General features: G+C 72.7%; 53 protein-coding genes (1 of these 53 only partly in view). 24 read left to right on the forward strand and 29 right to left on the reverse strand.

Features of this window, described 5'->3' with window-relative positions:
• Nucleotides 1-257, forward strand: partial view of a DUF3618 domain-containing protein gene (locus ACBR40_RS09595; RefSeq protein WP_344206998.1) — the 3' end only. 379 nt of this gene lie to the left of the window's left edge; the window shows 257 of its 636 coding nt (coding positions 380-636); its start codon lies off the left edge, out of view; it ends in the stop codon at nt 255-257.
• A gap of 51 nt (nt 258-308) precedes the next feature.
• Here the strand turns inward: ACBR40_RS09595 and ACBR40_RS09600 are convergent, their stop codons facing one another.
• Nucleotides 309-743, reverse strand: coding sequence for a hypothetical protein (locus tag ACBR40_RS09600; RefSeq protein WP_371248393.1), 435 nt, complete (start codon nt 741-743; stop codon nt 309-311).
• A gap of 105 nt (nt 744-848) precedes the next feature.
• On the opposite strand from ACBR40_RS09600, the gene ACBR40_RS09605 reads away from it, so the two are divergent.
• Nucleotides 849-1,487, forward strand: coding sequence for a hypothetical protein (locus ACBR40_RS09605; RefSeq protein ID WP_371248394.1), 639 nt, complete (start codon nt 849-851; stop codon nt 1,485-1,487).
• Nucleotides 1,488-1,548: 61 nt separating this feature from the next.
• Nucleotides 1,549-1,854, forward strand: a complete 306-nt coding sequence (locus tag ACBR40_RS09610) for a 4a-hydroxytetrahydrobiopterin dehydratase (protein ID WP_344206994.1) — start codon at nt 1,549-1,551, stop codon at nt 1,852-1,854.
• 30 nt (nt 1,855-1,884) lie between these two features.
• On the opposite strand, the gene ACBR40_RS09615 is transcribed toward ACBR40_RS09610, so the two are convergent.
• The 7 genes from ACBR40_RS09615 to ACBR40_RS09645 all read right to left on the reverse strand — a co-directional run bounded on the left by ACBR40_RS09615 (nt 1,885) and on the right by ACBR40_RS09645 (nt 8,324).
• On the reverse strand, nt 1,885-2,688 hold the full coding sequence (locus ACBR40_RS09615; protein WP_364460182.1) for an ABC transporter permease: 804 nt from the start codon (nt 2,686-2,688) through the stop codon (nt 1,885-1,887).
• Nucleotides 2,685-3,635: an ATP-binding cassette domain-containing protein gene (locus ACBR40_RS09620; protein WP_371248395.1), complete on the reverse strand. Its 951-nt coding sequence runs from the start codon at nt 3,633-3,635 to the stop codon at nt 2,685-2,687. Before ACBR40_RS09620 ends, ACBR40_RS09615 begins: the two co-directional genes overlap by 4 nt.
• 14 nt (nt 3,636-3,649) lie before the next feature.
• A complete protein-coding gene (locus tag ACBR40_RS09625) occupies nt 3,650-4,555 on the reverse strand; it encodes a DUF4097 domain-containing protein (RefSeq protein WP_371248396.1) in 906 nt (301 codons plus the stop codon).
• A gap of 32 nt (nt 4,556-4,587) precedes the next feature.
• The gene (locus ACBR40_RS09630; protein ID WP_371248397.1) at nt 4,588-5,115 is read right to left on the reverse strand and encodes a hypothetical protein; all 528 of its coding nucleotides are present in this window, start codon (nt 5,113-5,115) and stop codon (nt 4,588-4,590) included.
• Nucleotides 5,116-5,225: 110 nt separating this feature from the next.
• On the reverse strand, nt 5,226-6,365 hold the full coding sequence (locus ACBR40_RS09635; RefSeq protein ID WP_371248398.1) for an NAD(P)/FAD-dependent oxidoreductase: 1,140 nt from the start codon (nt 6,363-6,365) through the stop codon (nt 5,226-5,228).
• 36 nt (nt 6,366-6,401) lie between these two features.
• A complete protein-coding gene (locus ACBR40_RS09640) occupies nt 6,402-6,932 on the reverse strand; it encodes a MurR/RpiR family transcriptional regulator (protein WP_371248399.1) in 531 nt (176 codons plus the stop codon).
• 165 nt (nt 6,933-7,097) lie between these two features.
• Nucleotides 7,098-8,324 (reverse strand): hypothetical protein, encoded by a 1,227-nt coding sequence (locus ACBR40_RS09645; RefSeq protein ID WP_371248400.1) that lies wholly within the window; start codon nt 8,322-8,324, stop codon nt 7,098-7,100.
• A 49-nt stretch (nt 8,325-8,373) separates the two neighbouring features.
• On the opposite strand from ACBR40_RS09645, the gene ACBR40_RS09650 reads away from it, so the two are divergent.
• On the forward strand, nt 8,374-8,961 hold the full coding sequence (locus ACBR40_RS09650) for a TetR/AcrR family transcriptional regulator (RefSeq protein ID WP_371248401.1): 588 nt from the start codon (nt 8,374-8,376) through the stop codon (nt 8,959-8,961).
• Here ACBR40_RS09650 and ACBR40_RS09655 read toward each other — a convergent pair.
• Nucleotides 8,894-10,069 carry an acyltransferase family protein gene (locus ACBR40_RS09655; RefSeq protein WP_371248402.1) on the reverse strand — a complete coding sequence of 392 codons (1,176 nt, stop codon included), beginning with the start codon at nt 10,067-10,069 and terminating at the stop codon, nt 8,894-8,896. The genes ACBR40_RS09650 and ACBR40_RS09655 overlap by 68 nt on opposite strands.
• Before the next feature lie 90 nt (nt 10,070-10,159).
• Between ACBR40_RS09655 and ACBR40_RS09660 the strand changes: the two genes are divergently transcribed.
• Nucleotides 10,160-10,972: a DinB family protein gene (locus ACBR40_RS09660; RefSeq protein WP_371248403.1), complete on the forward strand. Its 813-nt coding sequence runs from the start codon at nt 10,160-10,162 to the stop codon at nt 10,970-10,972.
• Between the two features lie 2 nt (nt 10,973-10,974).
• Complete coding sequence (locus ACBR40_RS09665; RefSeq protein ID WP_371248404.1) at nt 10,975-11,655, forward strand: alpha/beta fold hydrolase; 681 nt, start codon at nt 10,975-10,977, stop codon at nt 11,653-11,655.
• 22 nt (nt 11,656-11,677) lie between these two features.
• On the opposite strand, the gene ACBR40_RS09670 is transcribed toward ACBR40_RS09665, so the two are convergent.
• Entirely contained in the window at nt 11,678-12,538 is an 861-nt protein-coding gene (locus tag ACBR40_RS09670; RefSeq protein ID WP_371248405.1) for a LysR family transcriptional regulator, read from the reverse strand.
• A 94-nt stretch (nt 12,539-12,632) separates the two neighbouring features.
• Here ACBR40_RS09670 and ACBR40_RS09675 point away from each other — a divergent pair, with 94 nt between their 5' ends.
• Nucleotides 12,633-13,526, forward strand: coding sequence for a DMT family transporter (locus ACBR40_RS09675; RefSeq protein ID WP_344206981.1), 894 nt, complete (start codon nt 12,633-12,635; stop codon nt 13,524-13,526).
• On the opposite strand, the gene ACBR40_RS09680 is transcribed toward ACBR40_RS09675, so the two are convergent.
• From ACBR40_RS09680 to ACBR40_RS09715, 8 genes are all read right to left on the reverse strand, one after another.
• Entirely contained in the window at nt 13,510-15,009 is a 1,500-nt protein-coding gene (locus ACBR40_RS09680; RefSeq protein ID WP_371248406.1) for a CotH kinase family protein, read from the reverse strand. The genes ACBR40_RS09675 and ACBR40_RS09680 overlap by 17 nt on opposite strands.
• 10 nt (nt 15,010-15,019) lie before the next feature.
• On the reverse strand, nt 15,020-15,697 hold the full coding sequence (locus ACBR40_RS09685) for a DUF4956 domain-containing protein (RefSeq protein ID WP_344206979.1): 678 nt from the start codon (nt 15,695-15,697) through the stop codon (nt 15,020-15,022).
• Nucleotides 15,698-15,703: 6 nt separating this feature from the next.
• Nucleotides 15,704-16,498: a polyphosphate polymerase domain-containing protein gene (locus tag ACBR40_RS09690; protein WP_371248407.1), complete on the reverse strand. Its 795-nt coding sequence runs from the start codon at nt 16,496-16,498 to the stop codon at nt 15,704-15,706.
• A 94-nt stretch (nt 16,499-16,592) separates the two neighbouring features.
• Nucleotides 16,593-17,396, reverse strand: a complete 804-nt coding sequence (locus ACBR40_RS09695; RefSeq protein WP_344206976.1) for an endonuclease/exonuclease/phosphatase family protein — start codon at nt 17,394-17,396, stop codon at nt 16,593-16,595.
• Between the two features lie 23 nt (nt 17,397-17,419).
• The gene (locus ACBR40_RS09700) at nt 17,420-18,079 is read right to left on the reverse strand and encodes a response regulator transcription factor (RefSeq protein WP_344206975.1); all 660 of its coding nucleotides are present in this window, start codon (nt 18,077-18,079) and stop codon (nt 17,420-17,422) included.
• Nucleotides 18,076-19,236: a histidine kinase gene (locus tag ACBR40_RS09705; RefSeq protein ID WP_344206974.1), complete on the reverse strand. Its 1,161-nt coding sequence runs from the start codon at nt 19,234-19,236 to the stop codon at nt 18,076-18,078. Before ACBR40_RS09705 ends, ACBR40_RS09700 begins: the two co-directional genes overlap by 4 nt.
• Entirely contained in the window at nt 19,233-20,066 is an 834-nt protein-coding gene (locus tag ACBR40_RS09710; RefSeq protein WP_371248408.1) for a lysostaphin resistance A-like protein, read from the reverse strand. Before ACBR40_RS09710 ends, ACBR40_RS09705 begins: the two co-directional genes overlap by 4 nt.
• A gap of 133 nt (nt 20,067-20,199) precedes the next feature.
• Nucleotides 20,200-20,508: an SdpI family protein gene (locus ACBR40_RS09715; protein ID WP_371248409.1), complete on the reverse strand. Its 309-nt coding sequence runs from the start codon at nt 20,506-20,508 to the stop codon at nt 20,200-20,202.
• Nucleotides 20,509-20,593: 85 nt separating this feature from the next.
• On the opposite strand from ACBR40_RS09715, the gene ACBR40_RS09720 reads away from it, so the two are divergent.
• The 4 genes from ACBR40_RS09720 to ACBR40_RS09735 are packed head-to-tail and all read left to right on the forward strand — an operon-like array spanning nt 20,594 to nt 24,036.
• Complete coding sequence (locus ACBR40_RS09720; RefSeq protein ID WP_371248410.1) at nt 20,594-21,775, forward strand: cytochrome P450; 1,182 nt, start codon at nt 20,594-20,596, stop codon at nt 21,773-21,775.
• Nucleotides 21,772-21,960, forward strand: coding sequence for a ferredoxin (locus ACBR40_RS09725; RefSeq protein ID WP_344206970.1), 189 nt, complete (start codon nt 21,772-21,774; stop codon nt 21,958-21,960). Before ACBR40_RS09720 ends, ACBR40_RS09725 begins: the two co-directional genes overlap by 4 nt.
• Nucleotides 21,957-23,090, forward strand: coding sequence for an NAD(P)/FAD-dependent oxidoreductase (locus ACBR40_RS09730; RefSeq protein WP_371248411.1), 1,134 nt, complete (start codon nt 21,957-21,959; stop codon nt 23,088-23,090). Before ACBR40_RS09725 ends, ACBR40_RS09730 begins: the two co-directional genes overlap by 4 nt.
• Before the next feature lie 25 nt (nt 23,091-23,115).
• Nucleotides 23,116-24,036, forward strand: coding sequence for a LysR family transcriptional regulator (locus ACBR40_RS09735; RefSeq protein ID WP_371248412.1), 921 nt, complete (start codon nt 23,116-23,118; stop codon nt 24,034-24,036).
• A gap of 9 nt (nt 24,037-24,045) precedes the next feature.
• Here ACBR40_RS09735 and ACBR40_RS09740 read toward each other — a convergent pair whose 3' ends face one another.
• Nucleotides 24,046-24,660 (reverse strand): helix-turn-helix domain-containing protein, encoded by a 615-nt coding sequence (locus tag ACBR40_RS09740; RefSeq protein ID WP_344206967.1) that lies wholly within the window; start codon nt 24,658-24,660, stop codon nt 24,046-24,048.
• 171 nt (nt 24,661-24,831) lie between these two features.
• Here ACBR40_RS09740 and ACBR40_RS09745 point away from each other — a divergent pair, with 171 nt between their 5' ends.
• The 7 genes from ACBR40_RS09745 (at nt 24,832) to ACBR40_RS09775 (ending at nt 33,213) form a co-directional block, all read left to right on the forward strand.
• Nucleotides 24,832-26,415 (forward strand): MFS transporter, encoded by a 1,584-nt coding sequence (locus ACBR40_RS09745; RefSeq protein WP_371248413.1) that lies wholly within the window; start codon nt 24,832-24,834, stop codon nt 26,413-26,415.
• Nucleotides 26,416-26,509: 94 nt separating this feature from the next.
• On the forward strand, nt 26,510-27,481 hold the full coding sequence (locus ACBR40_RS09750) for a phosphotriesterase (RefSeq protein WP_371248414.1): 972 nt from the start codon (nt 26,510-26,512) through the stop codon (nt 27,479-27,481).
• Nucleotides 27,482-27,520: 39 nt separating this feature from the next.
• Complete coding sequence (locus ACBR40_RS09755; RefSeq protein ID WP_344206963.1) at nt 27,521-28,486, forward strand: phosphotriesterase; 966 nt, start codon at nt 27,521-27,523, stop codon at nt 28,484-28,486.
• Between the two features lie 17 nt (nt 28,487-28,503).
• Nucleotides 28,504-29,622 (forward strand): FAD-dependent oxidoreductase, encoded by a 1,119-nt coding sequence (locus tag ACBR40_RS09760; protein ID WP_371248415.1) that lies wholly within the window; start codon nt 28,504-28,506, stop codon nt 29,620-29,622.
• Nucleotides 29,623-29,626: 4 nt separating this feature from the next.
• Entirely contained in the window at nt 29,627-30,553 is a 927-nt protein-coding gene (locus tag ACBR40_RS09765; protein WP_371248416.1) for an alpha/beta hydrolase, read from the forward strand.
• Nucleotides 30,550-31,473: an MBL fold metallo-hydrolase gene (locus ACBR40_RS09770; protein ID WP_371248417.1), complete on the forward strand. Its 924-nt coding sequence runs from the start codon at nt 30,550-30,552 to the stop codon at nt 31,471-31,473. Before ACBR40_RS09765 ends, ACBR40_RS09770 begins: the two co-directional genes overlap by 4 nt.
• An 18-nt stretch (nt 31,474-31,491) precedes the next feature.
• Nucleotides 31,492-33,213 (forward strand): CocE/NonD family hydrolase, encoded by a 1,722-nt coding sequence (locus ACBR40_RS09775; protein ID WP_371248418.1) that lies wholly within the window; start codon nt 31,492-31,494, stop codon nt 33,211-33,213.
• Nucleotides 33,214-33,220: 7 nt separating this feature from the next.
• On the opposite strand, the gene ACBR40_RS09780 is transcribed toward ACBR40_RS09775, so the two are convergent.
• The 5 genes from ACBR40_RS09780 to ACBR40_RS09800 are packed head-to-tail and all read right to left on the reverse strand — an operon-like array spanning nt 33,221 to nt 38,611.
• A complete protein-coding gene (locus tag ACBR40_RS09780) occupies nt 33,221-33,991 on the reverse strand; it encodes an ABC transporter ATP-binding protein (RefSeq protein WP_344206958.1) in 771 nt (256 codons plus the stop codon).
• Nucleotides 33,988-34,788, reverse strand: a complete 801-nt coding sequence (locus ACBR40_RS09785) for an ABC transporter permease (protein ID WP_371248419.1) — start codon at nt 34,786-34,788, stop codon at nt 33,988-33,990. Before ACBR40_RS09785 ends, ACBR40_RS09780 begins: the two co-directional genes overlap by 4 nt.
• 44 nt (nt 34,789-34,832) lie before the next feature.
• Nucleotides 34,833-36,041, reverse strand: a complete 1,209-nt coding sequence (locus ACBR40_RS09790) for an ROK family protein (RefSeq protein WP_371248420.1) — start codon at nt 36,039-36,041, stop codon at nt 34,833-34,835.
• Nucleotides 36,042-36,069: 28 nt separating this feature from the next.
• Nucleotides 36,070-37,077: an aliphatic sulfonate ABC transporter substrate-binding protein gene (locus ACBR40_RS09795; protein WP_344206955.1), complete on the reverse strand. Its 1,008-nt coding sequence runs from the start codon at nt 37,075-37,077 to the stop codon at nt 36,070-36,072.
• Between the two features lie 46 nt (nt 37,078-37,123).
• A complete protein-coding gene (locus tag ACBR40_RS09800) occupies nt 37,124-38,611 on the reverse strand; it encodes a sulfatase-like hydrolase/transferase (protein ID WP_371248421.1) in 1,488 nt (495 codons plus the stop codon).
• A 167-nt stretch (nt 38,612-38,778) separates the two neighbouring features.
• On the opposite strand from ACBR40_RS09800, the gene ACBR40_RS09805 reads away from it, so the two are divergent.
• Nucleotides 38,779-41,142, forward strand: a complete 2,364-nt coding sequence (locus ACBR40_RS09805; RefSeq protein WP_371248422.1) for a family 20 glycosylhydrolase — start codon at nt 38,779-38,781, stop codon at nt 41,140-41,142.
• 70 nt (nt 41,143-41,212) lie between these two features.
• Nucleotides 41,213-42,475: an ATP-grasp domain-containing protein gene (locus ACBR40_RS09810; RefSeq protein ID WP_371248423.1), complete on the forward strand. Its 1,263-nt coding sequence runs from the start codon at nt 41,213-41,215 to the stop codon at nt 42,473-42,475.
• Nucleotides 42,476-42,486: 11 nt separating this feature from the next.
• On the opposite strand, the gene ACBR40_RS09815 is transcribed toward ACBR40_RS09810, so the two are convergent.
• From ACBR40_RS09815 to ACBR40_RS09835, 5 genes are read right to left on the reverse strand one after another with little or no spacing between them, the layout of a single operon-like run.
• Complete coding sequence (locus tag ACBR40_RS09815) at nt 42,487-42,612, reverse strand: hypothetical protein (RefSeq protein WP_329591677.1); 126 nt, start codon at nt 42,610-42,612, stop codon at nt 42,487-42,489.
• A complete protein-coding gene (locus tag ACBR40_RS09820; RefSeq protein ID WP_371248424.1) occupies nt 42,609-45,965 on the reverse strand; it encodes a helicase HerA domain-containing protein in 3,357 nt (1,118 codons plus the stop codon). Before ACBR40_RS09820 ends, ACBR40_RS09815 begins: the two co-directional genes overlap by 4 nt.
• The gene (locus ACBR40_RS09825; protein ID WP_371248425.1) at nt 45,962-46,591 is read right to left on the reverse strand and encodes a hypothetical protein; all 630 of its coding nucleotides are present in this window, start codon (nt 46,589-46,591) and stop codon (nt 45,962-45,964) included. The genes ACBR40_RS09820 and ACBR40_RS09825 overlap by 4 nt, the downstream gene beginning before the upstream one ends.
• 2 nt (nt 46,592-46,593) lie before the next feature.
• Entirely contained in the window at nt 46,594-47,685 is a 1,092-nt protein-coding gene (locus ACBR40_RS09830) for a hypothetical protein (RefSeq protein ID WP_371248426.1), read from the reverse strand.
• On the reverse strand, nt 47,682-48,194 hold the full coding sequence (locus ACBR40_RS09835) for a DUF4365 domain-containing protein (RefSeq protein ID WP_371248427.1): 513 nt from the start codon (nt 48,192-48,194) through the stop codon (nt 47,682-47,684). The genes ACBR40_RS09830 and ACBR40_RS09835 overlap by 4 nt, the downstream gene beginning before the upstream one ends.
• Nucleotides 48,195-48,406: 212 nt before the next feature.
• Here ACBR40_RS09835 and ACBR40_RS09840 point away from each other — a divergent pair, with 212 nt between their 5' ends.
• The 4 genes from ACBR40_RS09840 (at nt 48,407) to ACBR40_RS09855 (ending at nt 52,752) form a co-directional block, all read left to right on the forward strand.
• A complete protein-coding gene (locus tag ACBR40_RS09840) occupies nt 48,407-49,909 on the forward strand; it encodes a phosphoesterase (protein WP_371248428.1) in 1,503 nt (500 codons plus the stop codon).
• A gap of 168 nt (nt 49,910-50,077) precedes the next feature.
• Nucleotides 50,078-51,421 carry an NADP-specific glutamate dehydrogenase gene (gdhA, locus tag ACBR40_RS09845; RefSeq protein ID WP_344206946.1) on the forward strand — a complete coding sequence of 448 codons (1,344 nt, stop codon included), beginning with the start codon at nt 50,078-50,080 and terminating at the stop codon, nt 51,419-51,421.
• A 211-nt stretch (nt 51,422-51,632) separates the two neighbouring features.
• Nucleotides 51,633-52,157, forward strand: coding sequence for a hypothetical protein (locus ACBR40_RS09850; RefSeq protein WP_371248429.1), 525 nt, complete (start codon nt 51,633-51,635; stop codon nt 52,155-52,157).
• 13 nt (nt 52,158-52,170) lie between these two features.
• Nucleotides 52,171-52,752, forward strand: coding sequence for a hypothetical protein (locus tag ACBR40_RS09855; protein WP_364460067.1), 582 nt, complete (start codon nt 52,171-52,173; stop codon nt 52,750-52,752).
• Nucleotides 52,753-52,832: the final 80 nt, after the last annotated feature.

The following is a 52,832-nucleotide window of genomic DNA, read 5'->3' on the forward strand; positions in this document are numbered from 1 at the left end:
CGGGGCTGCTGGCCGCCGCGCTCATCCCGCGTACGCAGGCCGAGGAGCAGGCCGTCGGCCAGCTCCGCGAGCAGGTCGGCGACGTGCTGGAGCCGGTCAGGGAGGCCGGGATGGAGAGCGTGCGGCAGCTCGGCCAGGAGGCCAAGGAGGTGGCCGGCCAGGCCGCGCAGCAGGTGCGGGAGACCGCCGCCGAGGCCGCCGGCGACACCGCGCAGCACGCGCGCGAGCAGGCCCGCCAGGTCACCGACCACCGCTGAGGCGGCTGATCGAACAGAGACGGCCCCGTGGTCACGGGGCCGTCTCTGTGCCTATTCGCACCGATAGCCGCGGTCGTCCCAGCAGGAGTCGGCCGCGGCCGCGACGACCCGCAGGCCCTCTCGTCCGGTCTCTTCGAACGCGATCCCGACGAGCCGTTGGTCCACCTGGTGGACGAGTTGGAATCTGCAGCGTGGAGTGCTGCAGGTCTGCGAGGCCGGCGACCACCCCGCCTTGACGAACGCCTGCCACAACTGATCGCGTCGGAGTTCCGGGTCCACCAGGACGGACAGTGAGGCGCCGTTGTCGGCGGAGTCGCATCCGTTCCACTCGTCGACGCTCACGCGCCTGCCCGACGGCAGAACAGCGCTGACCGCCTTCAGATAGAGGGCGTTCTCCCGGTTCGCCCGGTCAATGCACACCTGGCCGCCGCCGTACATGGCCTCGTGGCCGGGGGCGCAGCCGATCAGACTGCCTCCCAGAAGCATCACGACGCTTATCGAGCGAGGTAATCCCATACGTCGATTAGATCATCCAAGCGGCTGCAAGCCGCGGGCAATCGGGACGCAAGACGCCGGCCGTAAGGTCGGGCCGTGTACAGACGACTGGTTCTCGGCGGCGCCGCGCTCGCGGTGGCCGCGACGACGACGCTCACCACCGCCGGCCCCGCCTCCGCCGCCCCTGCCACCACCGCCGCCGCGCCCGCCGGAGTGGCGAACAAGCTGTTCCGCGCCTGGCTGGCCGCCGACCGCGCGGCCGCCGCGAAGGTGGCCACCCCGGCCGCGGTCGCCACGATCTTCGGCTACCCCTACCGCGCGCCCGACCGCTTCGCCGGCTGCTCCGGCGCGGTGTGCCGGTTCACGCACACGAGCGTGCGCGTGCCCGGCGGGCTGGACGGCATCGCGATGGTGGTGACCGGCTCCAAGGTCACGAAGGTCTACCAGTCGCGGCACGTCACCAAGCCGTCCACGGCGGCGACGCGGCTCTTCGCCGCCTGGCGGCGCGGCGACCGCTACAGCGCCCTTGAGATCGCCTCCACGGGCGCGGTGAAGACGCTGTTCAAGGTCAAGTACGACCCGCGCGGCGTCGCCTACCACTTCCAGGGGTGCACGGCCGAGCCCAAGGGGTCCGCGTGCGCCTACTCGTACGAGGGCGGCGCGATGCTGATGCACGTGCGCGGCACCCGGGCAAGCGGCTACGAGGTGAGCTCGATCAGCTACCTCGCCGACTGATCGAGGTGTGAACGCCCCGGCCCGTGGTAGGCGAGAAGCGGATCTCGACACGGGAGGCGACATGGCCAAGGGGCTCTTGACCGACGAGGACATCGACACCGCGCTCGCGGCGCTGGAGGGCTGGCGCCGCGAAGGCGACGCCCTGCTCAAGGACGTGCCGGTGACGCCGGACAGCCACGGCTGGCTGACCGAGGCGGTGATGAACGAGGCCGCCGTGCTCGACCACCATCCGGAGATCGAGCACACCTCCGACGGCATCCGGTTCCGGCTGTCCACCCACAGCGCGGGCGGGGTGACGGCCCGGGACGTCGAGTTGGCCGCCCGCATCGACCACGTCCTCGACGGCGCGGCCCCCGACCGCGGCTGAGCGAGGGGGCCGCGCCGCCCGGCGGGCGAGTCAGCGGCTGATCGCCCGCTGGTAGAGCCGCGTGGCGAGCGGCACGAACACCGCCAGCAGCACCACCGACCAGAGCAGCGAGGCCGCCACCGCGTGCCGCAGCGGCCAGACGTCGGGCACGGGCATGGCCGCGCTGGTGTTGCCGAACAGCTCGCGCGCGCCCTGGATCAGCGTGGAGACCGGGTTCCACTCGGCGATCGGCTTGAGCGGCCCCGGCAGGCGGGCGCTGTCGACGAAGGCGTTGGACAGGAAGACGATCGGGAACGAGACGATGGTGGCCACGTTGTTGAACGTCTCGGGCGTGCGCAGCGCCAGCGCGACCGTCGCGGTCACCCACGAGAAGGCGTACGAGAACAGCAGCAGCATGAGGAAGCCGAGCGCGGCCTCCCCCGGCGAGCTGTGGATCCGCCAGCCGACCAGCAGCCCGACCAGCGCCATCGTGATGACGCTGGCCAGGTTCATGATCACGTCGCTGACGGTCTGGCCGACCAGCACCGCCGAGGGCGACATCGGCAGCGTGCGGAACCGGTCGAAGATGCCCTTCTGCAGGTCCTGGGTCAGCGTGTAGCCGGTGATCTGGGAGCTCATGACGATCGTCATGACGAAGATGCCGGGGAGCAGGTATTCGCCGTAGGACATGCCGGGCAGGCTGATCATGCTGCCGAAGACGTAGGCGAACAGCAGCACGAACACGATGGGCAGCGTGATCACGCCGCCCAGCAGGTCGGGGGCGCGCCGGATCTTCAGCGCGTCCCGCCTGGCGATCGTGAGGCCGTCGGCGGCGGCGAGCCGGAGGGCGTTCATCGTACGGTCTCCTCGATCTTGCCGGTGAGGGTCAGGAACACGTCGTCCAGGGTCGGGCGGCGCAGGCCCGCGTCGCGGACGGCGATCCGTTCGGCGGCCAGCCGGGCGAGCGCCTCGGTCAGCGCCGCCGCGCCGCCGGTGACCGGGACGGTCATCCGGAGGGCGGCGGCGTCGACCTGGATGTCCTCGACGGCCAGCGGCGCCAGCGCCCGCGCGGCCGCCTCCAGGTCGGCCGTGCCGGTCACCGACAGCTCGACGCGGTCGCCGCCGATCTGGTCCTTCAGCTCGTCGGCGGTGCCGCGGGCGATCACCCGGCCCCGGTCGACGACCGCGATCCGGTCGGCGAGCCGGTCGGCCTCCTCCATGTACTGGGTGGTGAGCAGCACCGTCGCGCCCTCCGCGACGAGCTCGGCGATGACGTCCCACAGTCCCGCGCGGGCCCGGGGGTCGAGGCCGGTCGTGGGCTCGTCGAGGAACAGCACGGGCGGGCCGGCCACCAGCGCCCCGGCCAGGTCGAGCCGCCGCCGCATGCCGCCCGACCAGCCCCGCACCGGGCGGTCGGCGGCGTCGGTCAGGTCGAAGCGCTCCAGCAGCTCGCGGGCGCGCTCCCTGCTGCGCCGCGCGCCCAGGTGGTAGAGGCGGCCGACCATCTCCAGGTTCTCGGCGCCGGTGAGGTGGTCGTCCACGGCGGCGTACTGGCCGGAGGCGCCGATGCGGGCGCGCAGCCGGGCGGCGTCGCGTACGACGTCCAGCCCGGCCACCGTGGCGCGCCCGGCGTCCGGTCTTAATAAGGTCGTCAGGACCCGCACGGTCGTGGTCTTGCCCGCGCCGTTGGGCCCGAGCAGCCCGAACACCGTCCCCTCGGGCACGGCCAGGTCCAGGCCGTCGAGGGCGGTCACGTCGCCGTATCTCTTGACCAGGCCCGTGGCCGTGATCGCGTCGGTCATGGAAGCTCTCCTCCTCAGGAACGCTGGATGACGATGTCGCCGTAGGCGGTGTGGGCGCGCACCTCGACGACGTCGCCGGCCGAGCCGGGGCCGTCCGCGGCGTCCAGGCGGACGTCCACGAGGCCGTACTTGGAGCTGACGTCGAGCCAGGCGGCGCTGCCCTCGCGGATGCCGAGGTCGAGCCCGCCGCCGGTGGTCTCCATGACGACCGCGCCGGAGACCACCTCGCCGATGTTCACGCCGCCGTGCGCGGTCCTGGCGGTGACGCCGGCCAGCGCGCGGTCCACGGTCACCTCGCCGTAGGCGGTGTTGAGGCGCAGCTCGCCGGTCACCTCGCCGATGCGTACGTCGCCGTGGGCGCTCTTGACGACCGCCGTGCCGTCGATCCGGCCGAGGCGGATGTAGCCGTTGGTCGTGGTGACCTCGGCGTGCCCGGTGGCGTGGTCGACCGAGATGTCGCCGTGGGTGGACTGGAGCCGCAGGCGGCCGGCCCGCTCGACGCGGATGTCGCCGTAGGAGGTGGCGAAGGTCACCTGGCCGAGCGGCCCGCGGCAGTGCAGGCCCGCCGCCGCCTTGGCGTCCACGCGGGAGCCCGCGGGCAGGTGGATCGCCACCTGCACCGCGCCCTGGCCGTGCAGCAGCGAACGTGCCCAGTCCGCCGGCGACTCGATGAGCCTGCCGAGCGACAGCCCCCAGCCGGGCGCCGAGCTGGGCGCGGCCGGGTCGGCGCGGACGAGGAGCCGGTCGCCCGCGTGGTCGATCTGAACGTCCCGCGCGGCCTGGACGTCGGTGTCGTCGGTCTCGTCGGCCGGACGGACCTCGACGACCGTGTCCGCGCGCTCGCTCGCGCTGATCCGGACGTCCGCGGTCGGCACGTCGACGAGGACGTGGATGGGCTCGGGCGTGTCGAACGTCGGCATCACGGCTCCTGCGTGGTGGGTCGGGGTGGACATCAGCGCACCCAGCCGCTGAAGCGCCTGCCGGTCTGCGGCTGCGGCGGGCGGCCCGGCCGGCGACCAGGCGCGCCGGCGTCGAGCGCGCCGGCCACGGCCCGGACCAGCCAGGCGTTGACCGACAGCCCTTCGCGACCGGCGGCCTCCTCGATGCGCGGCTTGAGGTGCTCGGGTACCCGGAGCGAGATCCGGGAGGTGCCGCCTTCGTCGGCGTCGGGCGGCGCCGGCGTCACGGGCGGGCGGGGGGGAACGCCGTCCTCCTCGTACGGTCCGCCGCCGCTGCCGGGCGGTGGCGTCACGACGAAATCGGGGTCGCGCCCGCGCAGGCGCACCTCGACCGCGCCGGGCGCGAGGTCGCGGGTGATCTCGTCCGCGGCGGCGGACAACGCTTCGAGCAGCGCGAGCCTGGCGGCCGGTTCGAGCGCGGCGGAGAGGCGTTCGGCCAGCGCGCGCGTCTCCTCACCGCCCGCCCCTGCGGCGCCGGCCAGCTCGCGGCGAAGTCGGTCGACATACGGAGCCAGATCCATGACGTCACTATGACACCACGATGGCGTCACCACAACCCGTCCTGGCGGCACAAGGTGACGTCACTCGTCTGAAGGCATGCTTCAGCTGCTTTCCTGCCGATGGATCAGGGTTACTGCTCGCCCGCGCGGCGGGCCGGAACGGGCGGCGGACCGGCGGTGCCGTCCGTGAAGCGGCCGGGGCGGAAGGGGGCGAGCAGCGCCGACTCCGCGCCGTACAGCTCGCCGGCGACCTCCCGCCCGAGCAGCGGGGCGAGGGTGACGCCACTGTGGGTGGCCACGGTGTACACGCGCCCCGCCGGGTCGGCGAAGCCCGCCACCGTCAGCCCGTCGCCAGGAAGAGCGCGCTGCCCCACGACCGCCCGCTCGGCCGTGACCCCCTCGGTGGCGTGCAGCGCGGCCGGCAGCCTGGCCAGCATCGTGTCCCGGACGTCGGCCGGCACCGGCGCGGCCGGATCGGCCCGGTCGTCCAGCCCCAGGGCCTGGAGCAGGAGCCGCCCGGCTCCGTCGGGGCGCATGTTGAGCCCGGAGGTGGTGACCATCCGGGACAGGCGGGCCGGCACCGGGGCCGTGGTGACCAGGAAGCCGTTGGTGAGGCGGCCTGAAGTGGCCGGGTCCAGCATGGGCACGTACGCGCCGGCCAGCGCCGCCACTCCCTGCGTCCAGCGCCCGGCGCAGGTCACCACGGCGTCGCCGTCGAACGAGCGGCCGCCGGTCACGGTCACCTTCACCCCGGACGCCGACGCCTCGATCGCCGTGACCTCGGCGCCGTACTCGACCGCCGCCCCGCCGTCGCGGGCCTCGCCCAGGAGCCGCCCGATCAGCCGCATCGGGTGGACGTGCGCCTCGCCGGGGAAGAACGCGTACTCGGCGCCGGGGGGCCGGACCAGGTCGGGCTCCAGCTCGCCGGCCCGTGCCGCGGTCACCCGTTCCACCGGGTAGCCGAGGGACGCCAGTCGCGCCACCCGCGCCTCCAGCAGCTCCTTGTGCTCGTCGGTCGTCGCGCGTTCGAGGTGGCCGGTGGGGAAGAGCCACGGGCCCGGCAGCTCGTGGTGCGCCAGGACCCCGGCGTGGTTGAGTCGGAAGTACTCCTCAAGCCGCTTGTTGTTGGCGTTGACCCAGGCCATGGAGGTGGCGGAGGTGCCCGATCCCGGGGTGCGCGCCTCCAGGACGGTGACCCGCGCGCCGCGCCGGGTCAGCCCCGCAGCGACCGCCGATCCCACGACCCCCGCGCCGATGACGACGACTCGCACGCCGGCCCCTCCTCCCGTACGTGCCGGGCTCTCTCGTCAGGATGGCACGTACCGGTGCGGTTGCCCATCCCCGGCGGCTCCAGGGGCGGTGAGCTCGGCCAGGACGGCGTGGACGTCCGCGACCATCGCGGCGCGGGAGGGGCCGTCGCGGAAGCCCTCGACGGGCGTGACGATCAGGTGGTGGGCCTCCTCGGCGAGCGGCGAGGAGCGCAGGTCGGTCAGGACGCAGACGGTGGCGCCGCGCTCCCTGCCCAGCCGGGTCAGGCCGCGCAGCCCGCGGACCGGGCGCCAGAGGTGGAGCACGACCAGGCAGTCGCCCGCCTGCAGCTGGGACACCTGGACGGCCTGGGCGGTCGTCGAGCCGAGGGCGAGCCGGACGTCGTGCCCCAGGGTGAGCCCGCGGCGGCCGAGGACGCGCGCCGGCCCGGAGCCGCCGCCGCAGCCGATGACGACGGTACGCCGGGCCGCCCCGATGGCCTGGGCGGTCGCGCGGATGGCGCCACGACGGCGGGGGTCGGCGGGGTCCGTCAGCGCGGCGGGTTCGGCCGGTCCCGTCTCGATCGACACTGTGCCTTCTTCTCCGTATTGCAGCATTGCGGTAAGACACGCCGGGATCACCCAGCGTTGGGGGAATTCTGCCAGTTCGCACCCCGCCGCACGCCGGAGATCGCCAAGACGGGCCGGGAGTCAGGCCGAGCAGGCGGGCGGCGCCGTGCGCGAGGATCCATGTCCTCATTCGTCGCGTGGGCGCCCGCCGAGGGGAATGCGGTCGTCCCGGATGCGGTCCCATCCCTCCGGGCTGAGCGCGTACGCGGTGACGCTGCCCGTCGCGAAGCGCCGCCAGGCGCGCGGGCGGGCGAGCACCAGCCCGGACACGGCGGCCAGCAGCAGCGCGGCCCGCGCGTCGGGGCCGGGCGTCAGCTCCTCCGCGCTGCCCGCGTAGCCGCCGCGGCGCAGCAGCGCGGCGGCGAGCTCGCCGAGCACGGCCCGCCGCCGCCCGGTGTGCTCGGCCGCGCCCAGCACCGCGAGCAGCAGCTGATGGGTGGCCACCCCTGCCCTGCCCGCCGGCTGCGGGGACGGGGTCCGGCCGCGGGCGAGGTCCAGCAGCGGCGTCACCAGGTCGACCCCGGACAGCAGCGCGTTGACCGGCTCGACCAGCCGTGGGTTCACGTCGATGACCACGGGGCCGTCGGCGGTCAGGATGACGTCGGCCGACAGCGCGCCGTGCCAGCGGAGGCCGCCGCCGAGCCGCCGTATCTGCGCTTCCGCCTCGGGCAGGCGCAGGCCGAGCTTGCGGCTCGCGCCGCCGCGCGATCCCTCGCCGGTGCGGCGGCAGGCGTGGAAGGCGACCAGCTCCCCTGCGGCGAAGACCGCCTGCGTCATCACCAGCGGCCCGCGCGCCTCCTGCTGGATCAGCCGGCGCTCCCCTTCCGGCCAGGTCAGGTCCGCGAGGCTCGCGGGCCCGGCCAGGCGGATCACGCCGCTGGAGGCCGTGCCGACCGGCCGCTTGAGATAGGCGGGGTACGCCTCCCACGCGGCGGCCCGCGCCGGGCCGGACACCACGGCCGACGGCGGCTGCGGCACCCCCGCCGCCTCCAGCGTGGCGTACGCCGTCACCTTGTCCTGCACGGCGGCGAGCGCCGGGAACGGCGGCGCCGCCGTGGCCACGCCCCGCGCGCGCAGGCGCCCGGCCGCCGCGGACAGCACGCTCACCTGCTCCTGCGTGGGCAGCAGCACGTCGAAGCCGCCCTCGTCGTAGATCGTGAGGGCGGACTCCAGCCAGGCGAACGGGTCGTCGCCGAAGGCGGGCACCCGGTGCACGCGCCGGACGTGCCGGGTGAAGGCGCACACGCACAGGGGGTCGGGCGACAGCGCCTCCACCCGGTGGCCGGCGCGCGACAGCACGGTGGCGCACTGCCGCGAGGTCAGCCCCGACCCGTCCGACAACAGGATCCGCATGACGCCTCCCGTTTGTGTATGACGTAAGCGTACGTCATACACTTATGGAATGGGACGTCCCGCGCAGATCAGTCGCTCCGCCGTCGTGGCCGCCGCGATGGCGGTCGCCGACGAGCACGGCCTCGCCGGGCTCACCATGCCGGCCGTCGCCGCCCGTCTCGGCGTCACGACCATGGCGCTCTACCGGCACGTGGCGAGCAAGGACGACCTGCTCGACGCGCTCGTGGAGGCGCTGCTCCCCCCGCTGCCCCCGGAGCAGGCGTCCTGGCGGGAGCGGCTGGGCGCGATGGCCGCCGCGATCCGCGATACCGCGGCCCGCCATCCGGCGATCTTCCCGCTGCTGCTCCAGCGCCCGGCGGCGACCGAGCGGTCCCGCGAGATCCGCGACGGCGTCGTGGCGGCGCTGCGGCAGGCCGGGCTCGCGCCCGACCGGGCCGCCCGCGCCGAGCGGCTGATCAGCACCGCCGTCCTGGGCTACGCCGCCGGCGAGGCCGCCGGCCGCTTCGACCACCACGACCGGCACGTACGCGACGAGGACTTCGCCTGCCTGCTCGCCGCCATCGACACCCTCATCGAAGGCGGCGGGCCAGCCTCCGGCCCAGCCGCTGGCCGGGCAGTTCCAGGAAGCGGTGGCTGAGCCAGCTCAGCGGCAGCAGCAGGGCGAGCACGAGCGCGCCGACGCCGAGCTGCGCGCCCGCCGGGGCCCACCGCATCTCCCCTAGCACCGCCATGAGGACCAGCAGCAGCGGCAGGTGCACCAGGTAGAGCGAGTAGCTGACGACGCCGAGCCCGGTCAGCGCGGCGGGCAGCCGCCGGCCGCGCAGCGCCATGGCCGCGCCGAAGGTCGCGGCGGCCAGTACGACGGTCAGGATCCACACCGGCGGACGCACCCACCACCAGCCGGCGCTGAGCGCCCACACGGGCGTCGCGGCCACCAGCGCCGCCGCGACGCCGACCGGCCACAGCCGGCCCTGGCCGCGTTCCCATCGGTGGATGGCGGTGCCGGCGAACATCACCGCCACGATCGCCGCCCCGAACCACGGCACCCGGCTGCTGAAAAGCAGCAGCGCCAGCGCCATGACCCCCAGCGCCACGCTCGCGCCGCGCACCGCCCGCCCGGCCAGCACGCAGGCCAGCCCGGCGGCGAACACGGCCAGCGACACCCACGACAGCCACGCCCCCGACAGCGGCGGCGCGGCCCACGCCAGGCCGGTCACCGCCGCCGCCACGGCCGGCAGCACCGGCAGCACGCCCCGCCCGTCGCGTACGCCGAGCACGAACAGCGCCGCCGCGAGCAGGTAGAACACCATCTCGTACGAGAGCGTCCACATGGTGTTGAGCACCCCGGCCGACCCGACGGCGTCGAGCAGCATCGTCGCGTGCGCGGCCACCGCCGAGCCGTCGCGCGGCACCTCGGCGCGGACCGCGACCCACGGCGAGAGCGCCAGCGTCAGCACGATCGCCGCCAGGTAGAGCGGGTAGAGCCGGAAGACGCGGCCGATCCAGAACACCCGCACGTCGCCGTGCCGCTCCAGCGAGTGCGGGATGATGTAGCCGCTGACCAGGAAGAACACCAGCACGCCGTAGATGCCGAGATTGATCGCGGTGGGCCGCAGCCAGGGGATGGCCCACGTCGTCAGGTGCTCCCCCACCACCGCCAGGGCGCCGAGGCCGCGCAGCGCGTCCAGCCAGTCGAGCCGGGTCGTCTCCGTGCGGGCGGCGGTGGAAGCGGGGGCGGCGACCATGAACTCCAACGTATCGGAACATCCTGGCAGCCCGCCCTCGATGCGGAACCGGAAGCACAACGTCCGGAATGGGGCCTAGGGTCGGGGCTCATGGACGAGTTTCGCGAGCGGGACCTCTCCGCGGCGCGCTTCGAGCGCGTGAACCTCCAGGACGCCACCTTCTACCGGGTGGACCTGGTCGACGCCCGGATGCACAGGATCGATCTCACCGGGGCCGACCTCCGCGGCGTGCTGTTCCGGCGGACCCGCCTGCGCGGCGTCGAGCTGATCGACGTCGAGATCGCCGGCGAGCTGAGCAACGTCGTCGTGAACGGCGTCGACATCGCCCCGCTGGTCGAGGCCGAGCTCAACCGGCGCATGCCGGACCGGGCGAAGATGCGCCCCGACGACCCCGCCGGCTTCCGCGAGGCGTGGGCGATCCTGGAGCGGCTGTGGGAGGGCACGCTCGCGCGGGCCCGTACATTCCCGGAGGCCGCGCTGCACCGCGGCGTCGATGACGAGTGGTCGTTCATCCAGACCCTGCGGCACCTGAACTTCGCCTCCGCCGCCTGGGCGGGCCGGATGGTCCTCGGCGACCCCTCGCCCTGGCATCCGCTCGACCTGCCCTGGGACGAGGCGCCCCGGTGGGACGACATCCCGTGGGAGCGCGACCTGCGCCCCTCGCTCGACGAGGTGCTCGCCGTCCGCCGCGAGCGGCAGGCCATGGTGCGCGGCGTCCTGGACGCGCTCACCGACGAGCGGCTGGCCGCCGAGGTGACCCGCACCGAGCCCGGCTGGCCGCGACTCGAACGTTTCCCCGTCAAGGAATGCCTCCACATCATCCTCCGCGAGGAGTGGGAGCACCGGCTCTACGCCGAACGCGATCTGAACGCCCTGAAGAACGCACTGGAGAAGGAAGACTGACCGTGGACATCTTGCTCATCGGCGGCCTCTGGCTCGACGCCTCCGCCTGGGACGACGTCGTGCCCGAGCTGGCCGCGCTCGGCCACCGCCCGGTGCCGGTCGCCCTGCCCGGCCAGGGCGACGGCTCGGCCTCGGCCACGCTCGGCGACCAGGTGGCGGCCGTGCTCGCCGCCCTGGACGCGGCCTCCGGCGAGGTCATGGTGGTGGGGCACTCGGCCGCGTGCAGCCTGGCGTGGCTGGCCGCCGACGCGCGGCCCGCGCGGATCGCCAAGGTGGCCCTGGTCGGCGGCTTCCCGGCCGCCGACGGGGCCGCGTACGCGGACTTCTTCGAGGTGACGGACGGCGTCATGCCCTTCCCCGGGTGGGAGCCGTTCGAGGGGGCCGACTCGGCCGACCTCGACGAGGACGCCAGGCGGGCCTTCGCCGCCGCCGCGATCCCCGTGCCCGAGGGGGTCGCCAGGGGCGTCGTACGGCTGACCGACGAGCGCCGTCACGACGTGCCCGTGGTCGTCGTGTGCCCCGAGTTCGGGCCGGCCGAGGCGAAGGCGTGGATCGACGCCGGGGACGTGCCCGAGCTGGCGCGGGCCAGGAACGTCACGTTCGCCGACCTCGACTCCGGGCACTGGCCCATGCTGACCCGGCCGCGCGAGCTCGCCCGCCTGCTCGCCGCGGAGGCCGGCTGAGCGTCAAGCGGGCGGCCGAGCGTCAAACGGGCGGGTGAGCGGCGGCGACGAGGGCCTCGGCGGCGGGGTGCCAGGGGCGGCCGGGCGGGCCGCTGAGCACGAGCCTCCTGGTGACCCGCTGGTCGAGCGGCACCAGGACGAGCCGCGCGTCCAGCATCGCCGCGGTGAGACCGGGCACCAGGGTCACCCCGACGCCGCTGCGGACCATGGCGAGCAGCGTGCCCAGCTCCCTGATCCGGTGCGCGGGCGCGAACGGCGTCCGCCCCTGACGGAAGACCTCCCTGACGTGCGACTCGCAGCCGCCCCGGGACAGCAGGAAGGGGTCGTCCTCCAGGTCCGCGACGCTGATCGACGCCTCCCCCGCGAGCGGGTGGTCGCGGCGGAGCAGGGCGTGAAAGGCGTCCACGCCGACGACCACCCCGCTGCCCGGCGGCGGGTCGACGAGCACGGCGAGCTCGACGGCGGAGCCCGCGAGCCAGCCGGCGACCTCGTCGTCCTCGCCCTCGAACACGGTGATCTCGACCTCGGGGAAGTCGGCCTTCCACCGGTTGAGCAGCCCGGGAAGCAGCCCCTGGCACACGGACGGCGGGGCGCCCAGCCTGATGGCCCCGCGCGGCACGCCGTCGCGCAGGGCCACGAGGTCGTCGATGGCGACGGCCGCCGCGACCGCGGCCCGCGCGTGCGCGAGGATCCGCTCACCGAACGCCGTGGGCCGCGGCGGGCCCTGGCGGAGCAGCACCGGGGCCTTGAGCGCGCGTTCCAGCGCGGTGACGGCGTGCGAGACGGCCGACTGGCTCACCCCGAGGGCGTCGGCCGCGGCGCTGAAGCCGCCTTCGTCGAGCACCGCCACGAAGGCCCGCAGCTGGGCCAGGTGCACCGTCATGAGCTTCCTTCATAGGGTCGGCGGGCCGGCTTGTTGGACTCATGCTCCCCTCCTGAGCAGGATGCCGTCCATCGCTGTGGAAAAGGGGGACGCAATGCGGTGGATGCCGGCGTTCGTGACGTTGTCCGCCATCTGGGGGGCGAGCTTCGCGCTGATCAAGATCGCGGTCGAGGCGGGGGTCGGGCCGCTGTGGGTGGCGTTCTGGCGCTGCTTCTTCGGCGCGCTCGCCCTGCTCGCGGTGTGCGCGCTGCGACGGGAGCCGCTGCCGCGCGACCGGGCCGTCTGGGGGCACGCGCTGGTCGTGGCCGCGCTGCTCAACGCGGTGCCGTTCGCCCTCCTCGCGTACGGCGAGACGCTGGTCAGCTCGGTGCTCGCCGGCGTGTGGAACGCGACGACGCCGCTGACCACGCTGGTGTTCGTCCTGCTCATGGTGCCGCAGGAGCGGCCGACCGCCCGCCGCCTGCTCGGGCTGCTCGTCGGCTTCGCCGGGGCGCTCGTGGTGCTCGCCGGCGGGCCTGGCGCGGGCGGCGGCCCGGCGATCGGGAGCCTCGCCTGCCTGGCGGCCACGGCCTGCTACGGGGCCGGGTTCGCCTACACCCGCAGGTTCTACTCGGGGCGCGAGGGCTCCGCCGCCGCGCTGTCGGCCGTGCAGATCGTCTGCGCGACCGCCGAGCTGGCCGTCGTCACCCCGTTCGCCGGCGGCGGGCCGTCCTGGCCCGGCCTGCCCGCCGCGGCGGCGCTCGTGCTGCTCGGCGCGGTCGGCACCGGGCTGGCGTACATACTCAACCTGCGGGTGATCCGCTCGGCGGGGTCCACGATCGCCTCCACCGTGACGTACGTGACGCCCGTGTGGTCGACGTTGCTCGGCACGCTGCTGCTGGCCGAGCCGCTGGGCTGGAACACCGTCGCGGGCGGCGTCCTCGTGGTCGCCGGGGTCCTCCTCTCGCGTACGGGCGGCGCGGCGGCGCGGCTCACGACGGCCCGGTGATCGCCTGGTCGGCGCCGAGCGTCTTCTTCCTGGTCTCCAGGAACGTACGCAACGTCGCCGCCTCCTCCTTGACCTTGGCGCTGTCGGCCCCTTCGTTGAGGTCGTAGGCCGCGACCAGCTTGTCCAGCAGCCCGGAGGCGGCGTCGCCGGCCAGCAGCTTGGCGTACAGGGCGCGGTACTGCTCCTCGTAGAGCTTCTTGAAGCCGGCGTCGGCGAGGAACTTCTCCTTCAGCGGGTGCCCGCCCATGCGTCCCATGCCGATCGTGTCGTGCACGCCGCTCGTGGCGTCACCGTTGAAGGCGAGGTTGAGGTCCCAGGTGACGACCGTGAACTTCTTGGCGGCGAGGTCGTACCACAGGTAGTAGTTGCGGCCGGGGCCGGCCATGTCGTCGAAGTTGACCATGAGGTTCTGCAGGGCCACGTAGCGGGCGAACGATTCCACGTCCAGGCGCTCGGCCAGGCCCGCCGCGAACTCCTCGGCGGAGGAGTCGTTCACCCACTTCACGAAGTCGATGACCGGCTGCAGGTCCCTGCCGCCGACCTTGTTGACCTGCTTGAAGTCGGTGCCGTACGCGGTCTGGTCCTCGCCCTTGTAGGTGAACGAGCTGGAGGCCAGCGACTTGTACAGGACGCCGTCGCCCAGGCCCTCGGCGTAGCCCTCGTCCAGGTACTCGACCAGCAGGCGGGGCGTCGAGGCGCGGCCGTTGACGGTGAACGAGCCGTAGGCGGAGCGCTGGGTGGGCTCGCCGGCCGCGCCGACGACCGCGATGCCCAGGGCCTCGTTCAGCATCGCCGACGAGCCCGACAGGGCCGGGCGCACGGCGAGCTGGCTGTGGCCCTGGTAGCGGCGGCCTTCCACGAACTCGTCGAAGCTGATCAGCCACGGCAGGCTCTCCGGCTCCTCGGCCTTGAGCGAGGCCCGCATCATGCCGCCACCGCCGGGCGGCCGCCCGTTGCCCCGCTGCTGCCCGTTCCCGTTGCCCGGCGGCTGGAAGCCCTCGGGGGGCTGGAAGCCTTCGGGGGGCTGGAAGCCGTCCGGCGGGCCGTCGCCGGCCTGGCGGGGCCCGCCGCCGCCCGGCATGACCCGCCGCTTGCTCTGCCCCTTCCAGGTCAGCCCCTGCAACGTGGAGTTGCCCTTGAGCCGGACGCCGACGCTGGGGATCCGGGTGCCGTCGATGACCAGGTCGGCCTCGACGTACTTCTTCTCCCCGTCCTTGAAGTAGGCGGTCAGCATGTCCTCGTACGCCTCGTCCGTGAACGTGATCCGCACGTCGTGCGGCACCGAGGCGTCGAACAGGTCCTTGGCGCCGGTCAGGTTCGTGGTGACGGCGCCGGCCTCGGCGGTCCGGGCGGTGGTGACGTACGGGCGGATCGTCCCGCTGCCGAACACGCCCCAGCACACGGCCAGGAACGCCGCGCACAGCGCGACCAGTTTCCAGTTCTGCCGCAGTCTGACCGGGACGCGGTGCTTGAGCTGTGCCATGGCCCCGGCCCTACAGATCGGTCTGGTCGTACCCGGTCAGGACCGTGACCGCCTGGCCGTGGTTGCGGGCGCGCAGGCCGGAGATGACGTCCGCGGGCTCGCTGCCCTTCTTGATCTTGACGGTGTACATCAGTTCGAGCAGCGCGCCGCCTCTGATCGACTCCATGCTCACCAGCTCGAACTCGTCGGTGTGCCGGACGAGCACGTCCTGGACCGCCGCGGTGTAGTCGTCGTCCGACGGCACCTGCACCTTGACGACCTGACGCCGTACGTTGAGCGCGAACCAGTTGAACCGGTGCATGACCACGACGATCAGCGAGATCGCGACGGCGGCGACCACGGCCAGCAGGTAGAAGCGGGTGCCGACGGCCATGCCGACGCCCATCACCAGGAAGATGAACCCGACGTCGCGGGTCTCCTTGATGGCGTTGCGGAAGCGCACCACCGACAGGGCGCCGACCAGGGCGAAGGCGCGGGCGATGTTCGAGCCGACGACCAGCATGATCAGCGAGATGAGCATGCCCAGGACGACCAGCGTCTGGACGTAGGACTGGCTGTAGGACACGTTGCGGTGCGTGGCCCGGTAGACCCAGCCGATCATCGCGCTGAGCACGAACGACAGCGCCATCGCGATCGCGATGTCGGCCACGCTGAACGTGCCGGACAGGTCCTGGAAGGAGAAGTCCATGGGGGGTCATGCCTCCAAGGGGACGCCCGGCCGGGAGCGGCCGGCGTCGAGGTCGTGGTCATGATCAGGAACGTGGAACACCGAGCGCGGCGCGAGCCCGTGCGCCTCGACGCTCTGGCAGTACTTGGAGACCCGCACGACCTGCAGGTTCCGCTTCGCGGTGAGGTCGGTCAGCCAGTACGGCACCCGCTCGTCGGCCTTGACCTCCATGATCACCTTGCGGGCGGGCACGATGAGCCGGTCGCCCGCGTCCGCGCCGAGGTGGAAGTCCCTGTCCCGGCCGCGGATCCGCTGGTCGAACGTCACCCGCAGGCCCACGTCGGCGTCGCGGCCCAGGTAGGCGTGCCTGGTGTAGCCGGTCGTCGCGACGGCTCGCAGATCGAGGCGCAGGACCAGGTCCAGCACCTCCTCCAGGAAGGGCCGCTGGGCGGGCTCGTGCTCGACGAGCGTGCGCCCGTCGCAGAGGAGCAGCGCGTCCCGGTACGGCAGGCGCACCCGCCGCTTCTGGGTGACCCGGTTGACCCGCTGCTTGATCTCGACGTACACCGGCGTGTCCTCGCCCACCGAGAACCGGTCGCCGTAGTGGCGCACCCGCAGCTTCCTGCGGAACTTCAGCCCCTCGATCTTCTCCCAGTAGAAACGGAGCTGCCGGGTGTCGTAGTAGACGCTCCAGACGCCGTAGCCCCGATCGCCGCTGTGGCGGTCGCGGTCGAGCCGCCGCTCGATCTCCTCGCGGATCTCGGCCGCCTCCACCGCGTCCACGAGATACTTGATCTCGTACCGGTTGAACGCGTGCAGCATGGCCCTCCTTTCGTCCGCACACATCCGACAGCACGAAGCTGGGAGAAGTGTGTGAACCGGGCCTGACGTCCAGGTGAACGGGAGACGCCCCGCGCTACCCCCAGAGGTCGAGCGTCAGCGCCCGGTGGTCGGACACCTCGGGCGCGGCTGCGATCTCGAACCGCGTCACCGCGTCGGGCTCGGACACCAGCAGGTAGCTCGCGTGCCGTACCGGCTTGGGGTAGCGGGAGGTCCTGGTGTCGGCGTCCCGCACCAGGTCCACCAGGTCCAGCCCGCCGAGCACGCGGAACGTCTCGCTGCCGGGCAGGACGTTGAAGTCGCCGCACACCACGGTCAGGTCGCCCTTCTCGCGCGCCCCGGCGACGAGGTCGGCGAGGCGTTCGGCCTGGGCGCGGCGGGCGGGGGTGTCGGCCTTGCCGCTCGCGTCCCGCAGGCCGTGGAAGTTCACGACGGTGACGAAGCGCCCGGCCCGCCGGTCGAACACGCGCACCGCCAGCGCGACCCGCGGCCGGCCGTCGCTGGGCCACCGGTCGCCGTGGTCGGCGTACTCGCCGTGCGCGAAGCCGGAGCGCACGCCGACGACGGGGAAGGCCGGGGCGACGAAGGTCGCGAGCCCGAAGTCCTGCCGGTGGACGCGGTGCTCCTGGTCCTGGACCGGGCCGGAGTCGCACGCGCTGAACAGGGCGTGGTGGCGGGGCAGGCGGGCGCGTACGTCGCCCAGGAGGTCGGCCCGCTGCGGCAGCGAACGCTCGTCGTCGTCGAACCGGGTCCAGCCGTCCGCGGTCGGGGTGTGGGTGATCTCCTGCAGGCACAGGACGTCGGCGTCGCAGCCGGCGAGCCAGGGGGCGAGCTCGTCGAACATCGCCCCGCCCCAGGTGTTCAGTGAAGTGATCCGCACGGCCCCACACCCTAGGGCACCGGTCAGGTCACGAGTCCCCTGCGGTAGGCGTAGACGACGGCCTGCACGCGGTCGCGCAGGTCGAGCTTGGTGAGGATGCGCGACACGTACGTCTTCACCGTCTCCTGGCTGATGACCAGCGTCGCGGCGATCTCGCTGTTGGACAGGCCGTCGGCGATGAGGCGCAGCACCTCCAGCTCGCGCGGGGTGAGCGCGCCGCCGTCCTGGTCCTGCTCGGCGGGGCGGATGCGGGAGGCGTACCGGCCGACGAGCTGCCTGGTCACCTCGGGGGCCAGCAGCGCGGCGCCCGAGGCGACGGTGCGGATGCCCTGGAGGAGCTGCGCGGGCGGGGCGTCCTTGAGCAGGAAGCCGCTCGCGCCGGCGCGCAGCGCCTCGTAGACGTACTCGTCCAGGTTGAACGTCGTCACCACGAGCACTTTCACCGGACGCGCCACGCCCGCGCCGGCCAGCAGGCGGGTCGCCTCGATGCCGTCTAGCACCGGCATCCGGACGTCCATCACCACGATGTCCGGGTCCAGCTCGCGGGCCAGCTCGACGGCGGCGCGGCCGTCGCCGCACTCGCCCACCACCTCCAGGTCGGGCTGCGCGTCGATGATCGTGGCGAACCCGGTGCGGATGAGCGCCTGGTCGTCGCAGACGAGGACGCGTACCGGCGCGGTCACGCCGGGCTCCCCGCGGGGATGCGGGCCCGTACGACGAAGCCGCCGCCCGCCCGCCGGTCGGCGCTGAACTCGCCGCCGAGGGCGTCGACCCGCTCGCGCAGGCCGGCGAGGCCGCGCCCGCTCCCTCCTGGGGAGCCGGCCGCGGAGCCGGAGCCGTCGGTGGTGACCTCCACGGTGATCTCCTTCTCGCCGTAGCGGACGCTGACCGCGGTGCGGCTGCCGTGGGCGTATTTGAGGGCGTTCGTCAGGGATTCCTGCACGACCCTATAGGCCACGAACTCGGCGCTGCCCGCCGTTCCCGCGGGTTCGCCCGCCTCCGTGAGCTCCACCGGCTGCCCCGCCTGGCGGGTCTGCTCGACGAGCTCGCCGAGGTCGCCGATCGAGGGCGCCCTGACCTGGGCGGGGCCGTCGTGGTCGGGGTTGAGCAGGTTGAGCAGGTGCCGCAGGTCGGAGATGGCCCGGCGGCCGGTATCGGTGACGGCGGTCAGGGTGGCGTCGAGGCGTTCGGGGGCCGCGGTCAGGTAGCGGGCCGCCTCGGCCTGCACGACCATCGCCGTGACGTGGTGGGTGACGACGTCGTGCAGCTCGCGGGCGATGCGGGTGCGCTCGGCGGTGCGGGTGGCCTCGGCGACGGCGCGGCGGCGTTCCGCTTCGGCGATCCTGGTGGAGCGCAGCCAGGCCCCGATGCACCAGGCGAGCACCAGCGTCAGGTAGAAGACCGTGAACCCGTCCAGCCCCTCGGGCGAGCCGAGCCGGTCGAGCACCACCGCGAGCGCCACGTACGCCGCCGTCAGCAGGACCACGACGACCCGCCGGCCGCGTTCGAGGTGGATGCCCGCGCTGACGAGCGCGATGCCCAGCGCGGTGCCGGCCACCGTGTGGTAGACGCGGACCTGGTCGAGGGCGAACCCGAGCGAGACCAGGCCGATGGAGACGGCCGGCCACTGGCGGCGCACGGCGAGCGGGAGGCACTGGAGGGCGATCGCGACGACGGCCAGCTCGTCGAAGGGGCGGGGCGGCAGGTCGCCGAGCTGCGTCCCGTTGTTCTGGAGCGCGGGCAGGAACGACGCGACCATGAGCGCCACCCCGAGCGGCGCGTCCCGGACCGTGACGTGGAGCCGCTGCCACAGCTCCGTGACCCGGCGGAAGCTGATCATCGGGAGAGCCTAGCGTCCTCACCGGCCGCCGCGCCGCGCCGGAGCGGGATCCAGGTGCCGCGCCGGTGGGCCAGCCACACGAACACGATCGTCAGCAGCGTGCAGAACACCACCGCGTACACGCTGCCCTCCGGCCCGAACGCGCCGCCGGTGAGCGCGGTGGGGCCCGACGTCACGCCGTGCAGCAGCCCGTTCGAGGCGCCGTTGCCGGAGACCTCCGCGCCGAAGATGCCGGCGGCTGCGTAGTTCCAGCCGAAGTGCAGGCCGATCGGCAGCCAGAGGGTGCGGGTGGCGGCGTAGCAGGCGGCGAGCATGCCGCCCGCCTCGATCGCGATGGCGGTCGCGCCCCACAGGTCGGCGTGCGGGTTGACCAGGTGCACCAGCCCGAACAGCACCGCGGTGAGCGTCAGCGCGAGCCAGGAGCCGAGGCGTTCCTCGACGATCCTGAACAGGATGCCGCGGAAGAGCAGCTCCTCCGTCACGGCGGCCGCCGCCATGAAGCCGACCAGCCCCAGCGCGCCCGTCACCGAGCCCATGCCGTCGATCCGGTAGCCGCCCATGAAGGCGATGTTCACGATCACGGCGGCGAACAGCCCCATCCCGATCAGCGCACCGCGCCCGGTCGTCGCGGCGGCGCCCGCCGTGGCCACCTCCACCGGGTCGCGGCGCTCGGACCAGCGCACCACGCGGGCGTAGACGAACAGCGCGAGCGCGGCCGTCGCGAGGCCGATCACCAGGGTGAGGAGCGCGTTCCCCTGTACCGCGCTCACCCCCGCGTTGCCGGCGAACGCGACCACCGCTACGGCCACGAGCTGTTTCACCAGTCGCATGACGACTCCTTGGAGAGGCTTCAGGAAGCCGCCGGTCCGTGCGCCGCGGCCACGCACAGAACGCTAGAGATCCGGCCCTCGGGAATCGTCACCGTACGGTGGACACTCGCGGGTAGCTCGCACGGGGGACACGTCAGCGCGAGTCGGCGACCGCCTTCGCGGCGCGGATGCCCTGGACGGCCCCCAGGACCGTCAGCCCCGTCATCACGGCGACCGCCACGAGGACCGCGACGACCACGCCGATCTCGCCCGGCACGAGCCAGGCCACCACCGCTCCCACCACGCCGACGCCGCCCCCTGCCATCGTGGGCACGCCCGCCGCCCGGTTCGCGGCCAGGAACGTGGCGTCACTGCGCATCGTCGTCGCGGTGCGGACCCCGGCGAACTCGTTGCGCGGCAGCCGCCCGGCGTACGGGCCGAACCAGGCATGCACGGGATTCATGTCCACCCATGCAGAACATGTGTTTGCCTGATGGGAGCCCGGTCGTTTCACTGGACTACCAGTGACCGACCCCGAGGTGAGACCGATGACCGACCCCGCTGCCCCCGTCTCCGACCTGGACCTCTTCGCCGACGAGGTGCTGATCGACCCCTACCCGTCGTACGCGGCGCTGCGCGAGCTCGGCGCCGTCGTCCGCCTCCCGGCGAACGACGTCTACGCGCTCACCCGCTACGACGTGATCCGCGACGCCCTCGCCGACTGGGAGACCTTCTCCTCGGCCGGGGCCATCGGCTTCAACCCGATGGTCAACGAGGCGCTGACCGGCACGTCCCTCTCCTCGGACCCGCCCGCGCACACGCGGCTGCGGGCGGCGCTGACCGCCAACCTGTCGCCGCGGGCGCTGCGCGGCCTGAAGGCCACCATCGAGGCCAAGGCGGACGCGCTCGTCGAGGAGCTGGTCGCCAAGGGCTCGTTCGAGGCCATCGACGCGCTGGCCCGCGCCCTGCCGCTGGAGATCGTCGCCGACCTCATCGGGTTCACCGGCCATGTACGCGACAACATGCTGCGCTGGGGGCAGGCGGCCATGCAGGTCATCGGGCCGATGAACCAGCGCACCGCGGAGAGCTTCCCGATCGCGGGCGAGCTGTACGCCTGGTGCTCGGCGGTCACCGCCGGCGACCTGACGCCCGGCTCCGTCGGGCGCGGGATCTTCGAGGCCGAGGCCCGCGGCGAGATCCCGCCGGGCACCGCCGGCCACATCATCCACCAGTACCTGGGCGCCGGCGTCGACACCACGGTCGCCTCCATCGGCAACATCGTCGCCCTCTTCGCCCGGCACCCCGGCCAGCTCGCGCTGGTGCGGGAGAACCCGGCGCTGGTCCCGGCCGCGTTCAACGAGACGCTCCGGTTCTGGCCGCCGGTCAACGCCTGGGGACGCCGCGCCACACGGGACGTGGAGATCGACGGCGTCCTGATCCCGGCGGGCGCGAAGGTCGCGGTCCTGCTCGGCGCCGGCAACCGGGACCCGCACCACTACCCGGACCCGGACGCGTTCCTGGTCGAGCGCAACCCGATCGACCACCTGGCGTTCGGCTACGGTCCGCACGGCTGCGCCGGCCAGGGGCTCGCCCGGCTGGAGGCGCACGCGGTCATCACGTCCCTGGCCCGCCGCGTCGAACGGCTCATCGTCGGCCCCGAGGTGCGGGTGCCGAGCAACATCACCCGGAGCATCGAAGAGCTCCCCGTCCTGGAAGTGTCCCCCGCATGAAGATCGTCCTGAACCGTCCCCGCTGCGAGGGGCACGGCCTCTGCGAGGAGGCCGCGCCCGCGCTCATGCACCTCGACGACGACGGCGAGCTGGTCCTGCACCAGGAGGAGGTCGGCGACGCCGACGTCCCGCAGGCCCAGGCCGCCGTCCGGGTCTGCCCGGTCGCGGCCCTCCATCTCACGTGAACGGGTCCATCGGGCCGGTCAGGCGGGTCGTCGTCGTCGGCAACGGCGTCGCCGGGCTCACCGCGGCGGACGCCCTGCGCGACAGCGGGTACGACGGGGAGCTGACCGTCGTCGGCGACGAGCGGCACCCGCCCTACAGCCGCCCGGCGCTGTCGAAGGCGCTCCTGCTCGACGGCGACGACCTGTCGTCCCACGAGCTGCCGCCGGCCACGCACGGGGCACGCGAACTGCTCGGGGTCCGGGCGTCGGGGCTCGACCTGGAGCGCCGGCTCGTCCTGCTCGACGGCGGCGACGCGCTGCCGTACGACCGGCTGGTGATCGCCACCGGCTCCCGCGCCCGGCGGCTGACCGGGCTGCCGGACGAGCTCACCCTGCGCGGGCTGGACGACGCGCTGGCGCTGCGGGCGCGCCTCGCCGGGCGGCCGTCGGTCGTCGTGGTCGGCGGCGGGCCGCTCGGCATGGAGATCGCCTCCGGCTGCCTGGCGGCGGGCTGCCGGGTCACGCTCGTCTCCGACGGGGTGCCGCTGAGCGCGCAGCTGGGGCCGTACCTGGCGGGCGTGTTCGTCAGGGCCGCGCTGGAGCGCGGGCTGACCCTGCTCACGAACGGCGCCACGCACGTCGAGGCGTCCCCCGGGCACGCCCTCGTCCAGCTCGGCGACGGGGCGGTCGTCGAGGCGGAGCTGCTGGTGTCGGCCGTCGGCGACGTCCCCGACACCGCGTGGCTGGCCGGCACCGGCCTGGCCGACGGCGGCGTCCTCCCGGTGGACGAGCGCGGGCTGGTGCGCCCCGACGTCGCGGCGGCGGGCGACCTGGCGGCGTTCCCCACCCCGTACGGCCGGCGCCGCGTCCCCCTGTGGAGCAGCGCGATCGAGCAGGCGAAGGTGGCCGGGGCCGCCCTCGTGCGCGGCGAGCAGGCGCCGCCGCTGCGGTTCCAGCCGTACTTCTGGACCGAGCAGTTCGGGCTGAGCCTCAAGGCGGCGGGCGAGCTACCGGTCGCGGGCGAGCCGGTGTTCGTCGAGGGCGGGCCCGGCGGGCCCGCGCTGATGCGCTGGCCCCACGGCACGGCCGCGGCGCTGAACCTGCGCGTCCCCATCCCGAAGCTGCGCAGGGTGAGCCAGGCCGTCCTGTAAGGAGCAGCGCATAGGATGCGTCGCGATGAGCGACGACGACAGGGGCACCGCGGCCTCCGGGCTGGACCGGCTGGCGTCGGTCAACCTCAACCTGCTGGTGCCCCTGCTCGCGGTGCTGGAGGAGCGCTCGGTCACCAGGGCCGCCCAGCGGGTCGGCCTCTCCCAGTCGGCGATGAGCCACGCGCTCGGCCGCCTGCGGCGGCTGCTCGGCGACGACCTGCTCGTCCGGCAGGGCAACGGCGTCACGCTGACGCCACGCGCCGTGCAGCTCATCGCGCCGCTGCGGGCCACGCTCGAACAGGTCGCGGACGTGGTCAGGTTCCCCGTCTTCGATCCGGCCACGGACCGCCGGGTGATCACGATCGCGATGACCACCAGCACGGCGTTCGTCCTCGGGGCGCGGCTGGCGCGCCTGGTGGCCGAGCGGGCCCCGAACGCGACGCTGCGCCTGCGGACGATCACCGTGCCGACCGAGTCCACCTACACCGAGCACGGCGTGGACGTCGTCCTGGTCTCCGAGGCGATCGCCGCGCCCCATCCACGCGAGCGGCTGTACGACGACCGCGGCGTGGTGGTGACCTCCGTGGACACGCCGCCCGAGTCGAGCGCGCTCGACCTGCTGTCGGCGCAGCCGCACGTGGTGGTGGACACCGAGCGGCGGGTCTTCCCGTACTCGGTGCTCGACGAGCACGGCGTGCCCTACCGCGTGGGGCTGCTGATCTCGGACTTCCTGCTCGTGCCGTACCTGGTGGGGCGGGCCGGCGGGGTCGCGCTCCTGAGATACCGGGTGGCCCGCGAGATGAGCACGCTGGTGCCGCTGCGGATCGAGGAGTTCCCGTTCCCCATCCCGGGGCTGGGGATCGACATGGTGTGGAACCCGCGGCTCGGCGACCATCACTTCAAGGCGTGGCTGCGGCAGCTCCTGTTCGACGCCGCCAGGCCCTGAGCCGGGCCGTCAGCGGCGGCCGATCGTGCCGAGCCAGCTCTCGGTGAGCACGTCCAGCATCTCCTCGCGCTGCACGCCCCAGTGTCCCGCGACCCAGTGGCGCGCCACGTGGTCGAGCTCGGTGATGGCGATGACGCTGCGGAAGTGCCGGGTGGCGGCGGGGAACCGGTCGGCGCGGTTGAGCCCCTCCTCGACGTCGCCGATGGCCTCGTTGAGCCAGGCGCCGAGCAGCTCGCGGATCTCGGGATCGACGGCGGCGGCCTCGAAGGCGGCCGTGGTGTAGGGGCGGATGACGGGCCAGCGCAGCGAGATCTCCGCGAGCCAGTCGCGGATCCGCTCGCGCGTGCCGTCCTCGACCACACTGACCAGGTCGCGCGCGGTCGAGCCGTGCTCCGGTGAGGGGACGCGGTCGAGCGCGGCGTTGAGCCGCTCGGTGACGAGGGCCTTCATCAGCTCGACCTTCGACGGGAAGTAGGCGTAGAACGTCACCCGCGTCGTGCCCGCCGCCGAGGCGATGTCGTCGACCGTGGTGGCCGCGTAGCCCTTCGACACGAACAGCTCCACGCCGGCGTCCAGCAGGAGCTTGCGTGTCATCTCCTTCTGCGCCTCACGAAGCCTCGCCATACGGCCAGCGTAGAGCACACCGGCCGCGTTCCGTCCTCGACGCCCATTTCGGATACGCGCTGCTCGAACTCTTGACGTCGTGTTAAATCTTGTGCCACTTTGCACAATCAACGCGGTGATGCCGCTCACACCCCCACCCCCCAGCCCCCTTTGACGAGGAAGACGACCGCCATGACACAGACCGCCACGCGCAGGCAGGGGCACACCGTCACGGTGCTCGCCGGCTGCTTCGCCGTGCTCCTCGCGCAGGTGGCGTACTCGCTGCCCGGCGCGCTCAACGGCACCTTCCAGCAGGAGTTCCAGACCAGCGGCGCCGAGCTGACCTGGATCACGGCCGCCTTCGCGATCCCCATGGTCGTGCTCGAACTGACCACCGGCGTGATCGGCGACCTGTTCGGCCGCAAGCGCCTGCTGCAGGCCGGCGCGGCCCTCACCATCGCCGGTTCGGTCATCTGCTACGCGGCGGGAACGGTCCAAGTCCTGTGGATCGGCCAGGTCGTCGCCGGCGTCGGCGCGGCTATCCTCTACCCGATCTCGCTCGCCATGCTGGCCGCCGTGAGCACGTCGCAGGAGGCCAGGTCCAGGGCCATCGCGATGTGGGCCGGCTTCCTCTCGGCCGGCGCGGCGATCTCGCCGCTCATGGGCGGCTGGCTGGCCGAGGACGGCGGCTGGCGGACGTCGTACCTGGTGGTGATCGCCGCCTCGGTCGTCTCGATAGCCATCACCCAGTTCGCCGCAGACTCCGCGGCTCCCGAGGGCCGCAAGCTGGACGTTCCCGGTCAGGTCACCCTGGCTCTCGGCCTGATCGCGCTGCTCTTCGCGGCCACCCAGGGCTCCGAGGCGGGCTTCGCCCGTCCCGAGATCATCGGGGCCTTCGTCGCGAGCGTGGTGCTGCTCGGCGCGTTCGTCGTCATCGAGCTGCGGACCGAGGTCCCGCTGCTGCGTCTCACCATCTTCGCCAACCGCGCCTACGCGGTCGTCGCCGTCGCCACGGTCATCGGCATGTTCGCCTTCCTCGCCACCTGCTACTCGATGAGCATCTGGCTCGGCGCGATCCAGCACCAGAGCGCGCTCAACATCGGGGTGCTGTTCCTGTTCATCCAGGGGCCCGCCTTCCTGCTGGTGCCGGTCGTCTCGCACCTGATCCGGAACTTCTCGCCGCGCTGGGTGCTCACCGGCGGCTTCGCGCTCATAGCCGTCAGCGGCATCTGGTGCTCGACGTTCGACGTCCACGACCTGGACTGGATCCGTTTCATCGCCCCGATGCTGGCCCTCGGCGTCGGCTTCGCGCTCACCGTCGGCTCGATCACGGCCGTGGCGATCAACGCGGTGCCGCTGCGGCTGGCCGGCATGGCCAGCGCCACCACCAACCTGCTGCGCGACTTCGGCTTCGCGCTCGGTCCCGTGCTCATCGCCGCGTTCGCGGTGAGCCGCGCCAACGGGGACCTGACGCAGGGGCTCGGCCCCGCCATCGCGGCGTCGGGGCTCAAGCCGCCGTACACGGAGGTCGCGGGCGGCCTGGCGCAGCAGGGCGGCGCGATGGCGGTCAACTCGATGCCGGTGGTGCCCGGGGCGGGCCCCGACCTGCCGCCGGTGCCGATGCCGGACAGCCTCCGGGTGCTGGCCTTCGAGTCCCTGGGCAGCGCCTACAACCTCGCCTTCCTGGTCGCCGGGCTTTGCGCGGCCGTCGCCGCCGTCCTCACCCTGGCCGGGCTCTTCGGCTCCCGTCCAGCGGATCTTGCAGACGCACAATAGAATTTACAGGGAGGACATTTGCTTGACGCCCTGTAAAATCACATGACACGATCGCCAGCGAAAGGAAACACCGGTGAAAGGTGCGCGAACCGTCATGAGCAGCGCCGTCAACACCGTCCTCGGCCCCGTCCCCGCGGACGGCCTCGGGGTCGTCGCGGTCCACGAGGCCCTGCTGTCGGTGCTCCCGGGCGCCGAGCACGCCTTCGACATCACCGTCGACCGCGCCGAGATCTTCGAGATCCTGGCGCGCAAGCTGGCGGACTTCCGGGCGCACGGCGGCGGGACGATCGTCGACAGCACGGGCATGTTCCACGGCCGCGACCTCCGGCTGTACGAGGCGCTGTCCCGCTCGACCGGCGTGCACATCGTGGCGTCCACGGGCATGGGCCCGGAGAAGCTGCTCGGCGGCTACTTCCTCACCCCGCAGACCAACCCGCCGACGCCGTGGCCGGCCGACAAGTTCGCCCGCCTCTTCACCCAGGAGGTCACCGAGGGCATGGTCGTCCCGCGCGTCGAGCGGCGGGCCGCCGCGGGCCTCGTGGCCACCGCCGCCACCCGCGAGGGCATGACCGCCACCGACGAGAGCCTGCTGCGCGGCGCGGCCCGCACCGCCCTCGCCACCGGCGTGCCGCTCTCCGTCCGCTACGGCGCCGACGCCGTGCACGACCTGGAGATCGTCCTCGACGAGAAGCTGCCGGCGGACCGCGTCGTGATCGGCGGGCTCGACCGCGCGGACGCCCTCGCCGCCGGCGCCCCGCTGGAGGTGGCCCGCCGCGGCGCGTACGTCGCGCTCGACCACGTGGGCTCGGGCGTCAGCTCCGACGGGGGCGTCACCGACGAGGACCGCGCGGCACTGGTGCTCGACCTCGTCCAGGCCGGGCACGGCGAGCGCGTCCTGCTGTCGGCCAACGCGATCGGCGTGGCCAAGGGCCACCCCGGCAACGACCTGCCGTTCAGCCACGTCCTGTCGGAGTTCGTCCCCCTGCTCACCGCGCGGGGCCTCGGCGACGAGGACGTCCGGCGCATCCTCGCCGGCAACCCCCGCGACCTGCTCTCGGTGCGCTGACCCGGCGAGAGCCTTCCGATCTTTCAAGAGGTGAGTTCTGTGACGAGAGTGAACACCGTGCTCGGGCCGATCCCGGCCGAGGAGCTGGGGATCGTGGCCGTCCACGAGCACATCGGGTACGGCATGCCCGGCTCCGAGCTGGACAGCACGTGGTGGAAGTCCCCCGAGCAGCGTTACGCGGAGACCGTGCCGAAGCTGCGCGCCTTCCACGACCACAGCCGCGAGTACGGCGGCGGCACCTTCGTCGACGCCACCGGCATCTGCAACGGCCGCGACGTCGACTACTACAGGACCCTGTCGGCGAAGACCGGCGTGCACATCGTGGCCTGCACCGGCTTCGTCGGCGGCGACACCGCCCTGCCGTTCTTCGAGCGGGCGAGCGTCGACTACCTGACCCGGCAGTTCACCCACGAGATCATCGTCGGCATCGGCGGCACCGGCGCCCGCGCGGGCGTCATCAAGGTCGGGGTGAGCCGCGGCGGGCGCATGACCGACCTGGACAAGCGCATCTACCGGGCCGCTGCCCGCGCCGCGCTGGAGACCGGCGTGCCGATCCTCACCCACCTCGCGATCGACGCCGAGACCGCCATCGCGATCTTCAACGAGGAGGGCCTGCCCCTCGACCGGGTGCTGTTCGGGCACGCCGACGACGGCGTGAACGCCGAGAAGACCCGCGACATCTGGATCGCCGAGCAGGGCGGCCGGGTCGGCTTCGACACCTTCGGCTACGAGACCGAGCTGCCTGACCCGCCGTTCTGGGCCCGCCCGCGCCGGGAGCGGCTCGACCACTTCCTCCGCTTCATCGGCCAGGGCCACCTGCGCAGGGTCCTCGCCTCCGCCGACGCCAACTGCAGCCCGCTGGGCTGGCCGGGCGTGAAGGGCCACACCGTCAACTACATCTTCGAGGACCTCATCCCCGACCTCCGGGCCGCCGGTCTCGACGAGCGCACGATCGCGACCGTCTTCATCGACAACCCCGCCGACTTCCTGACCATCCAGCACTGAAGAAGAGAACCGCGACCATGCAGCCTTCCGACCTGAGAAACCTCGACATCGCGATCGTCGGCGCGGGCTACGCCGGCGCCGCCGCCGCCAAGGCCCTGAGCCTCCTCGGCGCCACGGTCAACGTCTACGAGCAGGCGAGCGCCGTCCGCGAGGTCGGGGCCGGCATCGGCCTGCGGCCCTCCACGATGGACCGGTTCCGCCAGTGGGGCGTCTTCGACGCGATCGCCGCGGTCAGCTCGCCGAGCGACTACTTCGAGATCCTCACCGCCACCTCCGACCCGATCGCCAAGGAGGAGTGGCCGGAGATCGCGACCTACGGCGAGAAGACCCACCTGATCCACCGCTGCGACTTCATCGAGGCCCTGATGGGCGTGCTCCCCGAGGGCATGGTGCATCTCGGCCACAAGCTGGAGTCGATCGAGGACGAGGGCGACCGGGCCAGGCTGACCTTCGCGGGCGGCACGTCGGTCACCGCGGACCTGGTGGTCGGCGCCGACGGCATCAAGTCGGTCGTGCGCGCGCGGTTGTTCGGCGACAACCAGCCGGTCTTCTCCGGCGAGCACGCCTACCGCGCCGTGATCTCCGTGGCGGACGCGCGCGGCCTGGCCGTGGACGACAACCTGCGGATGTACATCGGCCGCGGCACCAAGGTCTACTTCCTGCCGCTGCGCCACCGCGACCAGGTCTCCTTCGACATCACCGCCCTCTGCCCCGACCCCACCTGGGCGCCGAAGGTCACCAGGGACGACCTGCTGAGGACCGTCGAGGGCTTCGACCCGCGGATCGTCGACATCACCCGCAACCTGGACCTGGCCACCGTCAACTGCCGCGCGGTCTACGACATCGACCCGGTGGACACCTGGCACTCGGACTCCGTCGTCCTCGTGGGCGACGCGGCCCACTCGATGCTGCACCACCAGGGCCAGGGCGCGAACTCGGCGATCCTGGACGCCGGCGCCCTCGCCGACGCGCTCAGGGAGGCCGGCTCGGTCAAGGAGGCGCTGGCCTCCTACCAGGCCGCCCGCAAGCCGGTGACCGACGAGCTGCAGCGGATCTCCCGCCAGGGCTGGACGGAGGACGAGATCAACGACGTCTTCCCCGGCCAGAAGCCGACCTCTCAGCGACCGCAGGACTGACGCCATGCCTCTGCATCCCGACATCGCCAAAGCCCTGGCCGCCATGCCGGCCCCGCCTCCAGGACCGCTCGACCCGGCCGCCATGCGCGCGGCCGAGGAGGCGGCCGTCCCGCCGCCGGCCGAGCGCCTGCCGCTGCACGCGGTGGAGGACGTCACCGCGCGCACCGCGCCGGGCGAGGTGCCCGTGCGGATCTACACCCCGGCCGACGCCGCCGCGTACGGCCTGCTCGTCTACTTCCACGGCGGGGCGTTCTTCCTCGGCAGCCTGGAGACGCACGACCACGTCGCGCGGTCCCTCGCGAAGGAGACCGGGCTCAAGGTGATCTCCGTCGGCTACCGCCGGGCGCCGGAGCACGCGTTCCCCGCCGGCCTCCAGGACTGCTACGGCGTGGTCCGCTGGGCCGCCGAGCAGGGCGAAAGCCTCGCCTGGGACGGCGGCACGCTCGCCCTCGCCGGCGACAGCTCGGGCGGCACGTTCGTCGCGGCGGTCGCCGCCATGGCGCACGACGACGGCTTCGACCGGATCACCCACCAGGTCATGTACTACCCGTCGCTCGACCTGGACTTCGACGTCGACCGTCACCCGTCGCTGCGTGAGAACGCCGTCGGCTACGGCCTGGAGACGGCGGGGCTCAAGCCGTTCAACGCCTTCTACCTCGGCAGCGGCGCCGATCCCGGCGATCCGCTGGTCTCGCCGATCAAGCGCGCCGATCTCACCGGGCTGCCGCCCGCGCTAATCGTCACCGGCGAGTACGACCCCATGCGCGACGAGGGCGAGCTCTACGGCCGGCGGCTGGCGGAGGCCGGCGTGGCCGCCCGGGTGAGCCGCTACCAGGGCGCGGGCCACGGATTCGTCCAGCACTTCTCCTGGATCCCCGACTACCACCGGGCCTTCGAGGAGACGGCCGGTTTCCTGCGGGGCGCGTCGTGACGCGCGTGCACCCGCTGGTCTCGCCGTGGGGCCGGTTCGGCCTCTACAGCTTCTTCCTCGACGCGCCCGAGCCGGCGATCGTGGACACGGGCATCGCGTCCTCGCCCGCCGAGGGCATGGTCCCCGCGCTGGAGGCGATCGGGCGGCGGATCGAGGACGTGCGCTGGATCCTGCTCACGCACGGCCACATCGACCACGTCGGCGGCGCGTACGCGCTGCGGGAGCTGACCGGCCGGCGGGCGCGGGTCGTCATCCATGAGGCCGACGCGCCGATGCTGCGCTCGCGGCAGGCCCACGTCGAGGAGTACCTGTCCGGTCGGGGCCGCTACCTGAACGACCCGGACGGCGCGGCCAGGGTCGCGGCGGCCACCGAGACGGTCATCTCCGGCGAGCTGGAGCCGGACGTGCTGGTCATGGGCGGTGAGACCATCCCGCTCGGCGGCGGCGTCACCGTGTCGGTGCACGCGATCCCCGGGCACACGCCGGGATCGGTGGCCTACGTGCTCGACGGCCAGGACGACGTGTTCGTGGGCGACGCGGTGCAGGTGCACGGGGCCGCCAACGGCTTCCCCGGCTACACCGATCCGGTCGCCTACCGGGCGAGCCTGGAGCGGCTGCGCGACGAGGTGCGCCCGCGGCGGCTTTACCTCGGGCATCCGTACCGGCGTGCGGACGGCGTCCCGTACGGCGTCGAGCTGGACGCAGGTCAGGCCCGCGAGGCGATCCAGGGGAGCCTGGACATCGAGGCCGGGGTCGGCGAGGCGGCCCGCCGCTGCCTGCGGGAGGGCCTGCGCGAGACGGGCTCGCCTTACTCGCCGTTCTCCCCGGTCGCCGAAGCCCTCGGCTACACCGGCGATCCCACGCTCGAACCGTCGCCGTTCTTCACCTCGATGCACGCCTACCGCACGCACAACTCATAAGACAAGGAACCATCCACCATGGCTGACATCCGGACGATCCAGGCCGGCTCGCAGCGGATCGCCGTGCGCAAGGACCTGCGGGTCCCGATGCGCGACGGGGTCACCCTCGCCGTGGACGCCTACCACGGCGAGGGTGACAGGCCGCGGCCCGCGCTGGTCGCGATGAGCGCGTACGGCAAGGAGCTGCAGGCCCTCGCCCTCACCACGCCGCCCCAGCGCCGCCCCTCCCCCATGTGGGACGGCTGCATCGAGGCCGGCGACATCGCCCGCGTGGTCAAGGAGGACTACGTCCACGTCATCGGCGACATGCGCGGCACCGGCGACTCCGGCGGCCAGATGATCGGCAACTACAACGCCGGCGGCGTGCCGCAGGGCCAGGACCTGTACGACCTCATCGAATGGGTCGCCGCCCAGCCCTGGTGCGACGGCAACGTCGGCATGATCGGCATCTCCTACTTCGGCTCCATGCAGGTGCTCGCCGCCGCCGAACGGCCCCCGCACCTGAAGGCGATCTTCGTGAGCGGCGGCCACTTCGACTTCTACGAGACCACCTATCACGGCGGCATCATGTGGTTCATGCCGCGGGCCGCCCGCGAGGGCCGCGGCGGCGACTCGGGCATCGCCCACACCGACGTGATCTCCCGCATGGCGCACGTGCACGCGCCGGAGGAGCTGGACCGCCTGGTCGAGGAGCGGTTGCGGGACCCAGACGTGGCCGCCTGGCCCAATCTCGTACACGTCCTGAAATATCCGAAAAACCGCGAGTTCTGGTTCGACATCGTGATGAACCCCCTCGACGGCCCCTGGTACGAGGAACGCAACCCCATCAACCTGGCCCGCAACATCGACATCCCGGTCTACCTGCAGATCGACCAGGGCCGCGGCTGGACCGTGGACGGCCACATCGAGCTGTTCCACGCCCTCAAGGGCCCCAAGAAGCTGGACATCGGCTCCTACCCGCCGATGCAGTCCCGCCCCTGGGTCGAGGAGCACGACAAGATGTTCCGCTGGTACGACCACTGGCTCAAGGGCGTCGACAACGGCGTCATGGACGAGCCGGCCGTCAGCGTCTTCGTCGAGGGCTCCCGCGAGGTCGTCACCGCCGGCACGTGGCCGCCCAAGCCGGTCGAGCACCGCTCGCTCTACCTGCGCCCGCGCCACAAGCTGTCGCCCGAGCCGGAGCTGATGGGCGCCGAGCACGCCGCCCCCGACGGCTTCTACCAGGCCCCGCTCACCGTCACCGACAAGGTCGCGACGGTGAGCTGGAGCACCGAGCCGTTCGAGCAGCCCACCGAGCTGATCGGCACCGGCGCGGCCCACCTGTTCGCCGAGATCGACCAGGACGACACCAACTTCATCCTGCGCCTGTGGGACGCCGCGCCCGACGGCGGGCGGCAGCTCATCACCACCGGCTATCTCAAGGCGTCGCACCGCGAGCTGGACGAGCGCACCACCGAGGGCGACCCGTACCACCCGCACACCCGCGCGGTCCCCGTCGAGCCGGGCGCCATCGAGGAGTACGTGCTGCGCCTCTACCCGTTCGCGGCCACCTTGCGCCCCGGCCATCGGCTGGTGGCGGAGCTGTCGAACGACGAGCCGCCGGCCGACGCGCACAACGCGCTGCTGCCGCCGGACGCCTTCCACCTGCCGGTGGGCCGCCCGGTCACGCACAAGATCTACCGCGACGCCGCCCACCCGTCGCGGCTCGTCCTGCCGTTCACCACGGAACCGGGCGACTGAGCCGGGGTCAGGCGGCGGGCGCCTGGTGGTAGACCGAGTGCCAGACCTCGTTGCGGATGCGGGAGAACTCCGGCGACAGCCGCAGCTCCTCGGTCCGCGGGTACGGCAGGTCCACGTCGATGACCCGGTGGATGCGGCCCGGCCGCGCCGCCATGACCACGACCCGGTTGGCCAGGTAGACGGCCTCGTCCACGTCGTGGGTGATGAACATGACCGTGCGCCGCTCCCTGCTCCAGGTGTCGAGGAGCTGGTCCTGGAGCTGGACGCGGGTGAGCGCGTCGAGGGCGCCGAACGGCTCGTCCATGAGCAGCACCTGCGGGTTGACCGCGTACGCGCGGGCGATGGCGCAGCGCTGCTTCATGCCGCCCGACAGGGTCTTGGGCAGCGCGTCGGCGAAGTCCGACAGCCCGACCAGCTCGATCGCGTGCTCGGCCCGCTTCGCCCGCTCGTCCGGCGGCAGGTTCATGAGCCTGAGCCCGAACTCGACGTTCTTGCGCACGCTCAGCCACGGGAACAGCGCGTACTGCTGGAAGATCACCCCGCGGTCGGGGCCGGGGCCGGCGACGGGCGCGCCGTCGAGCAGGATGTCGCCCGTCCCCGGCTCGGTCAGCCCGGCGGCCATGCTCATGAGCGTGCTCTTGCCGCAGCCCGACGGGCCGACGACGGTGACGAACTCACGGTCGGCGATGTCGAGGTCCACCCGGTCGAGGGCGAGGAAGTCGCCGCCCTTCAGCGGGAACGACTTCGACACGTTCCTGAAGGAGATCTTGGGGGTCATCGGCGCTCCTGCCATCCGGTCAGCCTGCGCTCGGCCAGCAGCAGGAGCCGGTCCATGACCAGGCCGAGCACGCCGATGCTGATCAGGCCGACGAAAATCGTGGGAAGGTCGTAGTAGAGCTGGGCCTGCTGCATCCGGTAGCCCAGCCCTTCCTGGGCGGCGATCAGCTCGGCCGCCACGAGGGTCCCCCAGGCCGCGCCGAGCCCGACGCGCATGCCGACGATGATGAACGGCGTCGAGGCCGGCACCACCACCTTCATGAAGATCGTCCGGTCGGACGCGCCCAGCACGCGGGCGGCGTTGATGAGCGTCTTGTCCACGTCGAGGACGCCCTGGAAGGTGGAGACCACGCTGGACAGGAACGCGGCCAGGAAGATGACGAACACCTTGGGCGTCTCGCCGATGCCCATCAGCAGGATGGCCAGCGGGATGATCGCCAGCGGCGGGATCGTGCGGAAGAACTGCACGTACGGCTCGATCAGCGCGCGGGCGGTGGCGTACCAGCCCATGAGGAAGCCGACCGGGACGGCCAGCGCCGTGCCCAGCACGAAGCCGGTGAAGACGCGGCGCAGGCTCGCGAGGACGTCGTTGACGAGGGTGCCGTCGGCGATGAGCTCGGCGCCCCGCCGCACCACCTCGATCGGCCCGGTCAGGCCCGTGATGCCGGACACGGACAGGCCGGTCCAGACGGCGAGTCCGGCGACCACGGCCGTCACGTTGAGCACGACCGTGCGGCCGGGGCGCGAGCGGCGGCGGCGCGGCGAGGCGGACGGTTCGGTCACGGTGGCGGCGGTCATGGCTCAGAGCTCTGCATGGTGTGGTGGTTCCTTCTCGGTACGGTTCAGGGGACGTCGGGGCGGAGATGGGCGGGGATCGAGGGCTCCTCGTGCAGGAGGAGGGCGATCGCGCCCATCGCGGAGGCGTTCACGCCGAGGTCCGCGGGGACGACGGCGATCTCGCGCGACGAGCGCGGCAGCGACCGCTCGGCGATGGCCGCGCGGATCGGGTCGAGGACCAGGCTGCCGAGCCCGGCCAGCTCGCCCCCGACCACGACGAGCGCCGGGTCGAGCTGGGTGACGGTGCCCGCCAGCACCCGCCCGAGGTCGGCCGCGGCCGAGGCGACGACCTCGCACACGGCGGGCACGCGGTCCTGCGCCGCGGCGACCAGCGCGTCCAGCGCGGGCAGCCGGACGCCGTGGGCGGCGCACCGCTCCAGCAGGCCCCGGCCGCCGATGTGCCCCTCCAGGCAGCCGCGCGAGCCGCAGTGGCAGGGCGGGCCCTCGGGGTCGAGGCAGACGTGGCCGAGCTCGCCGCCGGCGCCGTGCGCGCCGCGCATCAGCCGGCCGCCGGCGAGGAAGCCGCCGCCGACGCCGACCGACCAGCGCACGTAGACCATGTCGCGGACCGGCCTGGCGACCCCCCACGTCGCCTCGGCGAGCGCGGCCAGCCGGGCGTTGTTGTCCACGGCGAGCCGCACCCCGAACTCCTCGCCGAGCCGCCGGGCCAGCGGCAGGTAGCGGACGGGGACGACCGCGGTCTGCTCGCCGCCCACGGGGACGGGCGGCAGGTGGTCGTCGACCACGCCGACGAGGCCGAGCCCGATCGCCTCCAGGGCGCCCAGGCTCAGGCCGCGCTCGGCGGCGACGGCGCGGACCAGCCGCACCGCGCTCTCCGCCTCCTCCTCGGGGGCGGCCTCCTCGGGCAGGTCGGCCGAGGCCGTCGCGACCACCTGGTGTGCGGCGTTGGCGACGGCCAGGCGTACCCGGTTGCGTCCCAGGTCGAGGCCGAGGAGCAGGCCCGCGTCGGGGTTGAGCGAGACCAGCGCGGCCGGCCGGCCGCGTCCGCGCGGCTCCGCCGCCGAGCCCTCGGTCTCGATGACCATGCCGCGTTCGAGCAGCCCGGAGACGATCGCGAACATCGTGGTGCGGGACAGCCCGGTGCGCTCGGTGAGCTGGGCGCGGCTCAGCCCGCCGGCCGAGCGCAGCGCGGACAGTACGGCGTCCTCGTGCACCCGCCGCAGCCGTTGCAGGGCGTCAGTGGGGGTCGACATGGGTCCATTTTCCGGGCGGGCCGGCCGGTCAGCCGCCCGCTGCGGCGGTGTAGAGGTCGGTCGTGATGTACGTGGCCGGGTCGGGCGAGTCGGTCAGCTTGCCCATCGTGACGAAGAGGTCGGCCAGGCCCTTGTACCAGCCGGACACCGAGCCGTCCGCCATGAGCCCCTTCAGCTCGCTGGTCGGCAGGATCTTCGTCACGGCCGAGGAGCCCTTGAACTGCTCGGCGGGCGCCTTGAGGAACGTGGCGGTCAGCGTCTCGGCCTCGGTGGTGTTGGCCGCGACCCAATCGTTGCCCTGCTGGAGCACCTTGAGCACCTTGGTGACGGTGCCGGCGTCCTCGGTGACGATCTCGTTGCGGGCCACGAAGGAGCTGGGGAAGCTGAGCCTCGGGTAGAAGTCCTCGCTCTTGGTCAGCTCGACCAGGTCGGGCACGTTCTTCTTGATGGTGTCGATGAGCGGGTACCAGATGGCGGCCGCGTCGACCTGCTTGCCGCTGAAGGCCGTGACGACCGTGCTGGCGTCCATGTTGACCTTCTGCACGTCCTTGCCGGACAGCCCGGCCTCCTTGAGCGCCAGCTCCAGGATCATGTCGCCGGAGGTGCCCTCGGGGACGCCGATCTTCTTGCCCTTCAGGTCGGCGATCGAGGAGATGCCGGAGCCCGGGTAGGTGATGACGCGGTCGGCCTGGCCGAGCATGTTCGGCGCGATGATCTTGGCCTTGCCGCTCGCCGCCAGCCAGGTCGCGCCGGAGCCGATGTAGCCGAAGTCGAGGTCGCCCGCGCCCAGCGCCTGGATCTGCAGCGGGCCGTTGGTGAACACCTTCAGCTCCGGCTCCAGGCCGTTCTTGGCCCACAGGCCCTGCTTGTCGGCGGCGGCGAGCACGGCCGCGCCGGAGAAGTCGGCGATGTAGCCGATGCGCACCTTCTTGGGCTCGGCTCCTCCGCCCCCTGAGTCGGAGGAGCCGCACCCGGCGGCGGGCAGGAGGACGGCCAGCGCCGCGAGGACGGTGGCCAGGATGCGGGGACGCCTCATCGGCGGATCCTTTCTCGTTCTTGTTCGGGGGGTGACGTGGACGGCCTCAGCCCAGTTCGTCGGCGACGCCGTCCACGTCAGGGGCGCGGCCCTCGCCGATGTCGGCCATGTAGCTCATCCAGGTGTACGCGGGGTCGCCGCGGCGCAGCAGCTCGCGGTAGAGCCGCACGGTCAGGTCCCTGCGGACCGCCGCGTAGGCGGGCACGGCGTAGACGTTGCGCAGTTCGTGCGGGTCGCTGTCCAGGTCGTACAGCTCGTGCACGCCTTCGGGGTTGAACACCAGCTTGTGGCGGCGGTCCCGGAACATGCGCTGCGAGTAGGGGAAGTGGTGGCCGTGGAACTCGGTGGTCACCGAGTCCCGGCCTTCGGCGGGCGCGCCGGACAGCAGCGGCAGCAGGCTCTCGCCGTCGCACGGCTCCTGCGGCGGCAGCCCGGCCAGGTCGAGGATCGTGGGGTTGAGGTCGATCAGCGTCGCGAACGCGTCCACGGTGCGGGCCGGCGCGCCCGGCACCCGGATGATGCCGGGAATGCGGTAGATGTCCTCGTACATGGCCGGGCCCTTGTCGTTGAGCCGGTGGGCGCCGGTGAACTCGCCGTGGTCGGCCGTGAAGATCACCGCCGTGTCGTCCCAGAGGCCCAGCTCGCGCAGCGCGGACAGCAGCCGGCCGATCTGGGCGTCGATCAGCGAGACGTATCCCCAGTAGGCGGCGATCAGCTCGCGCCAGGCGTCGGCGTCGAAGTGGTCGGCCGACCAGTACTCCGAGTAGCGGCGCTGCACCTCCGGCTTGCCGTCGAAGGTCTCGGCCATGGACGCCGGCAGCGGCACGCTCCGGGGGTCGTACATGTCGTAGTACTCGTCGGGGATCAGGTACGGCAGGTGCGGGCCGTACCAGTGGCACGACAGCATGAACGGCCGGCCGGACTCGCGGAAGTCGCGGGCGTAGCGGTCGAGCAGCTCCAGCGTCTGGTCGGCGAGGAACGCCTCCATCGTGGCCTCCGCCGGCTGCCGCAACCGGCCGGCGATGAGGTGGCCGCGGCCGGTGCCGTTCGCGGCCTTGCCGAAGACCGGCCGCTCCACGGCGAACGGCGGGTGTCCCTTCTCCTTGAGCCACCGCTCGTACGACGGGTGGTGGAAGGGGTTGAGCGCGCCGGGCAGGTGCTCGCCGTCCATGCCGTAGTGCTCGGGCCCGTGCTCGCGGCCGATGTGCCACTTGCCGACGTGGCCCATGTTGTAGCCGACGGCCAGCAGCGGCGCGGACATGACCGGGTCGTGCTCGGCGACCTCGTCGCGGCCGCCGCCGTTGCGCTCCGGGTTGACCAGCAGGCCATGCCGGAACGGGTGGAGCCCGGTGAACAGCGAGGCGCGGGCCGGGGTGCAGATGGCGGTCGGCGTGTAGAACCGGTCGAAGCGCGTGCCCTCCGCAGCGAGGCCGTCCAGTGCGGGCGTGCGTATCACCGGGTTGCCGTAGCAGCCGAGGGTGTCCACCCGATGCTGGTCGGTCATCAGGAACAGGACGTTGCGTGGACTGGTCACTCATGCTCCGATCGCGATTTAGTACCGAGCCTTTACGTTAAAGGGGCGATCAGAGAGATCACAAGAGGGAGCGGGGTGGATTGTCCGCCTTTTTATTCCTGTCTCTTGACCTAAATCGGTGATCGTCGCCACACTGAGCGCTGACTCCCCCCGAGACAAGGAGACCCATGCGTCGTCCCCTCGCGACCCTCGCGGCAGCCGCGCTCGCGGCCACGCTGCTGGCCCCGGCGCCCGCCGCCAGGGCCGCCGACACCCCGGCCAACCTGGCGCTGACCGGCACGGCCACCGCGTCCAGCGTCGAGCTGGACCGCTCCGACTTCGTGGCCGCCCACGTCAACGACGGCGACAGCGCCACCCGCTGGTCGTCGAAGTACCAGGACGACAACTGGGTGCAGATCCAGCTCGCCCGGCCGGCCAAGGTCGACCACGTGAAGCTCACCTGGCCGAACGCCTGCGCCCGCGACTTCGTCCTGCAGACCTCGCCCGACGGCCGGACCTGGACCGACGTGGCCGCGCTCCAGCGCGACACCTGCCCGCGCACCGACGTCATCGACGTGCTCTCCGAGGAGCCCGTCGGGTACGTCCGCATGCAGGGCCGCAAGCGCTGGGCCGCCTACGGCTACTCGATCTCCGAGTTCGAGATCTGGGACGGGCCGCCCGCCGCCCCCGCGCCCACGCTCGGCCTGGTCCCGAAGCCGGTGTCCGTCACCGAGACCGGCGCCGCCCCGTTCACGCTGCACAAGAACACCCGCGTCCTCGCCCAGGGCGACGGCGCGCGGGCGCCCGCCGACTACCTGGCCCGGCTGCTGCGCCGCGCCACCGGCCAGACGCTCAAGGTCGCCGCGAACGGCCGCGGCCCCGCCCCGATCATCATCGAGGTCGGCGCCGGCAAGGGCCCCGAAGGCCACGAGGACGAGGGCTACACCCTGTCCGTCGCCGCCGGCGAGATCCGGCTGCGCGCCGCCACCCCGAACGGCGCGCTCAACGGCGTCCAGACGCTCCGCCAGCTCCTCCCGCAGTGGGTCGAGTCCAAGGAGGTCGTCGACACCGCGTGGACCGTGCCCGCCGTGGAGATCACCGACTACCCGCGCTTCGCGCACCGCGGCATGATGCTCGACGTCGCGCGCAGCTTCTACCCGGTCGAGGAGGTCAAGACCTACATCGACGCGGCCGCGCTGTTCAAGGTCAACCGGCTGCACCTGCACCTGACCGACGACCAGGGCTGGCGCATCGTGATCGACGACCCGGCGAGCAACCCGTCCGGCATCGACTACGGCCTGCTCACCCGGGTCGGCGGCGGCACCGCGATGACCGAGCGGGGCACCGAGCCCGGCATCACCGGCTTCTACACCAAGGCCGACTACGCCGAGATCGTCCGCTACGCCGGCGAGAACGGCATGACCGTGATCCCCGAGATCGACATGCCCGGCCACGTCAACTCGGCGCTGCACTCCGTCCCGCAGCTCAACACCGCCGGCTCCCAGCCGCGGCCCGCCGCCGGCCAGGCCACGGTCCCGCACAACGGCACCGGCGCCGTCGGCTACTCCTCCTTCGACGCGAGCAGCGCGGTCACGTACGAGTTCGTCGGGCACGTGCTGGCCGAGATCGCCGCCATGACGCCCGGCCCGTACCTGCACATCGGCGGGGACGAGGCGCACGTCACCAGCCACACCGACTACGTGAAGATGGTCGACGCCTTCACCGCCCGCGTGAAGGCGCTCGGCAAGACCGTCGTCGGCTGGAACGAGTACGCCGGCACCGCCCTGCCCCAGGACGACGCCGTCGTGCAGTTCTGGAGCGGCGACCGCAACGCCGTCGCGAACGCCGTGAGGAACCGCGGCGCCAAGGTCGTGCTGTCGCCGGCGGCGAACGCGTACTCGCCGCAGAAGCAGGACTCCCGGCAGCCGGACGGCGGCACCTGGGCGTGCGGCGGGCCGTGCGGCCTCGACCGGCACTACAACTGGGACCCGGGCACGTACATCCCCGGCATCCAGGAGAGCAGCGTGCTGGGCGTGGAGTCGGCCGTGTGGGGCGAGTTCATCCGCCGCGTGCCGCAGGCGCAGTACTACGCCTACCCGAGGCTCATCGCCACGGCCGAGGCCGGCTGGACGCCGCAGGCGCAGCGCGACTACGGCGACTTCAAGACCCGTCTGGCGAAGATGGGCGGCCGGCTGACCGTGCAGGGCACCAACTTCTTCCCCACGGCCGACGTGGCGTGGCGCACGGAGATCCTGTCCCCGGCGGTGACCGCCGGCACGGGCCGGCCCGCGGGCGCGACCTGGACCGTCACCGCCCCCGGCAAGGCCGCGGCCGACCTCGGCGCGGTCATCACCTGGAGCGACGGCGTCAAGGAGACCGCGACGCCGGTGACGGAGCGGGAGGCGAGCATCCCCGGGATGCGCGTCAACGCCGCCTTCACCGTCACCTCCACCAGGTCCTTCGACAAGGAGGGCGCCTACACCGGCATGCTCACCGTGCGCTCGCCCGGCGAGGCCCCGGTGACCGGCACGCTGGAGGTGACGGTCCGCTGACGCATGCCGGCGGTCCGCGTGGGTACCTGGGCGTCGTCGGACGGCCGTGAGTAGGGGGACGTGGACCGTCGTGCGCGCACTGATCGTGGAGACGGGCTTCAGCCGGGGAGCGCTCGCCGCCGTACGCGCGCTCGCCGCGGCGGGCTGGGAGGTCGGCGTCGGCGCTCCCACCGGCGCGGGCCTCGCGTCCTCGTCCCGTCACCGCCGCCGGCGCCACCTGGTGCCGGCGGCGCACGAGGACCGCGACGCCTTCCTCGCCGCCGTGCGGCGCACGGTCCGCGACCACGGCTACGACGTGGTCTTCGGCGCCGGCGAGGCCGAGGTGCTCGCGCTGTCCCTGCTCAGGGACCAGGTCGGGGCGATCGTGCCGCACGCGGGGCACCGGCGGGTCGTCCGCGCGATCGACAAGCAGGAGCTGTCCGAGGCGGCCGAGTCCGTGGGCATCCTGACGGCCCGCGCCCTCGACCCGTCCACGCTCGACCCGTCCGCGCCCGACCCGTCCACGCTCGCCCCTTCCACGCTCGACCCTTCCGCGCCCGCCCCGTCCGCCCTCGACCCTTCCGCGCCCGACCCTTCCGCGCCCGACCCTTCCGCGCCCGACCCTTCCGCGTTCGCCGGGGAGCGCCCGCCCCTGGTCGTCAAGTCCCGGCTGCACGCCCACCCGGAACGGCCGGGGGCGCCGCCCAGGATCGACACGCTCGTCGTGCCCGGGCCGGAGGCCGCCCGCCGCCGGGTGGACGAGGTGCGCAGGCTCGGCGGCGAGCCGCGCGTCGAGGAGTTCCACAAGGGACGCCTGATGGCCTACGCGGCCGTCACCGCCGTCGGCGGGCGGGTGGTGTGCGACTGCATGCAGGTGGCCTCGCGCATCTGGCCGCCGGGTGCCGGCGCGAGCTGCCGCGCCGAGACCGTACGGGTGGACCCCGCGATCAGCGGCCGCGCCGCCCGGCTGCTGGCCGCACTCGGCTGGTTCGGGCTCGCGCAACTGCAGTTCGTGGTGCCCGAGGACGGCCGGCCCCGGCTCATCGACCTGAACGGCCGCTTCTACGGCTCGATGGCCCTCGCCACCGCCGCCGGCGCCAACCTGCCCGCGGCCTGGGCCGCCCTCGCCGTCGGCCACGACGTGCCGCCGACGCGGGCCCGGCCCGGGGTGCGCTACCAGTGGCTGGAGGGCGACCTGCGGCGGGCGGCCGTGGAACGCCGGCACGGCCTGCTCCTCGACCTGGCCGGCACGCTCCGCTTCGCCGCGGGCGCCGTCCACAGCACCCTGTCGCTCCGCGACCCCGCTCCCGCCCTCGCCAGGATCAGGGCGATGGCCGCGGCGCGCGGGCGCTGATCCCCGTCACTTCACTCGAAGTCGTCGGGGTTGAGCTCCTTGAGCCGCTTGAACTCGGCGACTTCCTCGTCCTCCATCTCGACGTCCTCGACGTCCTCGTCCTCGTCCGTACGGTCCTTCTGCGGCTGTTCGGTCATGACGCCTCCCCCGAGTGCTCTCGCCGTTGCGGCTGCCCATCCGCTCCGAGCCGTAACCTGCCAGGACGCCGCGCCGCGCGCTCGATGATCTCCTGCTCGGTGAGCGGGTCGGGGGGATGGTGGCTCAGGCACTGCCGCGCCCGTACGAGCGCCTCGGGCACGCCGTCGCTCGCGGCGTAGAACTGCCCGGCCTCCAGCCGCCCCACCCGGTCGGCCCGGCCGCCCCGGGCCCGCGCCAGCCCTTTGACCACCTCAATCTGGGTGGGGCTGTTGATCCTGCCGATGAACTGCGTCGTCGCGTTGCCCGCGATGTGGTTGTGCAGGCCGCGCGGGGTCTGGGTGGCGAAGACCAGGCCGAGACCGTACTTGCGGGCCTGGGAGGCCAGGGTCAGCGTGCTCGCCAGCGCCTCGGTCTTCGGCGTCGCCGGTACGAGGGCCTGCGCCTCGTCCATCACGTACAGGCCGCTGAGCGGGCGGCCGCGCGCCGGATTCCGCCTGATCCAGGAGAACAGGGCCATCTGGAGCTGATTGACGAACGCCGGCCGCGCCTGGTCGCCGAGCCCGACGAAGCTGATGACGGAGACGCGGGCCCGCTTGCCCGGGGACGGGGTGAGCAACTGCGCCGGGTCCGCGGGCTCGCCGTGGCCCGCGAAGAGCGGATCGGTGATCGTCGCGGCGGTGAGGAGCTGGCCCAGCTCGGCGGCGAGCTGGTCCGCCCGGTCGATCTGGCTGACCTCCAGCGGCAGCGCGCCGAGCAGGCCGAGGAACGCGGCGAAGCTGCCGCCGCCCGAGCGGGCGAAGTGGGCCAGCGCCTGGCGGAGTATGGCCTTGCCCTTGCGTGCCTTGGCGCTCGCCCCGTCCACGTTCGCCCGGTGGGCGAGCGCCTCGACGGCCAGGGCGAGCGCCGTCTCCAGCTCGTCGCGGTCGTCGAGCACGGCCGCGAAGTCGGGAATCGGCTGGAACGTCAGCGGGCGTCCGCGCGAGCGGCCCGGCGTCCAGATCACGACCTCGGTCTCGGCGAAGTAGCGGGCCGCCTTGTCCACGTCCCCGTCGCCCCAGCCGGGCGGCGGGGCGGGCCAGGGGTCGCCCAGGCGGGCGAGGTCGTTGTTGGAGTCGAGCACGATCGACGACACCCCGAGCAGCGCGCACTCCTCGATGAGCCGCCGCAGGAACACGGTCTTGCCCGAGCCTGAACCGGCGAACACGGCGGTGTGGCGGGCGAGGGCGGCGAGTTTCAGTTCGAGCTCAGCACCGGTGTCCATACGCCTGCCAACCGGAACGACCGGCACAGGCCCACTTCTGGGCTCCGGTTCGCTCCCCACCGGCCGCGCAGGCTCCAGCCCGCTCCCTGGCTGCCGGGCAGACTCTGGACCGCTCCCTGGCTGCCGGGCAGGTTCCGGCGCGCTCCCTGCTGGGCGAGCGAGCCCCAACTCGCTCCCCACCGGCCGCGCCGACTCCGGGCCGCTTCCCGCCGGCCGTCCGGTCTCCGGGGCCGGCGGCTGCGGCGGTGGGGTCGGCTCCTGGGTGAGTGTGCCGAACAGAACGCTGAACAGCTCCGTGCCGCCGGCCGGGCGGCGGGCCCGTAGCCAGGTCTCGAACTCCGGGTCCCCGTCGGCCGCCATCTGCCGCAGCGCCGCGAAGACCCGCAGGTCGTCGCCCCGAACGGGAAGCGAGAGCCCGCCCCACTCCTTGAGCTCCGCCAGGCGGGCCCGCGTGACCGCGCCGTCCGACCACGCCTGGTTGCGCAGCACCACGAAACACCGGTCGGGCGTCTCCGGGCCCAGCCCGGACGCCACGATGCCATCCTTCAGCCGCTTCAGCGCAGAGATGTGGTGCGCCGCGCCGATCATCCGGAACGTCCAGTGCCGCTGGTACTCCGACTCCGGATTCAGCACCTGCCGCAGCCTGGCGTGCAGGCTGGGCCGGCGGCCCGGCGGCGGATCGACGGAGAAGGACTCGCCCGCCTTGTCCTGCTCCCTGATCCAGGCGTCGAGCCCCGCGGCGAGCAGGGAAGGAGCCAGCTCGTCCTCGTGCTCGGGATCGAACGCGGCCGACACGTCAGCCCGCCCGCGCAGGTCGGCGAAGCGCGCGTCCAGCCTCGCCAGGCTCGACTCCGGAACGACGGCGACGGCCTCGGCGGAAGAGGGCGGCGCGACGACCGGGTCCTCCCTGTCGAAACGTTCCAGGAGACGTACGACGCCGTCCGTCCGGCAGGCCGCGACGTGCGCGGCGATGAGCCGGAGCAGCGTCCTCGGCGTCCTGCCCGGCGCGGTCGCGAACGCGCCGGGGGCGACGGGCCAGGCCGGGTCGGGCGGGATGAAACCCGCCCGCGCGAAGGCGACCGCGAACCTGCGCTCGACCAGGTTCCTGGCGAGTTCCGGGCGCGCGATCGTGCCCAGGATCAGTGACGGCCGGAACCTGTCCTTCGCCGTGCCGATCGCCCGGTCACGGATCAGGCCCCACGACGAGGGCAGGCAGGCCACCAGGCACAACGTGCGGTGAGTGGCGTGCACCAGGGCCATGAGACCGCTCGCGACCTCGTCGATGACGTCCTTGCGCGGGCCGCCGTCGGGGACCGCGCCGGAGGCGGCGCGGGAGTGTTCGAGCAGCGCGTCGATCTGGTCCACCGCGATGACGCTGGGGCCGGTCAGCGCGAGGATCGTCGACAGCTCGACCACGATGTCGTGCGGCGCCTTGATCCCTCTGCTCATCCCCCAGGCCCCGCGGTCGCCTTCCTCGGCCTCCTCGGTGGACATCAGGTGATCGTGGGCGACGTCGAAGGCCGGGCCCGAGGCGACGGCGTAGAGGGCGAGCGCCCGGATCGTGTCGCGGCACCGCTGCAACCGCCGGTCCCGCCTCACCAGGCCGGCCACCAGGGCGTCGAGGTCCTCGCGGGTGATGTCCTTCCCGTCCTCGACGGCCGCGATCCGGTCCCCGGCCCCCGCGAGCGCGGCCAGGCCGCGCAGGGCCACCACCGCCTGGGCCGGGGTGTCCGGGCCCGCCGCCGAACGGCCGAGGTCGTCGACCATCGCGCCCGCCGTCCGCCGCCAGAAGTCGTCGCCCGCGCTGAAGTCCACCAGGAAGAAGTAGCCGCCGGCCCGCGCGATCTCGCCCCTGACCCAGCCGAGGAGATGCGTCTTGCCCGCGCCGCCCTCGCCCTGGATGACGACGCCGAGCGGGCTGGCGCTGGTGGCCTCGCCCGCCTCGTCGATGCCGTCGAGGATGAGCTGCTCCGCCCGCGGGTGCACGCCGCCGACGTGGAAAGGCGGCGGGTTCCAGGCGTGCTCGGCCATGGTCGTCCAGGTGAGGACCCTGGAGATGGCGCGCAGGGCCCGTTCCTCGTGCTCGTTCATCGCGCCTCCATGGCCAGCAGGTGCTTGCTCACGCCGCCGACGAGGACGGCCGCGTTCCTGTCCTCGTCGGTCAGGGTCTTCTGGTCGGCCTCCGGCGCCAGGTGGACGTCCGGGAGGAGTTCGAGCCGCCGCAGCGCCTCGTCGACCGCCTCGCGGGGGACGTCCCCCAGCTCCGCGCGCAGCCGGGTCAGGAGCACCCAGTCCTGCGGCTCGCGGGCCAGCCGCCAGTAGGCGTCGCGGATCGCCTCGGGCAGCTCGGCCGGGGCGGCGCCCTCGCGGGCCTTGAGTACGAACTCGGCGAGGCTCAGGTCCGCCGCGTCCAGATAGCCCTTGAGCAGGTGGAGCACGCCGTAGAGGGTGCGGCCGAGCGAACCGCCGCGATCCGGGGCGGAGCCGTCCAGCTCCGTCACGCACCAGGCCCAGCCGTCGTCGGTGAGCGTGTGAAGGTAGGACCTGCCGGGCTTCTCGCTCGTGACGAGGCCGCCCTTGTTGAGCCGGTGCCGGGGCTGCCCGTCGAGGGTGCAGCCGACGTGGGCCTTGAGCTCCGCGTTGGACGCCGTTCCGCCGAGCGTCATCAGGCCCAGGAGCACGGCGCGTTCGCGGGTGCCGAAGCCGGTGTTCTTCATGGTCAGCTCTCCTCGGATCGATCATCCACGACGGTGGTGAAGCCGGTCGCCATGAGCTCACGCCGGCCGTTGACCTCCCTGAGCGTGCCTGCGACCCGTACGGGGACCCGGTCGCGGTGCGCGCGGACGGCCACGTCGTAGTCCGCCTCGCCGGGCAGGCGCACCCAGATGACGGCGCGGCGCGGCTCGCCGTCCCCGATGGTCACCTGGCCGCGTACGTGGACGCGGAACCGGTCCTCGCCGTCGTCCACGAGCGCGCCGACGAGGCCCGTCACCGCGGCGCTCTCGTGGTGCAGTCGGCGCAGCCGGTGGCCGACGCGGCGCAGCAGGGTGCCGGTGCCCGGCTCGAAGACCACGCTCCGCGCGGGGACCTCGGCGGGCAGGGCGCGGGCCCAGCGGAAGCCGACCTCGAACCGGGCGCCGGGATCGGCTCCGGCGAAGCGGGCGAGCGCGAGGCACAGGTCGGCCGACACGCCGTCCCGTACGAGGTCGTCGAAGACGCTGACGTCGCCGGTTCCGCGCGCCTCGGCGGTGGCCTCGCGCAGGAGCAGCGCGGCGCGCTGAAGCAGGGTCAGGGCGCGGCGGGCCAGCGGAGGGTCGCCGCCGTCGTCCAGCGGGAGCCGTACGGTGAGGAGGTTCGAGGACGGCACGATCGGTCCGATCCGGACGCGCGCCAGCAGGTCGCGCACCGGTTTGGGAGCCGGGCCGTCGAACACCGGCCGGGGCCCGCCCAGCACGGCCCGCGCCGCCGCGCTCAGCACGGCGTGGGCGCTGGTCACGGCCGTGACGGCGTCCACCAGCCCGAGCTCCCCGCCCGCGGGGACGATGGGCGCGCGGTACCACTGGACGTCCGCCAGGGGCGAGCCGATGTCGGAGGCGATGTCCTCGGGCGCGCGGCCCTCCACCCGCGCGAGCAGCGACAGGATCTCCCTGATCCGGCGCGGCCCGTCGGCCAGGTGGTCCGTGCCGGGCACCAGGATCTCGTGGTCGCCGTCGTGCTCCCAGATCGCCGCGCCCCTCCAGGTCTCCGGCCGGCGGACCCAGCCGGTCGCGGCGAGATAGCTGCTGACGTCGGCGACCGACACGTTCCTCATCGGGCGGAGGGTTCCGTGGGCGCGCCGACGAGCTCGCGTAACGCGCGGACCGTGAGAACGTTCCCGAGCGGCACCTGGAGCGGCACCTTCCGCGCGGCGCTGGGGTCGGGGACGGGCCGGTCGTCCTCGAAACCGCGGTAGTAGCAGAGCCGGCTCAGCGTGAGCCCGTCGGTCTCCACGCGGGCGTACCGGTCGCTCTCCTGTGGGACCACGACGAGGAACAGGTAGCGCGGGACGAGAAACGGGCCGTCGACGAGCTTGTTGTACTGCACCTCGTTCAGCCCGCCGTAGTGCAGGACCGCGCCCTTGGACCGGGGGTCCGACCAGGACTTGATCTGCACCTCGATGGCGGGCGAGGAAATGTGGCCGGTCCTTCCCGGATATCGGAAGCCCAGGTCGATGCCGTCGTGGTCGAGGTCGTCCTGATAGACGAGGAGGCCCGCCGCCGAGGCGAGCACCCGCACATAGTCCTCGGCGAACTTGCCCTGATGATTTCGCTGGTCCAGCACGCAGTCTCCCTCGTCCGCCGACCGCCCGACGCAGAAGAGTAGCGGCAAAAGGGGACGCTCTTCCTTCCTTTCTTCATGGTCGTCCTCCGTGGGTGGCGGGCCCGCATCCACGGACTGTTCGCGCGCGCCCCGGACGGCGTTCACCCGCCGTTCGATCCGCTCCCCAAAGCTTGCGGCCCGGCACCCTCATTGCACGCACGAGAGGCTTCACCGTGAGCAAGAACAAGGCCGAGCAGGCCGAACAGGCCGAGGCGGCCCGGCTCTCCCGCCGGCGGCTGGTCAAGTACGCCGGCGTCGGCGCCACCCTGGCCGCGGCCGCTCCTCTGATCGGCGGCACCCCCGCCCAGGCCGACGACGAGCGCAGGTTCGGCAACGGCGGCGGCAACGGCCGCAGGTGGCGGGCCGGCGACCACCACATCCACTCCGAGTACAGCGGCGAGTTCGACACCAAGACCAGCCCGCCCATCTTCCACAAGGGCGCGGACGCGGTCTACCCGATCGTCACCAACGCGATCATGGCCAAGCACTTCGGCCTGACCTGGGCGATGTGCACCGACCACGGCGGCCCCACCCACTCCAAGGTGAACCTGGAGCAGGCGTATCCCGACCTGCTGCGTTCGCGGGTGCTGGTGCCCGAGGTGCTGCAGTTCTGGGGCATGGAGTTCGACGCGCCGGCGCTCGACCACCACACCCTGATGATCCCGCACCACGACGGGGAGGCGCAGCAGCTGTTCGAGCTGGAGAGCCGCTTCGCCAAGCACGACGCCTTCCCGGCCGACCCGGGCCGCGACACCGAGGCCAAGATGGTGGAGTTCCTGAAGGCCGCCCGCGACATGCGGCAGAAGCCGCTGGTCATCGCCCACCACGCCTCGCGCTCGGCGACCGGGCTGGGTGTGTGGGGCCAGGACACGCCGCGCGAGTTCCGCAACGGCAACAACGTCGCCCCCGACGTGTACGTCGGCTTCGAGGGCGCCCCCGGCCACCAGGCCGGCCCGCTGAACGGCGGCGCGCGCGGCGGCTACGGCAACCACCCCACGTACGGCGGCTTCGACCAGATGACCGCCCGCGTCGGCGGCCTGTGGGACTCCCTGCTCGGCGAGGGCCGGCACTGGTGGATCACCGCCACCTCCGACTCCCACGTGCACTGGACCCGTGGCGGCTCCGACTTCTGGCCGGGCGAGTACAGCAAGACGTACGTGATGGCCCGCCAGGACTACGGCGACGTCATGGACGCCCTGCGGGGCGGCCGGATCTTCGTCACGACCGGCGACCTGGTCACCGCCCTGGACGTCACCGCGAGCGCCCAGGGCCGTTCCGCCACCGTGAGCGAGACGCTGGTCCTCAGCAACCGGGGCCGGGGCGACGTCGAGGTGGAGATCCGCTTCCGCCCGCTGAACGGCGTCAACGGCAACGGCGACCGCCCCGAGGTCCGGCGCGTCGACCTCATCGCCGGCCAGGTCACGGGGGTCAGCGCCGACCTCGACGCGGCCACCAACCCCACCACCAAGGTCGTCGCCCGCTTCGGCCCGAACGACTGGCGCCGTCAGGGCCAGGACATGGTCATCCGCCACACCCTGCGCGACGTGGGCCAGGACAGCTACCTCCGGGTGCGCGGCACCAGCACCGACGAGATGGAGCCGCTCGCGGACGGCAAGGAGAGCCCCTGGCAGGACCTCTGGTTCTACTCCAACCCGGTCTTCATCCGGGTCCGCTGACCCCCCGGTCGGCCGGGACGCGGCCGGCGGCGGGGGCCGGGCTCCGCCGCCGTCCCACCCGTCGTCCGCCGCCGGGTAATGATTTCGGCAGAGTGCCGGGGCGGGTTCTTCTCACTTCTGGCCTAACCGTAAGGTGAGCACGGATCACCGCAATGAGGTCGGGAGCACATGTTGCACGAGAAACTGTCGTCGATCTACGACAACGTCCTGCGCCGCAACCCTGGGGAGGTCGAGTTCCACCAGGCGGTGCGCGAAGTGCTCGATAGCATCGGCCCGGTTCTCGGCAAACACCCCGAGTACGCCGAGTCGAAGATCATCGAGCGCATCTGCGAGCCCGAGCGGCAGATCATCTTCCGCGTGCCGTGGCTCGACGACAGCGGCGAGGTGCAGATCAACCGTGGCTTCCGGGTCGAGTTCAACAGCGCGCTGGGTCCTTACAAGGGCGGGCTGCGCTTCCATCCCTCGGTCTACCTGGGGATCGTCAAGTTCCTGGGCTTCGAGCAGATCTTCAAGAACAGCCTGACGGGCCTGCCGATCGGCGGCGGCAAGGGCGGGTCCGACTTCGACCCCAAGGGCCGCTCCGACCGCGAGGTGATGGCCTTCTGCCAGAGCTTCATGACCGAGCTCTACCGGCACATCGGCGAGTACACCGACGTGCCCGCCGGTGACATCGGCGTCGGCGGCCGGGAGATCGGCTACCTGTTCGGCCAGTACAAGCGCATCACGAACCGCTACGAGTCGGGCGTCATCACCGGCAAGGGCCTGGCGTACGGCGGCGCGCAGGTGCGGACCGAGGCCACCGGCTACGGCTGCACGTTCTTCGTGGAGGAGATGCTGAAGGCACGCGGCACGTCGTTCGACGGCAAGCGGGTCGTGGTCTCCGGCTCCGGCAACGTCGCCATCTACACGATCGAGAAGATCGAGCAGCTCGGCGGGCTCGTGGTGGCCTGCTCCGACTCCTCCGGCTACGTCGTGGACGAGAAGGGCATCGACCTGGCGCTGCTCAAGCACATCAAGCAGGTCGAGCGCGGCCGGCTGGACACGTACGCGGCGCGCCGCGGCGACCACGTGTCCTTCGTGCCGGGCCGCAGCGTGTGGGAGGTGCCCTGCGAGGTGGCGATGCCGTCCGCCACGCAGAACGAGATCACCGGCCGCGACGCCGCGTTCCTGGTGCAGAACGGCTGCATCGCGGTCGGCGAAGGCGCCAACATGCCGACCATGCCCGAGGGCATCAAGGTGTTCCTGGACGCGGGGGTCGCGTTCGGGCCGGGCAAGGCCGCCAACGCGGGCGGCGTGGCCACCAGCGCGCTGGAGATGCAGCAGAACGCCAGCCGCGACTCGTGGACGTTCGAGTTCTCCGAGCACCGGCTGCAGGAGATCATGCGCGACATCCACGCCCGGTGCCTGCAGACCGCCGACGAGTACGGCATGCCCGGCGACTACGTGGCCGGCGCCAACATCGACGGCTTCCGCCGGGTCGCCGACGCCATGCTGTCACTCGGCCTGATCTGAAGCGTCAGGCGAAGGGCCGTCCGCGTCGCGCGGGCGGCCCTTCGCCATTGACATGGTGATCATGGACCTTGCATACTCCCATCAGACGCTTCAAAAGAGGCTGTCAAAAACCCTCCCGACCCCCGGGCCCTAATTCCCCCTCACCTTTCGCCGGCCCGGGTTCCTGCATTTTCCGCCAGCATCACAAAGACGCAGGGAGTGACATCTCGAAATGGCTTCGGGAGTGTTAGGGCGTGCCCTTCGACGGGGATCCGCCGCGGCGGCAGCCGTCATTCTGCTGACGGCGACGAGCGCCGACCCGGCGTTCGCCCACTGGAACGGCACCGGCCAGGACATCGCCAGCATCCACATGCGCCCGTACAGCTACAACAGCACGTGGCAGACGCCGATGAACAAGGCGCTCGCCAACTGGAACGCGACGTCGAGCCCCGCCAATTTCTACAAGAACTCGAATTCCGGCTCGACCATCACGGTGAAGTCCTACAGCAACACCTGGTACGGCAACTATCAGCGGTGCGGCGGGATGTGCATGTACGTCCGGCTGAACTCGCGCACGATAAACCGGGACGCCTCGAACTTCTCCAATTTCGTCACCAGCACGCTGGTCCACGAGTTCGGGCACGCGCTGAATCTCGCGCACAACTCGACCACGTCCATCATGAACAGAAGCCGCAACCGTAACTCGATGACGAAACCCTCGTCGCACGATGTCGCCGACGTCAACGCCTACTACTGAAGGAGGCCGCAGGATGCTACGGCGTCTTGGCGCACTCGTCCTGACCGCGTTGTTCGTCACCGCGTGCGCCGCCCATCAGGAGCCCGTGCTCTACCGGGCCGACTATCCGGAGTACGAGAACGCCGACGCGCTCTTCGACCGGGCGAACCTGGTCGTCGAGGCCCGCATCGTCGGCGAGCCGCGCTACCTGCAAGAAGTGTCTGAGCCCGACCCCGCGGAGACGGATCCGCGGCTGAATCCCATGGCGGGAGCCCCCGCCGCGGTGGCCGCCCAGCCCGACGCCCCGCCGATGGTCATCACCGTCTACACCGCCGAGGTGCTGAAGGTGTACAAGGGCGAGGCCCAGGTGGGGCAGAAGGTCGAGGTCAAGGAGCTCGGCGGCGTCTTCGACGGCGTGACGTACGAGGAGGAGCACACCACGGCGCTGAACGAGGGCAGCGGGTACGTCCTGTTCCTGGAGACCTACCCCGACTCCCCGGCGGCGCTGCTCAACCCCGTCCAGGGCAAGTATCCGCTGGACAGCGCCAACAACCCGGCGCCGCTGCCGGAGAACACCGTCAAGCTGACGCGCAACCAGCTGGAGACGATGTCCTGAACCGCCGTGACGTGCTGATCGTGGCCTCGGCGGCGGCCGTGACCCTTGCCGTGTCGTGGGGCCGCGGGCGGGGGGACCGG

The organism is Nonomuraea sp. AD125B, from assembly GCF_041402765.1.
GTDB classification, from domain to species: Bacteria; Actinomycetota; Actinomycetes; order Streptosporangiales; family Streptosporangiaceae; genus Nonomuraea; species Nonomuraea bangladeshensis.

Bases quoted from the DNA above. Each gene is read 5' to 3' on its own strand.
- ACBR40_RS09760 (WP_371248415.1), top strand. From the start codon at position 28,504: ATGCAGCCTTCCGACCTGAGAAACCTCGACATCGCGATCGTCGGCGCG.
- ACBR40_RS09825 (WP_371248425.1), bottom strand. From the start codon at position 46,591: ATGAAGAACACCGGCTTCGGCACCCGCGAACGCGCCGTGCTCCTGGGC.
- ACBR40_RS09740 (WP_344206967.1), bottom strand. From the start codon at position 24,660: ATGGCGAGGCTTCGTGAGGCGCAGAAGGAGATGACACGCAAGCTCCTG.
- ACBR40_RS09625 (WP_371248396.1), bottom strand. From the start codon at position 4,555: ATGCCGACGTTCGACACGCCCGAGCCCATCCACGTCCTCGTCGACGTG.
- ACBR40_RS09655 (WP_371248402.1), bottom strand. From the start codon at position 10,069: ATGGTCGCCGCCCCCGCTTCCACCGCCGCCCGCACGGAGACGACCCGG.
- ACBR40_RS09715 (WP_371248409.1), bottom strand. From the start codon at position 20,508: ATGAATCCCGTGCATGCCTGGTTCGGCCCGTACGCCGGGCGGCTGCCG.
- ACBR40_RS09750 (WP_371248414.1), top strand. From the start codon at position 26,510: ATGAGCAGCGCCGTCAACACCGTCCTCGGCCCCGTCCCCGCGGACGGC.
- ACBR40_RS09790 (WP_371248420.1), bottom strand. From the start codon at position 36,041: ATGTCGACCCCCACTGACGCCCTGCAACGGCTGCGGCGGGTGCACGAG.
- ACBR40_RS09650 (WP_371248401.1), top strand. From the start codon at position 8,374: ATGGGACGTCCCGCGCAGATCAGTCGCTCCGCCGTCGTGGCCGCCGCG.
- ACBR40_RS09690 (WP_371248407.1), bottom strand. From the start codon at position 16,498: ATGCTGCACGCGTTCAACCGGTACGAGATCAAGTATCTCGTGGACGCG.
- ACBR40_RS09775 (WP_371248418.1), top strand. From the start codon at position 31,492: ATGGCTGACATCCGGACGATCCAGGCCGGCTCGCAGCGGATCGCCGTG.
- ACBR40_RS09795 (WP_344206955.1), bottom strand. From the start codon at position 37,077: ATGAGGCGTCCCCGCATCCTGGCCACCGTCCTCGCGGCGCTGGCCGTC.
- ACBR40_RS09660 (WP_371248403.1), top strand. From the start codon at position 10,160: ATGGACGAGTTTCGCGAGCGGGACCTCTCCGCGGCGCGCTTCGAGCGC.
- ACBR40_RS09765 (WP_371248416.1), top strand. From the start codon at position 29,627: ATGCCTCTGCATCCCGACATCGCCAAAGCCCTGGCCGCCATGCCGGCC.
- ACBR40_RS09745 (WP_371248413.1), top strand. From the start codon at position 24,832: ATGACACAGACCGCCACGCGCAGGCAGGGGCACACCGTCACGGTGCTC.
- ACBR40_RS09620 (WP_371248395.1), bottom strand. From the start codon at position 3,635: ATGACCGACGCGATCACGGCCACGGGCCTGGTCAAGAGATACGGCGAC.
- ACBR40_RS09685 (WP_344206979.1), bottom strand. From the start codon at position 15,697: ATGGACTTCTCCTTCCAGGACCTGTCCGGCACGTTCAGCGTGGCCGAC.
- ACBR40_RS09785 (WP_371248419.1), bottom strand. From the start codon at position 34,788: ATGACCGCCGCCACCGTGACCGAACCGTCCGCCTCGCCGCGCCGCCGC.
- ACBR40_RS09630 (WP_371248397.1), bottom strand. From the start codon at position 5,115: ATGGATCTGGCTCCGTATGTCGACCGACTTCGCCGCGAGCTGGCCGGC.
- ACBR40_RS09720 (WP_371248410.1), top strand. From the start codon at position 20,594: ATGACCGACCCCGCTGCCCCCGTCTCCGACCTGGACCTCTTCGCCGAC.
- ACBR40_RS09780 (WP_344206958.1), bottom strand. From the start codon at position 33,991: ATGACCCCCAAGATCTCCTTCAGGAACGTGTCGAAGTCGTTCCCGCTG.
- ACBR40_RS09820 (WP_371248424.1), bottom strand. From the start codon at position 45,965: ATGAACGAGCACGAGGAACGGGCCCTGCGCGCCATCTCCAGGGTCCTC.
- ACBR40_RS09725 (WP_344206970.1), top strand. From the start codon at position 21,772: ATGAAGATCGTCCTGAACCGTCCCCGCTGCGAGGGGCACGGCCTCTGC.
- gdhA (WP_344206946.1), top strand. From the start codon at position 50,078: ATGTTGCACGAGAAACTGTCGTCGATCTACGACAACGTCCTGCGCCGC.
- ACBR40_RS09705 (WP_344206974.1), bottom strand. From the start codon at position 19,236: ATGATCAGCTTCCGCCGGGTCACGGAGCTGTGGCAGCGGCTCCACGTC.
- ACBR40_RS09615 (WP_364460182.1), bottom strand. From the start codon at position 2,688: ATGAACGCCCTCCGGCTCGCCGCCGCCGACGGCCTCACGATCGCCAGG.
- ACBR40_RS09710 (WP_371248408.1), bottom strand. From the start codon at position 20,066: ATGCGACTGGTGAAACAGCTCGTGGCCGTAGCGGTGGTCGCGTTCGCC.
- ACBR40_RS09855 (WP_364460067.1), top strand. From the start codon at position 52,171: ATGCTACGGCGTCTTGGCGCACTCGTCCTGACCGCGTTGTTCGTCACC.
- ACBR40_RS09680 (WP_371248406.1), bottom strand. From the start codon at position 15,009: ATGGCACAGCTCAAGCACCGCGTCCCGGTCAGACTGCGGCAGAACTGG.
- ACBR40_RS09670 (WP_371248405.1), bottom strand. From the start codon at position 12,538: ATGACGGTGCACCTGGCCCAGCTGCGGGCCTTCGTGGCGGTGCTCGAC.
- ACBR40_RS09675 (WP_344206981.1), top strand. From the start codon at position 12,633: ATGCGGTGGATGCCGGCGTTCGTGACGTTGTCCGCCATCTGGGGGGCG.
- ACBR40_RS09850 (WP_371248429.1), top strand. From the start codon at position 51,633: ATGGCTTCGGGAGTGTTAGGGCGTGCCCTTCGACGGGGATCCGCCGCG.
- ACBR40_RS09600 (WP_371248393.1), bottom strand. From the start codon at position 743: ATGCTTCTGGGAGGCAGTCTGATCGGCTGCGCCCCCGGCCACGAGGCC.
- ACBR40_RS09735 (WP_371248412.1), top strand. From the start codon at position 23,116: ATGAGCGACGACGACAGGGGCACCGCGGCCTCCGGGCTGGACCGGCTG.
- ACBR40_RS09610 (WP_344206994.1), top strand. From the start codon at position 1,549: ATGGCCAAGGGGCTCTTGACCGACGAGGACATCGACACCGCGCTCGCG.
- ACBR40_RS09815 (WP_329591677.1), bottom strand. From the start codon at position 42,612: ATGACCGAACAGCCGCAGAAGGACCGTACGGACGAGGACGAGGACGTC.
- ACBR40_RS09830 (WP_371248426.1), bottom strand. From the start codon at position 47,685: ATGAGGAACGTGTCGGTCGCCGACGTCAGCAGCTATCTCGCCGCGACC.
- ACBR40_RS09645 (WP_371248400.1), bottom strand. From the start codon at position 8,324: ATGCGGATCCTGTTGTCGGACGGGTCGGGGCTGACCTCGCGGCAGTGC.
- ACBR40_RS09805 (WP_371248422.1), top strand. From the start codon at position 38,779: ATGCGTCGTCCCCTCGCGACCCTCGCGGCAGCCGCGCTCGCGGCCACG.